Below are 56,994 nucleotides of genomic sequence, written 5' to 3' on the forward strand. Positions count from 1 at the left end.
CTCTTCCGCAAAAATCTCATGGATGCCGAAACGGTAACTGTCAGTACTATTTGCCGCATGGGTACCGCCTGGAATCGTTGTAAATGCAATGCGCCAGGGAGTGTTCTCTTGTTCTTTCCAGTGCTGATGCCAGGAGAGTGCATCTTTGCGCAGGTTTGGCATGTCTTTGGAGCCACTGGTTACTACCAGAGTCAGATCCTCTCTTGTCGCTTGTACAGGTTCCCTGTAGAAAAATTCCTGTTGTGGTAAGAAGGTGGCATTGTTGGCTATCAATCCTTTAAACAAGTCGGGCTTAGAGAATGCCGTGTAAAGCACAAAATATCCCCCTCGACTTTGACCGAAGAGAACTCGTTGCTGAGGGTCTACCGCGTAGCGGCTTTCAACTGCTGGCAAGAGCTCCTGCTCTAGAAAGTTGAGAAACTGCGGTGCACCGCCATACTTAAGTGTGTCAGTGTCAGTGTCAGTGTCAGTGTCACTGGGTAGTGAAAAGTCAAAACTGCGATGATTGATCTCAGGTTTAAATGAGCCGTAAGCAATACCAACGATAATCGCCTCGGGGGCGTAATCATCGTAATGCATAAACAGGTGATTAGTAGCCAAAATTGGGAACAGGGAATCCCCATCGAGGAGATAGATGACCGGGTAAGTTGTATCCTCGTTTGGATTATAGCCCTCAGGCAGGCGAGTATAGATATGGTAGGGGCGCCCAATAATCGCTGAATCCAGCTTAAAGTAGTCCCCTTTCAGGGCAGGCAAAAACTCAAGAGGCTGGGAATGACTTTCAGGAGAAGAGTTACTTTGGTGGTTAGCAGGGCAGCCACTTAGCAGTCCGGCTGCTAATAGCGTTGATAGAAAACGAATAAGGGGCTTTTTCATCGAGTCTCCTATACTAACGGTGGGATTCATTGGTTGACTAAGTCTCTTCTTATATTCTCAAGTGGGGTGCTAATGAGCAATATAAAGCTTGCTGCTGGTATCGATTTTCCTGCAATAGAAGTAAAGCGACTTGGTGGAGGTGAGTTGGTACTGGGGAAGCCCGAAGGTAGTTTCCTTTGGCAGATGGTAGTCGTTTACCGAGGTAAGCACTGCCCGCTTTGTACCAAGTATTTACGTGTATTGAGTGTGCTACTACCCCGCTATCACGCGGAAGGTATTGATGTGGTCGCTGTCTCTGCCGATACAGAGGAAAAAGCTTCTCTGCATATGGAAACAATCCAGCCGGGATTTACTATCGGTTACGGTTTATCAATACCCCAAATGCAGCAGCTTGGGCTCTATATTTCAAAACCCCGCTCCCCTGAAGAAACAGATAGGCCCTTTGCTGAACCGGGTGTTTTTGTTATCAATGAATCTGGAAGGCTGCAAATAGTCGACATTTCCAATGCACCTTTTGCGAGGCCTGACTTGCAAACACTATTGGTGGGTATCGAGTTTATCCGAAATCCTGATAACCATTACCCAATTAGGGGAACATATTAAGATTTTTTAAATACCCTGCTAATTCAGGGAGCTATATTTTGGATTAAAAGTTTGTAGTAAAGTTAGAGGTCTGGAATTTAAGGGGGTAGGGTAGTGACGAACGCTTTTCTCTCTGAGGTGAATAACTTCAAGCTTAATCCAATTGATAATAGTAAAGTCGTATTAATTGATGGCCCCAACCAAAGAGCTATACCCGTTTATGGTAGAGAGATTGTTGCTCAATACCAATTTCTCGATAAAGTGTTAGTTATCCTGCATGATTGGTGGTCTCTGGATCAGGGAGTTAATATCTACCTGCTCTCTAGAGGAAGAGTTTTGGATTTTGCTTTGAGTTCGGATATCGACTTATGGGGAGATTTAGATGACGTGAAAGTTATCCAACCGGATACTATTTGCTTTTCTTTTCCGAATGCTTTGCACTGGCGACTGCGCTGCTATAAGCGGGCAAGGCCGGCTTTATATCTTTCTCTTCCTTATAGTTTTTGGTGGCGTCGAAACTTATTTTATTCCTGGTTTTCATTGCAACGCCTCAAGTGAATGGTATATATAAATATCAGGCGGCGAATTTGTAATTGTACATTACCCAAGTAAGATAACAGGTGTTTACCCTGTTATCTTATCTTTTCCGAATGCTTTGCACTGGCGACTGCGCTGCTATAAGCGGGCAAGGCCGGCTTTATATCTTTCTCTTCCTTATAGTTTTTGGTGGCGTCGAAACTTATTTTATTCCTGGTTTTCATTGCAACGCCTCAAGTGAATGGTATATATAAATATCAGGCGGCGAATTTGTAATTGTACATTACCCAAGTAAGATAACAGGTGTTTACCCTGTTATCTTATTTTTATTCAATAGAGCTGAACTTTTTCTGTCGGATTTTTGAAGCGGTAGCTTCAACGTGAGTAGCCTATTAGAAGTTGTTCAGCTCTTCCCGTAGATCGGTCTCTAACTCCTCTGAGTTAGTAATCCATACACTTTTGTCCGGCGCAGGAAACACACCTATTTCAATGCCGTCACCTTTTAAGCCAGAAAGCCACTTCTTTAAAAACTGTGGTAAGGGAATGCTTTTAGGGGTGAGGCCCGTTTCATTCTCAGCATAGGCTTGGGCAAATTCAGCGCTTGGCCATACTGGCAGATATTCAAAGCCACCATCTTCATCGGTGTGTATTTTAAGAAAGCAATTTTGGCTATCGATCAGTATCCAGATCTCCCGCTCTTCTCCGGCTATGCTCAGAAAATACTCGTAGCGATCTTCACAGCTGAGATTAGTTATTTCACTTAAATCTGGGGTGCTCATATATCAATTCGTTGTAGCTAGGTAATAGGCGAGTAGGGATAACTGAAGGCCTGCTCATCTAGAGGCATAGCTGTTATACCAATTAATGCGGGGCATTATGCGCGAATACAAGCCGCTATCCAAATGCTTTGCCGAGATGGTCAGCGGCAGGGGGAGAGAAAGAGTTTCTATAGAACTTAAGTCTATGGTTAGAGTGAAGAGGAAACTGGAATGCTCAAAATAAAAAAAACGGGCATTAAGCCCGTTTTCAATACTTCTCTTCCTGTGAGCGACTACTTTCTCCTTTTTAGTAATTCGCTAACCAGGAAGCGCTTACCACTGCAGTGCGCCGCCGGTTTGGTATTCGATAACGCGGGTTTCAAAGAAGTTTTTCTCTTTGCGCAGGTCCATAATTTCAGACATCCACGGGAATGGGTTCTGAGCGCCAGGGAACTGCTCTTTCAGGCCCAGCTGGCTAAGGCGGCGGTTGGCGATAAACTGGAGGTACTCCTCCATCATATTCGCATTCATGCCGAGTACGCCGCGGGGCATAGTGTCGCGGGCATAAGCTACTTCAAGCTCCATACCCTCGAGAATCATCTGGGTGACTTCCTGCTGGAATTCTGCTGTCCACAGGTGTGGGTTTTCCAGCTTAATCTGGTTGATGACGTCGATGCCGAAGTTCAGGTGCATAGACTCGTCGCGCAGGATGTACTGGAACTGCTCGGCAACACCGGTCATTTTGTTACGGCGACCCATGGACAGGATCTGGCTGAAGCCACAGTAGAAGAAGATACCTTCAGTGACAGCGTAGAAGGCGATCAGGTTGCGCAGCAGCTCCTGGTCGGATTCAACGGTGCCGGTTTTGAAGTTGGGATCACCGATGGCCTGGGTGTGAGATAGGCTCCAGGCCGCTTTTTTGGCAACCGCAGGCACTTCGCGGTACATATTGAAGACTTCACCTTCGTCCATACCCAGGGACTCTACACAGTACTGGTAGGCGTGGGTGTGAATGGCTTCTTCAAAAGACTGACGCAGCAGGTACTGGCGGCACTCAGGGTTGGTGATATGGCGGTAGATCGCCAATACCAGGTTGTTAGCAACCAGGGAGTCTGCGGTGGAGAAATAGCCCAGGGAGTATTCCACGATGCGACGCTCGTCCTCGGTCAGACCGTTGGGGTCTTTCCACATGGACACGTCTTTGTTCATGTTGATTTCCTGGGGCATCCAGTGGTTGGCGCAGCCGTCCAGGTATTTTTGCCAGGCCCAGTCGTATTTAAAGGGAACCAACTGGTTGAGGTCAGCGCGGCAATTAATAATGCGCTTTTCATCTACCTGGATGCGGGCCGCACCCATTTCCAGTTCTTCCAGGCCGGGAGCCGGGTCCATATTAGCAACTGCGGCACGGGCGGCATCAACGGCAGTGGAGCCGCTTTGGGCCGCAGGCGACGCCGGAGCGGCTGTGTAGGAAGCGCTGGGCTCCTGCACGGATTTTGCCTGGGCCTCCGGCGTCGGTCGCGGTTCGGTTGCTTTTTCAGGTTGTTGGGGCTTGGTGTCGATGTCGTCCCAGCTCAGCATAGTTGGCCCTTTTGATCGGTCTCACTATCGAAAGTTCGATAAAAAATTCTTAAATCTTCCTGGTGTATTACTCACTAATTGTGTGCAACCAGGGATGACATACCGGTGATATTTTTTACCGGTAATAATTCATTACAGGCTCGTATTTTTAACTCGCCTGGGCACAGAAAATCCTGTGCCAGATCAATTTTTGCTGCGCTTTTGTGCATTTATTTGCACTGAATTTTCGCTGGCAATTGCACTGGGTTTTCCCGGGAAAATAAGCCGCAGCCGATCCCCGGTCCCTATGGTATTACCCACTATTAAAATAATGGGTGGACCGGGGTCGCTGCGCATGGTCATGCCCGCACTTGCGGTTACGACGCTCTCCCCCGAGAGTCAGTGCAGCCCCTATAAAAAAGGGGCTTAAATTTTACTGGCAGGCCTCGCAATCCGGGTCGTCCAGTGAGCAGGCTTGAGGCACTGCGGCCGGTGCAGGTGCAGCTTGCTCAGCAGGTGCTGCCGCAGCCACTCCGTTGCTACCGCCGTGTGCACTTACCGCGTTCAGGGTGCCACTATTTACCGTAGATTTCTCTGTGGTAGTGGCAGCCAGTGCGCGCAGGTAGTAAGTGGTTTTCAGGCCGCGGAACCAAGCCATGCGATAGGTCAGGTCCAGCTTCTTGCCGTCGGCGCCGGCAATATACAGGTTCAGGGACTGGGCTTGGTCGATCCACTTCTGGCGACGGCTGGCAGCGTCCACGATCCAGCGCGGTTCCACTTCAAACGCTGTGCGGTATTTCGCTTTCAGGTCTTCCGGTACGCGATCGATTTTCTGTACAGAACCTTCATAGTATTTCAGGTCGTTAACCATGACCTGATCCCACAGGCCGCGATCTTTCAGATCGTGTACCAGATAGGGGTTTACTACGGTGAATTCGCCGGACAGGTTCGATTTCACATACAGGTTTTGGTAGGTCGGTTCGATCGACTGGGATACTCCGGTGATATTGGCAATGGTCGCAGTAGGAGCGATCGCCATCACGTTGGAGTTGCGCATACCTTGGGCTTTGACTTTCTCGCGCAGGCCATCCCAGTCCAGAGTGGAGCTGGTGTCCTGTTCGATAAACTGCTGTCCGCGCTGCTCAGCCAGGATCTGGATGGAATCCAGCGGCAGAACACCTTTGCTCCACAGGGAGCCTTCGTAGGTCTGGTACTTGCCGCGCTCGGCAGCCAGGTCGCTGGAAGCGGAGATGGCTTCGAAGCTGATCGCTTCCATGGTGTTGTCGGCAAAGGCGACGGCTTCGTCGCTGGCGTAGGCGATGCCGGCTTTGTACAGCGCATCCTGGAAGCCCATCAGGCCCATGCCCACAGGGCGGTGACGCATGTTGGACTGACGCGCACTTTCAACTGCGTAGTAGTTGATGTCGATAACGTTATCGAGCATACGCACCGCAGTTTTTACGGTATTGGCCAGCTTGGAGCGGTCGAGTTCACCGTTCTCACCAATGTGTTGAGCCAGGTTGACGGAGCCCAGGTTACACACGGCGATTTCGTCGTCGGCCTTGGTGTTGAGAGTGATCTCGGTGCACAGGTTGGAGCTGTGAACCACACCGGCGTGCTGCTGCGGGCTGCGCAGGTTGCAGCTGTCTTTAAAGGTGATCCAGGGGTGGCCGGTTTCGAACAGCATGCCCAGCATCTTGCGCCACAGGTCTAGTGCGCGGATCTTCTTGAACAGACGCAGCTTGCCTTCGGCAGCCAGTTGCTCGTAGTGGTTGTAGCGTTCTTCGAATGCGGTGCCGAACAGATCGTGCAGGTCCGGGCAATCGGCCGGGGAGAACAGGGTCCACTCTTTGTCTTCGAACACGCGCTTCATAAACAGGTCGGGGACCCAGTTGGCGGTGTTCATATCGTGGGTGCGGCGGCGGTCGTCACCAGTGTTTTTGCGCAGCTCGAGGAATTCCTCGATATCCAGGTGCCAGGTTTCCAGATAGGCACAGACAGCGCCTTTGCGCTTACCGCCCTGGTTGACGGCTACTGCGGTGTCATTGGCCACTTTCAGGAAGGGCACAACACCTTGGGACTTGCCGTTGGTGCCTTTGATATAGGAACCCAGGGAGCGCACCGGCGTCCAGTCATTGCCGAGGCCGCCTGCCCACTTGGACAGCATGGCGTTATCGCGGATCGCGCCGTAAATGCCATGCAGGTCGTCCGGTACCGTGGTCAGGTAGCAGGAGGACAGCTGCGGGCGCAGGGTGCCGGCGTTGAACAGGGTCGGGGTGGAACTCATGTAGTCGAAAGAGCTCAACAGGTTGTAGAACTCTACCGCGCGCTCGTTTTTGTTCTCTTCATTGATGCTGAGGCCCATGGCGACGCGCATAAAGAAGATCTGCGGCAGCTCGAAACGAATATCGTCGCTGTGCAGGAAGTAGCGGTCGTACAGAGTCTGCAGGCCCAGATAAGTGAACTGGTGATCGCGCTCGCCTTTTAGAGCTTCGCCGAGTTTTTCCAGGTCGAAGGTGGCCAGTGCCGGGTCCAGCAGGTCCAGCTCGATACCCTTTTTCACGTAAGTGGGCAGGGTAGAGGCGTACAGCTTTTCCATCTCGTGCTGGGTGGCGCGCTCGGCAACACCGAGGAAGCGCAGAGCTTCGGAGCGCAGCTTGTCCAGCAGCAGGCTGGCGGTGGCGAAGGTGTAATTGGGCTCCTGCTCAACCAAGGTGCGCGCAGTGATTACCAGCGCGGTGTTGATATCGTTTTCGGAAACACCGTCGTACAGGTTTTTCAGGGCTTCGTTAAGAATTGCCGCGCTGTCGACATCTTTCAGGCCTTCACAGGCTTCTTTGACAACGGTGCGCAGGCGCTCCATATCCAGAGGTGCAAGGCTGCCATCGTCCTGCTTTACACGGATGCTGGGGTGGGCATCGACAGCTTGCTCGGCAATTTGAGCAGTTTTTTCTTTCTCTGCGCGCAGGCGGGCGTGTTCTTCGCGGTAGAGTACGTAGTCGCGGGCAACCTTTTGTTCACCGGCGCGCATCAGGGCCAGTTCTACCTGGTCCTGGATCTCTTCAATGTGGATAGTGCCGCCAGAGGGCATGCGGCGTTTGAAAGTGGCACTGATCTGGCTGACCAGTTCTTCAACTTGCTCGTGGACACGGCTGGAAGCAGCGGCGGTGCCGCCTTCAACAGCGAGGAAGGCTTTAGTGACGGCGACGGCAATTTTGCTGTCGTCGTAGGGTACAACGGTGCCATTGCGCTTGATTACGCGGATCTGGCCCGGTGCAGTAGCGGCCAGAGTCGTGCCGCCAGTCGCCTGGTCGCTGGAGGTGCCTGATTTTTCCGCAGGCACGGCTTGAGAGCGCCCTGTCTCTGTGTGCATGTAAATCTCCGAAAGGTTTGTTCTGTTGTCTGTCCGCGTGCGTTCAAAAGAACGGCGGCCACATGACTGTGTGGCATGGCGGAGCGTGTCCTTCGCTTTGCCAGTGTTTATCCACAGCTGTGGACACTGGAAACAGGCGGCTTGTCACCGGCTATCTGAAAAGGTTTGCCAGCTGCTGCCTGTGGCGGAAATTCCATTCCGCCCGCTTACCTCTGATTCTGCTTTGAAAAAAGCAGCGCCTGACGCCCACCGCCAAAAAGTGTGGTGGTGCGCCGGAATTTGCCCCACATAATGGGGGTGCTCTTAAGCCTCTACCCCAATATATAGGGGGTCGGCCTCGAGTGCGCTACAAGATAATGCGGTAGGCGGGTCAGTTCAAGGCGAATAACTATGTAGTTGTTTGTGGATAAATTGTGGGTAGAGGTGCTGAGTCAGTAGCCACTTTCGCGGCAGAGCCCGCCAGCCCTGGGCTGCAAAGGAGTGGGTGCCGGGAAAGAACGCTGGGTACAGTGTCTTACAATTTTTTTTAATAGCTAGAGCGCTGTAAATTAACAACGGCAATAACCATTTGCAAATGGCTGCTCTTTGAGCAAAGTGGTACTCAATTGCTCAATTTACTGACGCTTATTTAATTCTGACATCTTGGCTGGCTGTAAATTAGTCGTTGGCGCCGATTGCTAAATTTAGCGATCTCTTGGATTTTTTGTCGCCAATCGCATCTTTTATACGTTGTCGGGAGGAGAGGCGCAGGGGAGTGAGTACAGGTAGCAGGGTACAACCGCAGGAGTGGCTGTACCCTTTTAGGGTTTATCGACTGTGGTCTTGGAGGAATTCCATCAGGGCTTTTTGCGCGTGAAGGCGGTTTTCAGCCTCATCCCATACCACCGAGATGTTGCCATCCTCTAAAAGTTCGGCACTCACCTCCTCTCCACGGTGGGCGGGCAAGCAGTGCATAAAGATGGCATCGCTATTGGCGTGGCTCATCAGCTCATGGTCCACGAGGAAGCTCTCGAAGGCTTTCAGGCGGATCTGTTGTTCAGTTTCCTGTCCCATGGAAGCCCACACATCGGTGGCCACCCAATCGACCCCTTTAACAGCCTCCACCGGATCGTGTACTACGGTGACCCGATCACTTGCCGAAGCGAGGATATTGGCGTTGGGCTCGTAGCCGGGCGGGCAGGCTATACGCAGCTCAAAATTGCACAGGCGGGCAGCATTAATATAGGAGTGGCACATATTGTTGCCATCGCCGACCCAGGCGACCACCTTGCCCTCAGGGCTGCCGCGGTGCTCCACAAAGGTTTGGATATCTGCGAGCAGCTGGCAGGGGTGGTAGCTGTCGGAGAGGGCATTAATCACCGGTACCTTTGAATATTCTGAGAAGCGCTCCAGTACCTGGTGGCCAAAGGTGCGAATCATCACCATATCCACCATGCTGGAAATTACTCGGGCGCTGTCTTCAACGGGCTCCCCGCGGCCTAACTGAGTATCGCGGGGAGATAGGAAGAGGGCGCTGCCGCCCATCTGTGCCATACCGGCCTCAAACGAAACGCGGGTGCGAGTAGAGGATTTTTCAAAAATCATCCCCAGCACTTTGCCGCGAAAAAGGTCGGTATTTATTCCTTGAGCGCGCAGTGTTTTGAGTTCGATTGCGCGTTCAATAATTTGCTTGAGCTCTTCCGAGGACAAGTCTGTCAGGGTGAGAAAATGTCTGATCGCCATAAGCTGTTCTCCTTTTTTTGCATCAGACTGCTTGCAGTGCAAACTGGTGAATCAGTGAGCTGACATCGTTTGCCAATTGATGGCACTCGTCGTCGCTGAGTGTGAGTGGGGGGAGCAGGCGTACTACATTGCCGGCGGTAACATTAATCAGCAGTCCGCGCTCGCGGGCTATGTCCACCAGTTTGGCACAGGGCTGCTGCAATTCTATTCCGATCATCAGCCCCAAGCCCCGCACCTCTTTGACCTGGTCGCAATCGGATAACTGTTGTTTGAGTTGATGTAGCAGGCGTTGCCCCAATGCCTCGGCGCGCTCAAACAGCCATTCACTTTCCAGCGTATCGATCACTGCCAGTGCGGCACTGCAGGCTAGAGGGTTGCCGCCAAAAGTGGAGCCGTGGGTGCCCGCAGAAAATAATTGTGCGGCAACTCCCCTGGCCAGGCAGGCTCCGATAGGGACACCGTTACCCAGTCCTTTGGCAGTGGTCACCACGTCGGGCAATATGTCTGCATGCTGGTAGGCAAACATTTTGCCGCTGCGACCGTTTCCGGTTTGCACTTCATCCAACATCAGGAGCCAGTTATGTTGATCGCAGAGTTCGCGCAATTGCCCCAGGTAGTTGGAAGTGGGCACGCGTACACCGCCCTCTCCCTGAACCGGCTCAACCAGCACTGCGACAATATCGTTGCGCTCACCAGCGAGCTTTTCGATGGCTGCGGTATCGTTAAACGGCACACGCAAAAAACCCTCGGGCAGAGGACCGAAGCCCTCTTGGATTTTTTCATTGCCGGTTGCTGTCAGGGTAGCCAGGGTGCGGCCGTGGAAAGCGCTTTCCATTACCAGGATTTGAGGGGTCTCAATGTTGCGGCTATTGCCTAGCCGCCGCGCTAATTTAATCGCTGCTTCATTGGCCTCAGCTCCAGAATTGGAGAAAAACACATTGTCCATGCCGGATAGCTGTACCAGCTTGTCTGCCAGTTTCTCCTGCGCAGGGATATTGTAGAGATTGGATACATGTAACAGGGTCCGAATCTGCTCGTGCAGGGCCAGGGTCACTTTGGGGTGGCAGTGGCCAAGGCCGCAGACGGCGATTCCAGAGATTGCATCCAGGTATCGTCGGCCCTGATCATCCCATACATAATTGCCTTCACCCCGCACCAGTGTGAGGGTTCGATCGCCATAGTTTTGCATGAGTGTCGGGGTGGCCACCGGGGCATCTCCTTAAATATTGACTATTTAGACTATCTATTTTCCGCAGAAAATTCTGTTTAAGCTTTCGAATCTGCACTTTATATCGATTGGAGCAATGGTAACACAGCCTTTATAAGCTGTGTGCCATCTGGCTGGCTGAATTTTCAACATGGTATCCGGTGTTGTAGATCTGCGGTTTTTGCTTTCATCGAGGGGATGGTGTACTTATTGCCGGCCCCACTGGGGTACAATGGATGCCGGCGCGCTATATCAGATGATGGTATGGTGCCTGTACACTTACTTTTTGCTTCGACCACCTGAGGTTTTTCACGCTTATGGATACACTGGAGAACATCAAGCAGCAGATCGCTGATAACACCATTCTGCTTTATATGAAAGGTAGCCCTAATGCCCCCCAGTGCGGCTTTTCCATGCGGGCCTCCCAGGCGATGATGGCTTGCGGTAAGCGCTTTGCCTACGTTGATATTCTGGCTAACCCGGACATTCGCGCTGAGCTGCCTAAGTATGCGAACTGGCCGACCTTCCCCCAGCTGTGGGTTAAGGGCGAGCTGATCGGTGGCTGTGACATCATTATGGAAATGCATGAGAACGGTGAGCTGAAAACCTTGATTGATGAGGCATCAGCGGAGAGCGAAGGCGAGGATTAATTTCCGCTTTTGCTCCAATATGTCTGCTGCTATAGATGGTAGGCATAATGTAGAAACAAAAAAAACCGCAGCGGAAGCTGCGGTTTTTTTATGCCTGCGAGAGGACTTAAACTACTTGCCAGAGTGGCCGGCTGCAGTTTCCATTTGAGTTTGCAGGTAGTTTTGAATGCCAACTTTGTCGATCAGCTCCAGCTGGGTTTCCAGCCAATCTACATGCTCTTCCTCAGACTCGAGGATTTTCTCCAGCAATTCACGACTGCCGTAATCCCGAACGGACTCGCAATAGGCGATGGCTTCACGCAAGTCGGGAATGGCCTTGGATTCAATTTTCAGGTCGCACTTGAGCATCTCTTCGGTATTTTCACCGATCAGAAGTTTGCCCAGGTGCTGCAGGTTGGGAATACCTTCGAGGAAAAGAATGCGCTCGATCAGCCAATCGGCGTGCTTCATTTCATCAATGGATTCGTGATATTCCTGTTTGCCCAGCTCTTTTAAACCCCAGTTGTCGTACATGCGGGCGTGTAGGAAATACTGGTTAATAGCTACCAGTTCATTACCCAGTACTTTGTTTAAATGCTCAATTACCTTGGGGTCGCCTTTCATAGCCTGTGCTCCTGAAGCCCTGCCAACTCAATTAGGTTTGCAGAGAGTTCCTATTTGTTAGTCGCTAGAGATTAGTTGATATTTTTAGCTACTAAAGTTTATTAGTCACTAAAGTCTGCGGCTGCCTGATTTACCTAATTTTATTTTAGGGTTTCAGCTGCAATCGGGGCCGAGTTTGCGTTGCGATTTGCGGCAAGTCAAGAAAAAATTTTTCTTGCAGAATGCAGGAAAAACAAGGGTTTTAACGCAAATTTAGCCGAAAATAGCAACGAAAATAATTATCATTAAGGTTGTGTGGGCAATACAACAATAAGTCATTTATTTCGAATATTAACCCTTGTTATTGGTGGATTGTGCATTTCAGTTGAGGTTAATGTTTTCATGTTTGGTATTAATAATGCTTCTTATTTATATATACGGGTGAAACGCTTGCAGTTATAAGTTGAGCCAAAACCTTTTCTAGTATTCGAGTGGCGCTTGAATAATTAATTTTTTTCTAAATTAAATGATCCCACCTTTTGATAGTTTGCCATCTGACCGACTCATTGAATGGTTACCTGGAATATAAAAGCGATTGAGTTGATATTTTATTGATGGACTCATGCCCTGAATTGATGTTGACCACTGTCGAATGTCACGTGGATTACGAAGGGGTTAACAGAGCGGTGTCTGAATAAATCAGTAATACTTTCGGGCTCCTGAAGTCAGCAGATTTTAGGTGTGTCGCTGCGAGTGTCCTATCTAACAGGGCCGACCCTACAGGCTTTCATAGCGATTTACGCTCTGTGCTGTAAAAACCAAAAATATCACGGAGTTGTTTAGAGGCTTTCTAAAACAGATTTTCCCAATATCCAACTTTTCCGATCCAAGGGGTATTGCAGTGAGGCCGGAGGGGTCAGTAAATCGGAGGGCTAGAGTTTGGCGAGCATTTAAAGCCGGGAGACGCGTTTGCAGGTTGAGATTTATAGCTGCCCAAGGTTGGCCGATATGTGTTCAGGTTGAGAGCGGAGATAAAGACAGTGGAGGCACGCTAGTTCGACTTGGATGGGAGTCTTATACAGGATTTTAAGGTTTTACGAAGAGCTGGAGGGCTGGGTAGATAAAAGTGGTATAGAGGCCACCAGAGGAGGGTGGCCATATTGGACGGTCAGCTGGCGGAGTAGAAGAGGCCGTTGTTGGCAGAGGACACCATCCCACCGCTCATGGTCTCGTCGATGATCTCCTTGGTCTGCTCGGCACAGCGTCCACATTGAGAAGAAACGCCCAGCTGGCGTCTTAACGCCTTCACCGAAGTGGAGCCATCATAGATCGCCTCTTTAATCTGGCGGTCAGTTATGCCCTTACAAATACATACATACATGGCGGTGGCTCTGTTCAACTCTTACTCAATAGTAGTCAGGTAGGAATCCTATTGCAATTGAGAATGAGTGTCAATAAGATTTCGGAATGGTCGCATTTCGCCCTCTTTGTTTGCTATTTGTACATTTTTGCGGGTAGGTCATCCTATTTTGGGTGTTAGTTCACGCATAGCCGTTCTGCTATCAGCCTGATTTAAAAAATTTATGGGCCTGAAATAAGTGGGTGTGTATCATAGCGGCCCACTATTAATTCCCATTCGATTTATAGCTGTTGCTCATAAATTGAACACTCTACGTATCATCAACAACCCATCATTGGATTGAGGAGGTTTTCATGGCAGTTCTGGTAGGCAAGCCGGCTCCGGATTTCACCGCTGCAGCGGTATTGGGTAACGGCGAAATCGTCGATACTTTTAACCTGAAAGAAGCAATCAAAGGTAAGAAGGCTGTAGTTTTCTTCTACCCGCTGGACTTCACCTTCGTATGTCCTTCTGAGCTGATCGCTTTCGACCACCGTTTCGCTGAGTTTGAAAAGCGCGGTGTTGAGGTAATCGGTGTATCCATCGATTCCCAGTTCTCTCACAACGCATGGCGTAATACCTCCGTCAACGACGGTGGTATCGGCCCGGTTAAGTACACTCTGGTTGCAGACGTTAAGCACGAAATCTGCCAGGCGTACGACGTAGAAGCTGACGCTGGTGTTGCTTTCCGCGGTTCCTTCCTGATCGACGAAGAAGGCACTGTACGTCACCAAGTAGTTAACGATCTGCCGCTGGGCCGTAACGTTGACGAAATGCTGCGCATGGTTGACGCTCTGGCGTTCCACCAGGAGCACGGTGAAGTTTGCCCCGCCGGCTGGCAGGAAGGCGACAAAGGTATGAACGCTTCTCCGGAAGGTGTAGCGGCTTACCTGAGCGAGAACGCTGAGAAGCTGTAAGACGCTTTTTGCGTTGGGGTCCCCGGGCCCCAAAAGAAGAACCGCCGCAAGGCGGTTTTTTTGTTTGTACAAGCCTTGTTGCGCTGATCTGCGCTGATTGGCATGGCCGTCCCCGCGCCGGAGAAAAGTGCAGACTAGAATTCAGCGGTCAGTCCTGCGTGGCGCCTAAATAGAGTTTTTGCCCGCTGGCTGCTAGTCTTATCTGCAACTACCGGATTGCTTTGGCGGCTCGATTTGCTTATGAGACCTGCAATTCTTTCAAATATCGTCTACGGCATGCGCGCCTCTATGGCACGTTTTTTCCTCTTCCTGGTGATTCTGGGGAGTCTGTCCCTGCCTGCGCAAGCGGCTGATATAGACGACAGGGCCAAACAGTTTGGCCGATACTTCAAACAGATGATGGCGGGTAAATCTATACCCGGCGGCGCCTATGTCATCGTGGATGGCAACCGGGTGGTCGCGATGGACACCTATGGCGTCAGGGTCAGGGGTAAATCCGGCAAGGTGGATCAGGACACGGTGTTCCGTCTGGCCTCGGTATCCAAGACCTTCGCTGCCAGTATGGCCACTATGTTGGAGCATGAAGATCGCTTCAAATGGGATGACAAGGTGGTCAACTATGTGCCGGACCTGAGCTTTAAGACGCCCTCGTTGTCTCGCCAGCTTCAGGTGGAACACTTGCTCAGCCATTCCTCGGGCCTGACCCCCAACGCCTACGACAACTACCTTGAGGACAACAAGCCTCTCAGCAAGATATTGCCCAAGTTTGCCAATATCGATCCGCGCTGCACGCCGGGAAAATGCTACGGCTACCAGAATGTGTTGTTCAGCCTTATTGAAGATGTGATTTTTGAGGCGACCGGGGTCTCCTTTGCCAGCCAGCTGAAAAAGCGAATTTTTGTCCCGCTGAAAATGCAGAACGCATCGGTCGGTTGGGAGAGCTTTATGGCCTCCGACAACCGTGCGGCACCCCATATCCAGACAGGCAGTGGCTGGCGCCCGGTAAAGGTGGAGAAGGAATACTACTTTGCTGCACCGGCGGCGGGAGTGAATGCCAGTATCTCCGATATGGCCCAGTGGCTGAAAGCCCAGATGGGCTACTACCCGAAGGTGCTGTCACCGGAAGTGATCGCCGATATGACAACTGAACGAGTCGCTACCCAGCGCCATATGCGCCATCGTATCTGGAGAGATTACCTGTCTCATGCAGGCTACGGCTTGGGCTGGCGCCTCTACACCATCGGTGATGACCGCATTATTTATCACGGCGGTTGGGTTGCGGGCTTCCGTGCGGCGGTGGCCTATTCGGAAAAGTTGAAAGTGGGTATTGCCATCCTGATGAATGCGGAGTCCCGAGTGATCTCAGATCTCACTGCCAATTTCGTGATCGATATTACTGGCAAAGGTAATCTCGCTACCGCTCAAACCAGTGGAGATCGCTGATCTCCACTGGTAAGTGATTGTCCTTCCCCCCTTGAAACCTGCTGGCTGATCCCAATATTTGCTCCCTGTTCCGATTGACGTTTACGGGGAGACCGAATAGATGACCGTTGAGGCCCAAAAAGAGAGCCATGGATTCCAGACGGAAGCCAAGCAGCTACTGCACCTGATGATCCACTCGCTCTACTCCAATAAGGAGATTTTCCTGCGCGAGCTGGTATCCAACGCTTCTGATGCCGCCGACAAGCTGCGTTTTGAATCGCTGTCCAAGCCTGAGTTACTTGGCGAAGATGCAGACCTGCGCATTCGCATCGAGTTTGACAAGGAAGAGGGTACGCTCACCATTACCGATAACGGTATTGGTATGAGCCGCGATGAAGTTATCGAAAACCTCGGTACTATCGCCCGCTCCGGCACCTCTGCGTTTATGCAGCAGCTGACCGGAGACCAGAAAAAAGATGCGCACCTGATCGGCCAGTTCGGTGTGGGCTTTTACTCCGCCTTTATCGTCGCTGACAAAGTGGACGTATTCACCCGTCGCGCCGGCTTGAATTCCGACCAGGGTGTGCACTGGGAGTGTCACGGTGAAGCGGAATACTCCGTAGAGACTGTTGAATGGCCCCAGCGCGGTACTCGAGTGGTTCTACACCTGAAAGAAGAAGCGAAAGAGTTTGCCGATAGCTGGCGCCTGCGCTCCATCATTAAAAAGTACTCCGATCACATCGCCATTCCGGTGGAAATGCTGAAAGAGGAAATGCCGGCGGCGGAAGAGGGCGAAGAGCCGAAAGAAGAGAAGGCGCCTGAGTTTGAAGCAGTAAACGCTGCCCAGGCCCTGTGGACTCGCCCCCGCTCCGATGTGAAATCTGAGGAGTACAAGGAGTTCTACAAGCATATCTCCCACGATTTCGACGATCCCTTAACCTGGAGCCACAACCGCGTAGAGGGCAAACAGGATTACACCAGCCTGCTTTACATTCCGGCGCGCGCACCGTTTGATCTGTACCAGCGCGATGCCGCTCGCGGCCTCAAGCTGTATGTGCAGCGCACTTTTATCATGGACGATGCGGAGCAGTTCCTGCCGCTGTACCTGCGTTTCGTGAAAGGTGTTCTGGACTCCAATGATCTGCCGCTGAACGTATCCCGTGAAATCCTGCAAAAAGATCGCAATACTGATGCGATCAAGAGCGCGCTGACCAAGCGTGTTCTGGATATGCTGGATAAATTGGCGAAGAAAGATGGAGATGAATACCAGAAGCTCTGGGATCTGTTCGGCAATGTATTGAAAGAAGGTCCGGCTGAAGATTTCTCCAACAAAGAGAAAATTGCCAAGCTGTTGCGCTTTGCCAGCACCCATACCGATACCGAGAAGCAGGATCAATCCCTGGAAGACTATGTGGGTCGCATGAAGGATGGCCAAAAGGCGATCTACTACGTGTGTGCCGACAACTTCGCTACGGCCAAGTCCAGCCCCTACCTGGAAGTATTCCGCAAGAAGGGTATCGAAGTGCTGCTGCTCACCGATCAGGTGGACGAGTGGTTCGTGGGCCATATGAACGAGTTCGACGGCAAGCAGTTCCAGGACGTGGCCAAAGGTGCGCTGGATCTGGGTGAAGCCGAGAGCGATGAGGACAAGGCTGAGCGCGAAAAAGTTGAGCAGGAGTCCGGTGCCCTGGTTGAGCGGGTACAGGAAGTTCTGGAAGGTCGCGTTGAATCCGTACGCGCAACCACTCGCCTGGTGGACTCCCCAGCGTGTCTGGTGGTGAGCGAACAGGATATGGGCCCGCAAATGCGCCGCATCCTGGAACAGGCCGGCCAGGCCCTGCCAGATGCCAAGCCGATCTTTGAAATCAATCCGTCCCACCCACTGGTACAGCGTCTGGACCAGGAGGCGGATGAAGATCGCTTTGCGGATCTCACCAATATCCTGATGGACCAGGCTAATCTGGCTGCCGGTAACCAGTTGGCAGATCCGGCGGATTATGTGCGCCGTCTGAACACGCTGCTGCTGGAAATGCACGGCTAAGTCAGCGCTATTGATTGGTGCTAAGCGATGGCCAGCGGAGTTGTTTTAGACTTTGCTGGTCCCAGAAGCGGCCCCTGCCGGATCGAACGGTGTTTTATCGGTTGGTCAAGGCAGAGGGCCGTTTTTGCTATTTACTGTGCCGTTTCGCACAATTGGCAGAAGTTTAAAACAAATTGACCCCATTGGGCTCAGCGGGTCATGCCTCTATAATCCGCAAGTCTTATAAGAAGCTTTATTGGTGTGACAATGCAAAAAGAAACTTCCAACCCCCTCGCTATTGCCGTATTGGGCGGCGGCAGTTTCGGAACCGCGATTGCTAACATTGTGGCGGGCAACGGCCACGACACCCGCCAGTGGATGCGCAATGCGGAGACGGCGGCTGAGTGTCGCGATACTCGAGAAAACCATAAATATCTGCCCGGCGTGCCCCTGCATCCGGAATTACAACTTACCAGCGACCTGGAGCAAGCGGTCGATGGTTGCAGTATCGTTTTTGTCGCGATACCCAGTAAATCCTTTCGCGAGGTGGTAAAAAAAGTAGCCCCGTTGTTGGCGCCGGGCACCATGCTGATCTCCACCACTAAGGGAATCGAGCACGACAACTTCCACTTAATGAGCGATATCCTGCGCGAGGAAACCACCGACATGCGTGTCGGGGTCTTGAGCGGACCAAATTTTGCAAAAGAAATTGTTGCGGGGCACTACACTGCAACGGTGGTGGCCAGTGAAGACGAGGCACTTTGCAAAGCGATTCAATCGGCACTGCACTCGGAGACTTTCCGGGTTTATTCCAGTAACGATGTGTTTGGAGTCGAGCTTGCCGGTGCGCTGAAAAATATCTACGCGATTATCACTGGTATGGCTGCGGCACTGGAGCGCGGGCAAAATACCATCAGTTTATTGATCACCCGCTCCCTGGCAGAAATGATGCGTTTTGCTGAAGCGATGGGTGCCGATCCCATGACGTTTATCGGCCTCGCCGGTGTTGGCGACTTGATTCTGACCTGTTCCTCAGACCTCAGCCGAAATTATCGGGTGGGGTATATGGTCGGTAAAGGCAAGCCGCTCGATCAGGCTGTCGCAGAAATCGGTCAGGTGGCCGAAGGTGTGAATACGGTTCGTCTGATTAAACAGAAAGCCGACGAAATGGGTGTCTACATGCCCTTGGTTTCCGCGATTCACGCCATATTATTTGAACAGCGGCCGATTCCTGAGGTGATTCGTAATTTGATGTCGGGCGCGCAAACTTTTGATGTGGCCTACTCGGCCAAGCCTTAAATGGAAGCCTCATATGAAAAATGACGATCTAAAGCGCAATCTTACTTCCGGCAACCAGTGGGTGCGCCTTATCTATATGGTGCTGTTTGCAGTGTGCCTTCAGGTTGCCGCGTGGTTACTGATGGCGGTAGTGATACTGCAATTCCTGTTTTCGATTATCAGCGGGAAATCCAACGATAATCTGCGTCGCTTTGGCGATCAGCTCGCCTCCTATGTTTACCAGGCGATCCAGTTCCTGATCTACAACTCCGACGAAAAGCCTTTCCCGTTTGCCGAGTGGCCTGAATCTGAAGTAGAGGATTTGTCTGGTTACGAGGGCGCCGAAGATGTTTCTGCAGAAGTGGTTTCTACGGAAGTAAAGCGTGAAAAGGATAAGGCTGAAGTCGAAGCCGAGGATGCCATTATCCTGGGTAGCTCCGAGCCCGAGAGCAGCGAAAAGCCCGAGCTGGTTGAGGAAAGTGCCGACGACGCCGACAAACCTGTCGACAAGAACTGATCGCTTTTCCTATCGCTAATTTATCCGGTGCCTTATCCGTGGGCACCGGATAAATATCTGCTGCCCTCCCTACGAATATTCCCGCAGATATCAACAAAGTAACAACCTACCCTTGAGGAAGCCCCATGCTGCTGTTTATTTTGCGTCACGGTAAAGCCGAGCCCATGCTCGCCAATGATGCAGAGAGAGCCCTGACAGAGCGCGGGCGCAGGCAGGTTGCACAGGTTTGTAAAAAGCGCGCCGAGGAACTGGCGGAGGTAAAGGCTATTTGGGCCAGCCCATTTGTACGCACCCAGGAAACCGCTGAGATTGCTGCCGCTCAACTGGGATTGCCCGTTATTACCGAACCGCTGCTGATCGGCAATACCCACCCACAGCAACTGCTCGACCATTTGCAAACCCAGGATACCTTCCCGCTTCTCCTGGTTAGTCACCAGCCTTTGGTGGGCAGCCTGCTCAATGGCCTCTGTGGCCGCGGCAACGAACACCCGATGGGCACTTCCAGCCTCGCCTGTGTCAGTGCGGATGTATGGGCTAATAGCTGCGCTGACCTGGAGTGGTTGCAGCACGCAGAGTAATTTTTCCGGTCGTGTCTGCCAGTAAATCCCTATTGCGCTGATCACAACTGTCATTGCGGATGTTGTTGGTGGGCCGCACCATTTCACCACCTGTTTTTAGTCACTATCCGGTGGATATCACTTTGGCGACAAATCAAATCACTCCCCGTGAAATCACCCTTGAGTTTGATCACAAGTCGATTGCCGCACGCCAGTGGGGCGACCCGGAGGGAGAGCCGGTAATTGCTCTTCACGGCTGGTTGGATAACTGTGCCACCTTCAGTCGGCTGGCTCCCCTGCTGAGCGGAATTAATCTGGTAGCGATAGATATGCCGGGCCACGGACGCAGCTATCACCGCTCACTCGATGCCAACTACAACATCTGGGAAGAGGCGGAAGATATTTTGGGGGCGGTGCACGCGCTCGGCTGGCGCAAGTTCTCCATTGTGGCGCACTCCCGAGGTGCTATCGCCGGGGTGATAACCGCTGGTGCTTTTCCCGATCGGGTAAAGCGCCTAGCACTGATCGATGGCCTGGTACCTCCCTCCACCGAAGATGAAAAAGCTCCGGAGAACCTGGCCAAGGCCATTGCCCAGAGAGCCCGTTATGGCACGCGCAAGCTGCGGGTTTACGGTACCTTCGAAGAGGCTGTCGAAGCGCGCAAGAATGGCATGTTTCCGCTAACTGAGTGGGCTGCGAAGGTATTGACCGAGCGGGGCACCCGGGAAGTGGAGGGTGGCTATATGTGGAGTAATGATCCCCGGCTGATGGCGGCTTCCACGGCCAAGCTCAATGAGCCACAGATTAAAGCTTACTTATCCCGATTGAAGATGCCGGTGCAGCTGGTTCTCGCTGAAGACGGTATTGCAGATATGCTCAAGCGCCTGCGCCCTGTACTGCAAGAGTTTCCGGGTATTGAGGCGCGCGAGATTCCCGGAAGCCACCACTTACACCTGGAGGAGAGTGGTGCCCGGGCGATTGCAGAGTGGTTTGGGCCTTTCTTGCGCGGTGAAACCGCTTAGAAGGGAACCCGTTTGGAATAGCAGCTGGCATCCATCTCCCGCACCTCTACCGAGACTGCGGGAACTCCCTCGGCAAATTGGCACAGGCTGTTAAAAACCGCCGAGCTCAATGCCTCCCTTTCCCGCGTAGAGCGCCCTTCAAGCAAGCGGATCTCTGCGTGGATAAAGCTATTGCCATTGTCCCCAGCGATAAATTGGTCGTAGGACTTGGCGCGAGTCTTGATATTGTGGGAGGCGAACAGACCGGAACGGTGCATCGCCTCCTGAGCCGAGCTGACCAGTGCAGCGACAGAAATCTTCTCTTCCAGATTTTTCGCATACTCTATGATCAGGTGAGGCATAGCGGTCACTCCTCGGTCAAAGCGGCCCTGGCGGTCGCTGGGTACCTGTGGCGTTTACTGGCGCAGCAGGGAGAGGAACTCGTTGCGTGTGGCCTGGTTGCTGCGGAAAGTACCGAGCATAGCCGAAGTCTTCATCACAGAGTTCTGTTTTTCCACACCGCGCATCATCATGCACATATGCTTGGCTTCGATGATCACGCCGACACCGGCAGCACCGGTAACGTTTTGCAGGGTCTCGGCGATCTCTACGGTCAGCTGCTCCTGGATCTGCAGGCGGCGCGCAAACATATCCACAATGCGTGCTACCTTGGACAGGCCAACGACCTTGCCATTGGGAATATAGGCTACGTGGGCGCGGCCGATAAACGGCAGCAGGTGGTGCTCACACAGGGAGTAGAGTTCGATATCCTTAACTAGCACCATTTCGCTGCAGTCGGACGGGAAGAGCGCGTCGTTGACTACATCTTCCACGGTCTGTTTATAGCCGCGTGTCAGGTATTCCATGGCTTTGGCGGCGCGCTCCGGGGTGTCTTTGAGCCCAGGGCGTTGCGGATCTTCGCCGATTGCTTCAATAATTCGCGCGTAATGTTCGTTCATGCTGCTCTTTCCAACATCTCAGCCCGAAGGGCGGGTGCGCTACCCTAAGCGTTTGTAACCCGAGAGTAAAGATCCACGCGGCCCCAGGAGCCTGTTAGCTGTTATTTGACGACCACTGACGAAGGCTATTTTGTTAGCAGGGCGGAGCGAAGTTGGGCGGAAAAATGGCTTAGGGCCTTTAGGTAGCCGCTGTAAAATGGCCACTTAACCTTACTCGTCGCTTATTTGGTGTGAGCAAACTACACTCCCCGGGCATTGATTGGCCCCTCTCAGCAACAACAGAGGGCACCCGCAGGTGACAGTGGGCCCCGACGAGATACAAAGCACTTAAGGATAGATTGATGATAGAAAGGCGTGAAACAAGCCTCCACGAACTGACCACGGTTTTGGACTATATCCGCTGGGGGACCAGCCGATTCAATGAGGCCGACCTCTACTACGGCCATGGCACCGACAACGCCTGGGACGAGGCCGTTTTACTGGTAACCCACGCCCTGCATCTCCCTCCTTACAGTAAGCCGGAGATACTCCAGGCCCGTTTGACCATGGAGGAGCGCCGCGACGTACTCACTATCCTGGAGCGGCGCTTTAGCGAGCGGGTACCGGCGGCCTACCTGACCAAGGAAGCGCATTTCTGCGATATGACATTTTATGTGGACGAGCGGGTACTGGTACCCCGTTCACCGATTGGCGAGATGATTCGCCACAACTTCCAGCCCTGGCTCAATGTTGAGCCCCTGGCGATTCTTGACCTCTGTTGTGGTAGCGGTTGTATCGGTATCGCCTGTGCCGAGGCCTTCCCGGAAGCGCGTGTCGATGTGAGCGATATTTCCGAGGACGCGATCGAAGTTGCACAGATCAATATCAATCGTCATGAGTTGAACGAACGCGTGCGCGCAGTTCAGTCGGACCTATTTTCCGGCCTGCACGGTATGAGTTACGAGTTGATCGTGTGCAACCCGCCCTATGTCGATGCCCGCGATCTGGCCGAAATGCCTGAGGAATACCACGCTGAGCCGGATATAGCCCTGGGCTCTGGCGATGACGGTCTCGATTTTACCCGTCGCTTGCTGCGCGAGGCTGCCAACCACTTACAGCCCGACGGCCTGTTGATCTGCGAAGTGGGTAATAGCTGGGAAGCCCTGGAAAAAGCCTTCCCGGAGGTGCCGTTTATGTGGCCCGAGTTTGAGGATGGTGGCCACGGTGTCTTTGCCATCAGCCGGGAAGAACTGCTCGCCTATCAACCCTACTTCGAAAAGGAATAATTCCTTTTGCCTCCCCGGCAATCTCGGTTGCCGGGTTATGGGTACAAGCCCGGTTCTGCGGACACTTGTGCTTTTTGCCCCAGTCTGCGCACTGGGGCGGGCAGATCATTTATAATGCGCGCCCCTATTGTGGGCCATCCTGTTTTACCACCTACTAGCTGGAAAGTCGTCTATGTCGGGCAATACCTTTGGCAAGCTGTTTTGTGTCACCACCTTTGGCGAAAGTCACGGCCCCGCGCTCGGTTGTATCGTCGATGGATGCCCTCCGGGTCTGGAGATTAGTGAAGAAGAAATTCAGCGAGAGCTGGACCGCCGCAAGCCCGGCACTTCCCGCTATACCACCCAGCGCCGCGAACCCGACCAGGTAAAAATCCTTTCCGGTGTTTTCGAAGGAAAAACCACCGGCACGCCTATTGGTCTGTTGATTGAAAATACCGACCAGCGCTCTAAGGACTACAGCAATATCGCTGAACAGGTAAGGCCAGCCCATGCCGATTTCACCTATTGGCAAAAATACGGCATCCGCGACTACCGTGGGGGTGGCCGATCCTCCGCCCGTGAAACTGCCATGCGGGTTGCCGCCGGGGCCATCGCCAAAAAATGGCTGAAACAAAAATACGGCATTGAAGTGCGCGGTTATCTCTCACAATTGGGCCCGATCAAAGTACAAAAGTTGGATTGGGACCAGGTAGAACAAAACCCCTTCTTTTGCCCGGATGCTGATCGGGTCCCCGAAATGGAGACCTATATGCAGGAGCTGATCAAAGAGGGGAACTCTATCGGTGCGCGTATCTCAGTACACGCCAGCGGCGTTCCTGCTGGACTGGGTGAACCTATTTTTGATCGCCTGGATGCAGATCTGGCCCACGGCTTAATGAGTATTAACGCGGTAAAAGGCGTGGAAATTGGAGCTGGCTTTGACAGTGTGGAGCAAAAGGGCACTGAGCACCGAGATGAGATCACTCCAGAAGAGGGGTTCCTGTCGAATAATGCCGGTGGTGTGTTGGGTGGTATTTCCAGTGGCCAGGATATCATTGCTCATATCGCCCTGAAGCCGACTTCAAGTCTGCGTATTCCCGGCCGCAGCGTTGACCGCTCCGGCAATCCCATTGAAGTCGTTACCAAAGGCCGCCACGACCCCTGTGTTGGTATTCGAGCAACGCCTATCGCTGAGGCCATGATGGCCCTGGTTCTGATCGATCACGCACTGCGCCACCGCGCGCAAAACGGAGATGTAACACCGGGATAATTCGATCGGCTTTTTTCTATTGGATACCGGCGAAAGCCCGGTATCCAATCTCTTCGCTACTAAGATGCAGCCAATAAGCCAAGCCCCTGGGCTTCCCCCACCTTGCTCCCAACAAAATAGTTAGCTCCAGCCTCCTCAATTTTATTAATGTTGCGCAGTCGGTCTGAAGGGCTTAAAACGCCTTTATTTCCCCGATTTACGACATGGGTATAAATTTCAGTAGTACTAACATCCGAATGCCCTAGCAGTTCCTGAATTGTGCGCAGGTCATAACCCGCTTCGAGCAAGTGAGTCGCAAAGCTATGGCGAAATGCATGGCAACGAGCCGGTTTGTTGACTCCCGCTAGCTTGACAGCTATACGAACCTGGCGCGCTAAAGTTGACGCGTGCATATGGTGCCTTCTGTTTTCACCGGAGCGAGGACATTGGCCGATGGTGCTGGAAGGGAAAAGGTATTGCCAAGCCAGTTGTCGGCTTGCACTTGGATACTTTCGTTCCAAAGCGTTAGGTAAATAAACCGAACCAAAACCAGCCAAAAGATCTTGTTGGTGTAATAGGGAAACAGACTCCACCTGCCTATGTAGTTGCACAATTAACCCATTAGGTAATATCGTAGTGCGATCCTTATCCCCCTTACCACCTCGAACAAAAATATTATTGCTGTCGAAGTCTATATCCTTTATGCGTAAAGAAAGCAGTTCGGCACTGCGAAGACCACTACCGTACATTAGTTCAACCTGTAATCTGTAGGTGCCTTCAAGACAATCCAAAATTGCTGATATTTCTCTTCGGCTATAAACCACAGGCAAGTACTTCTGTTGTTTTGCCAGTTTAAAGTCCAGAGCCTGAATATCCCTACCAAAGAATCTCTTGTACAGATATATCAAAGCGTTCAGAGCTATTCGCTGTGTATTTGCTGAGCAAAGGCCCTGAACTGCAAGGTGAGAGAGAAACGTCTCAATCTCAACAGCTCCCATATCGTTAGGGTGCTTCTTTTTATTGAAATGAATGAAACGTTTAATCCAATGGGTGTAAGTTTGCTCTGTACGGTACGATAGTCCTTGTTTTCGAATATGAAATCGCAGATTGTCCATAAATCGTTCAGGCTTACCTGGGATTTTGTGGCGAATGTCGTCCATGGTATTGCCCTTAGACTGTTTTTATATACAGTATTTGCTCTTTTGTCCTGCTGTCAATATCAGAATTCAAGAGAAGCTTCTCCTATTTCTGGAGGTGACGATCTATCTCTTTGATTTTTATAGGGTTGGTAATGTTATAAAGAGCAGAAAAAGCAGGTAGATATATAGCGACTGCTATATATCTACCTGTTGAGAAATATGCCAAATTTCTTAACTTTTTGATATTATTGGATTTTTGAGGTTATCTTGAAAGAAGTGAGTAGAATTATATAGAAGGCTGATATAAAGACGCTTCTTTTGAATTAACTGTTAAGAGTCAAAACATAGATATTCAATGAGTACTAATAAAGAGTTATTTCTACATGTGGTAAAGGTCTTAGGTTATCTGAATTTTGGGCTATTTATTCTGGGTTTCTTTAACTCAAAAGGTGGGAGTGGTGCTGCTGTACTATTTCTGCCGGCCAGTTTAATCTTAGCAACAGCCGTCACTCTTGTTTATATTTTTGGCTTTAAGTATCTTCATTTGGCTGGAAAGCGCATGGACTATTGGTTTTGGTTCAGACCATATGTTTGGCTCATAGTAATTTTTGTATTCCTTGTAATTAGTATTGCTTCTATTGGGCACTTCGGAAATGCGAACTCTTAACAAAGTCAAGCACGATCGCCAGCAAAGCTGGCTGGACCTACATTCCGCAGCTTCGCTGCTCCATTTCGGCCCGTGTTGGCGGCGTTATGAATTCAAATAGATGAAAGAGTTAATCTTAAAAACGGAAGTTGAAAACGCTAGCTTTTACGTTTCGTCTTTAGCTATTGGGATTCTCGAAGGAATGAAATCTGGTGGCGTTCCTCTTGAATGCGGTACATGGAGTTTGGCTCGTCCAATCTTTTGGGAAGCTCTCGAAAGCTGTATCGAAATCGATTGCCGGTTAATTGAATGGGTTTCAACGTTGGATGAGCTAGATGCTCTACAAAGCCTTGGTGGCAGTGCGCACAAAGTTATTGATGAGCTATTGGGCCTCCTAAAAATTAGTCAGGCCAAATCACTTAAAGGTAATCCGTCACTCGCAATATCTTCAGTGGTGCAAGCAAATTCATAACAAAGCCATCAAAAATCGGCCGCAAGCGGCCTGGACCTCCGTTGCATTGCTCGTTTTGCGCTTTTTCGCTACGCTAGCGCAAAACCACCAATACAACTCCGGCCTTTTATGGCGGCGTTAGGCGATGAGGGTTAAATAAAACCATGAATCGAAGATTTTATAAATCGTATGCTGAGGGCATGGAAGGTGAGGAAGGTGCATTCCTTTGTGAAGTTGTAGACCAGCTAATCGTGAGGCAAATTTACGTTATCGATGGATGCCATTTTTGGGCGACACCTGACACCGAAAATAATGAGGTATACTTTTTTACTGATCAACCGGAGTTTCCTGAGGGAGATATACCTCGTCTTGAGAAAGAGTTTGATCTTGTAGAATTAACGGAAGAAGAGTTTCTGAAAGTGTGGGAAATTGCACAGAAAGAAAATTATTGAACTGAGTTATGGGAGCAGCCGCCTAACAAGGCGTTGCAGACGGACAGTTTGTTCCACTGCTCAAATGTGTTGTCGCTACGCTATAATACATTTGCTCCGCTCCACAAACTGCTGCTGAACTTGGCGTTAACACTACACAAGCATCGGAGCAATAATTGGCCCAAATGCTATAAGGAGTATTGCTGTGAGGAATCCCAACCCAAAGAGAAGTCCCCCTACTGTTACTTTTGTTGTGTCTGTTTTGTTGTCTCTACTCATTATTTCTATCTCCGGTATTCTTTGGTTAGAATCGTTTGAATCTAACTGGTTAGGTGCAGGCGGCGGTGTTGTCACTTTATTTGGTCTATACCTCACAACTTACAGATCTTTAAATTTTCTACCTTCTCCACAAGATCTAACATTTCTTGAGGACGAGGTAAGAAGTCCTTTTATGGAAACCGCACTAGCTGAGTTTTACTACAAGAAGAGTTTAGATCTAAAGGGTGGGTTTTCTCTCATCGTAGTAGGAACACTAATTTGGTCTTATGCGTTCTTTTTACACCAAGTGTTAACAAGTTGAGGTTGTCGGACTGCAAAAAGCGCAGCCGCAACTCAAAACGTTATGTGTAAGGTCACCCATGATCGATTCGAACCAAATTAAAGCCTTGTACGAAAGTGAAAGAAGACAGGACCTTCTTGATCTATTGCTAGAGGAATCCCAATACACGATTCCTTTGAGGGATTATGATGGTGATGAAACAAGGCTGACGTTAGAAGAAAAAGAGTTGCGTGGATGTGCTATCGATCATTTGCGATTCGTCATCAGCTATGGTTTCGTACAAAGCGTGGTAAATGATAATGGTAAAATATACGCACCACGCTACCAAGAGTTCGAGAATTGGTTAAAAGCTGGATGTCCGGGGCTAATCAGCCTAGAAGTAGAAGCGTATTTAAATGATAACTCAGTCAACACATAACAAAGTGCAGCACAGCGCGGCTGCGCCGCTCGGACAAGCTACACTGCGTTTCGCTTGCCAGTGTGCACGGCGTTATGACTAAGACTTACCCACGTTTAGTAGACACCCTGTATAGTTAGGTTTAGGCCTAACACGGAGGTGTATCATGGGTAAGAAAAGAACTCAGGCGTATACGGAGGAGTTCCGTAGAGAAGCAGTTAAGAGAGCGGAAAAGCCTGGAGTAACAACGGCTTCTGTGGCGCGAGAGCTAGGCGTCAGCGCACAGCAGATCTACAACTGGCGTCGTCAATTTAATCGACTGTCTGATAAGCAGTTCAATAGTTTAGACGGTGTCGACTATTCCAAACAGGAAAGCGCTGAAGTTCGCAAGCTCAAGAAGGAGCTGCATGAAGCTCGTCAGGAGGTTGAGTTTCTAAAAAAGGCAGCTGCGTACTTTGCGAACCACCAAGAGTAAAGTACGCGCTGATACAAGAGCATGTAGGGTCATTCCCGGTTAGCTTGATGTGTCGGTGTTTAGAAGTCTCAAGATCGGGTTATTATCGATGGCGGGGGCGATTGCCATCTGCTCGCACGATTAGAGAGATACGAACAATCGAGAAAATCCGAGAGACGTTTGTTGAGTTTAAAGGTCGTTATGGCGCGCCTAGAATTGCTTGCGAGCTTCAAGAGTTAGGTGAGCCATGCTCGCGGAACTACGTCGCTAAGCTTATGCAACAGGAACATATTAAAGCGAGAAGCGGCAAAGGCTTTCGATATAGTCAGCCCGTAGAGGGGGGCATTAATGTCTCCGCTAACTTACTTAAGCGTTGCTTTGATGTGGATCGACCCAATTGCCGCTGGACCAGTGACATTACGTATATCTGGGTTCTGGAGCGGTGGTTGTACCTCGCGGTAGTTATGGATCTGTACTCTCGACGTATTGTAGGTTGGGCATTTGACTCCCAGATGACCGATGAGTTGACACATCGAGCATTGAAAATGGCCCTAGAGCGACGACAAATAAAGCCTGGACTAATAGTTCACTCTGACAGGGGTGTGCAATATCGATCGCAGAAATACCAGGATCTCTTGTCTGAAAGTAAGTGCAAGCCGAGTATGAGTCGCCAGGCTAACTGTTGGGATAATGCGGCAATGGAATCATTCTTTAGCAGGCTAAAAGTCGAGCTGGTCTATGCCGGAACATTCGAAAGCGAAGAGCAAGCAAAATCAGCGGTATTTGAATACATTGAGATTTTCTACAATAGGGTTCGTAGGCACTCTGCATTGGGCTATGTAAGTCCAGCAGAGTATGAGCGAAAATACGCATAGTTAGAGTGTCTACTTTTTGTGGGCAGGACCAGGCTCTAGAGTATGGATACGTACACTATTTGTGATGAGTACGGAAAATTAAAGGATGTGGTAGGCCATTTCCTCGAAGACGACGGCATTATTAACATGCTTATTTCTTTAGAACTCGTATTTGAAAACGGTAAGGTTTTCCATGAAGCTATTCCGGAAACTGATCAAATATCCATAAAGCAAGCTCCGCCCAGCGGAGAGTGAGTAGCTTTACCCATTGCTGAGTTAGAGCCGTGGAGTTTCGCCATAGGCCGACAGGCTCTGTGGGTTTGGGAGCTTAATAATCACAACGGATATGATGATGGCTTACAGTATTCCTTTGCGAATACTGTATCGGATGAAGAGGTTGTCGTTCAGCTTATGGTTATTGGGTCCGAAGTCATTGTGTACAGGGTGGCCAAGAGCCATAACAAGCGGTTGTAATCGCCGCGAAATACGCGGCTGGGACCGCGTAGAAACCTATCTTTTAAATAGGATAGGAAAAAATTACTAAAATACTGAGTGAAGAGCGGGTTGTTGAATATTCAACAGAGTTAAAAGTTAGAGTGGTAGCTCTCACTAATCAATTGAATGTGGATACGACCACTATCGCCAACATTATTGGTTTGCATCCAGTAATGGTGTATAGATGGCGACAGGAAAGTAGAGAAGGCAAGCTGGTCGAGAAACCCAGTGGTAGAATAAGTATGTCAAAGACAACGAAAACTCAGTCTCAAACCGATGATAAAGAGATAAGACGTCTAATAAAGCAGGTTGAAAATTTACAAAGAGAGCATGGTACGCCGAGTAAACCAGGCTCTCAATGGGCTGGTGATGTAACCTATCTGAAGATCAATGGGCAATGGCAATATTTAGCAGTGATTATTGATCTTTACTCCCGGAAAGTGTTGGGTTGGGAGCTGTCGGATACTCGAAATGTTGAGCTAACACTGTCAGTGGTAAATAAAGCTGTCCGTCGCAGAAATATAGAATCAGGTTTAATATTTCACTGCGACCGAGGTTCTGAGTACGGTGCTTATGCATACCAAAACCGACTCAAAGAATTGGGTATTGAGCCGAGCATGAATCGTCCAGGGTTTATGAATAATAATATGTATGTAGAGTCATTTTTTCAAACACTGAAAACTTTGAGTTTCAAAGGGTTTAATTTTGAATCCGTTGAGGAGCTAAGAACTAACTTATCTTGGTATCTTTATAGGTACTATAACTTTAAAAGAAGATATAGTTCACTTGGATTCAAAAGCCCAGATGAATATGAAAGAATGGCCGCATAAGATGAATATAAGGTGGCGTCTACTTTAAGGGGGGAGGCTTCGGAGGCTTTTTCCTCGCCTTCGGCTCGTCGATGAGCAAGGCGTTATTTTTACAAGAAGGGTCGTGTCTACAGATGGAAGGCATATTTGAAGTTGCAGCAGCGATCATCGCATCATTCGGCGCTAGCTCAGTAATAATAATTTCTATTTCGTCTTGGCTTGGAAAAGTCTGGGCAAGTAGGATTCTCGAAAATGAGAAGCACCAGTTGGCTGAAGGTTTAGAAAAAACTAAAAGAGAACTTGATGTACTCAAAGAAAGAACTCTGAGGTTTCAAAACGACAAAATTATCGTGTATCGATCCGCAATCGACATCATTGCAAACCTGTTAGCGACAATTGAAGCATATCAGGATGGAAAACTATCGACTGCGGAGGCAGAAAACCTGTTTGCCTTGTTTAATGAAAAGAGAATTCAAGTATATGGATACCTTGCTATGATGGCTACTCAAGAGGTTATGGACGCGCAAGATGATCTAATCGACTATCTCTTGGTCGTTATCAATAGTGATACAAGATATGATTGGCAATTAGTAAGAGCTAAATCTCTTGCTTTATTAAACACCGTACGAAAAGACATTGGCGTTACTGAGCAGCCCATTGTATACAACGGGCAGTTGTAAAAATAACAAGACCAAGCACGATCGCAAATGCAAGCATTTGCTGGACCTCCGCCGCTTTTCGGCTCTGGCCCGTGTTGGCGGGCGTTATATTTCATGAGAGATCGTATGAATAGATGGACAAATCTTACAACTTGCTACGGAGAGAGGTATCAGAGCCCTTCTGAAGAATGCCTGAAATCGACTTTGAATGAACTGTTTGAATCGAAAGACGGTGAGCACCCAGATGCATGGGTGGAATGTGGTTCAGACGATGGTCCATTGTTGTCGTTGTCAGTATTCTCAAGTGGCTACGCAATTTTCACCAAATACAGTGATGCGGATATGAGTGAAGAAATCGAAAGTCGAAGAATTGAAAATGTAACTGAAGAGCATGCATTTAATCTCTGGAAACAACTTCTAGAAGATGGAGCGCTGGAAATATAACAAGTTGCGCAAGCGGGGCAAAGTACTACGCACTTCGCCCCTTCGCAAGGCGTTATGCGAATAGAATCATGAAAATAATAGCCAAAATAATAGTTTCAGTATTGATGTCTACAAATGTGTGGGCAGATGCCGTATGTATTAAATCTGCTGAAGCTGACCGCGATCATAGTGGTACTGTTGACGTTCGTGTTTTCAAAGTCAATAACACTGAATACAGCGCCGACATTCGAGGCCCTAAAAGTCTGAGTGATGTCAATGTTCATAGCGTCACCATTTATAGAGGTACTAAGGACAAACATACGCTAGCGATTCCTTTAGAGTTTCAAACGGATAGTGACAATTTTTCAGCTTGGTTGGTGGGCTATCCAAAAGAATTCAAAGGTTTAACAGTTAATGTTCTTTATTGGGGTAATGGAAAATGCGCAGTAGATATTGCTAAGCCATTACGTATAACCAGGCCGTCAAATGGGGTGCACTGAAAAACGCGCGCCCTTTACGGCAGCGTTAGGTGCCATATGAATTTCGTCCATCTTAAGATAATACTTTGTTTAATTTTATCTATTGCACTAGTAGGTTGTGTACCAACTCTACAATTTCAGAATGAAGCTTCTGAGCGTTATTTTAAGTCGCTTGACTTCGAGGACCCTATGCTAGAAGCAAATAGAGCAAATGGAGTACTAATTTTAGTCCGAACAGGCTATCTCCAAAAAGATAACCGAGAGCAGTTATCAATCTATCTAGGTTGCGATTTCTTAGAACCCCAACCAGCTCAGCTTATGGCAGCAGAACTTGTGGACTCGAGCGGCATAAACCTGGAAGCTGGCGAAATAGATCTGAACTGTCCAGATTCAAAGTCAAAAGTAAACTTTCTAAAAGGGTCTGGTTATATTCATTTCTACGGAGAAACTATTCCTAAATTAATGCTTGATAAAAATCTTGTACTAATTGTATCAATCAAAGCTAAAGATACAATCTATGACCTTAAGTTACCTTTAACAACCTCTAAGGTATGGGTATGGCCAACTTAGGTAACTTCGTGATGGCAGCACCTAACAAATATCAGCAAACCGTCCATAAAAGCATGGGTTGGACTCGCAATAAGTTGCTCGCCTTGTGGTGAGCGTTATGCATCATGGAAAGATAAGTGAAACATACTTGCCCTTGTTGCGACTACAAGTCTTTGGATGAGCCTGCTAGAGGCACATACGATATTTGTAAGGTCTGTGGCTGGGAAGATGATGCATTGCACTATGCTCGTACCGGAAGATGTTTCCAATACGCTAAATGCATATTACGTTTTTCGAGCAATCTTAAACTCTGTGCAGCTATTTAATCGATCAAACTCCCCGGAGAGAATTAACTCGATTCTATGTCCTGGCCTGGGAACAGGTATAGGTAACTTATCGGCTAGGCGTTGTACAGGCCATATGTGAGCAGCCTACAACTCCTTATCCAAGCCTTCAAGAATATCCAATTATACAGAAATTCATGCAATACATAGAGGGCTGCAATTAGCTTACTAGTGCATAGCAAGTATCTTTATAGAAAGTGAGTGAAAAATAGTCAGGAAAGCCTTAAGCTGCGTTGAGTTGAGAAGTACATCTTCTTTTAGCAGATTAAGGCTTTAGGCATAAGTACCAGTACTAAGGGGATACTCTATGGCGTTTGATTACGGCTCGATTGATTTGGGCCTGAAGAACCCTTTTAAGAAAGAAGGCCGGGTTACCGCAATTAGGGGGGGAGTTCAGTTTCTTGTTGCCCTAACTTTGCTGTTTACCGCTGCTGGCCAAGTAAAGTCGGACCCCGTAAGTGGTTGGGTGCTTGTCGTAATGGGGGCAATCCTGCTGGTCGGCGGTATCAGGGCTCTATCAGGCGGCATTTTGGCCTTATTGCGCTTCTTTGTTGGTCGAAATCATCCGGTATCATTAGCTTTTAACCATTCTAAATCTGAAACGAGTACGGCATCAGAAGAGAAAAATGAAGTGGCTTATACCGCTTCCGGCTTAGAAGAGATGTTAGTTGGCCGTAAGAATCCAACCTTTCTAGAGCCTAAGGGCTTTTTGGCTCGGGTATTACACAGTATCTTCCCTAAATTGCTTTATATGCCATACCCCATTCGAAATATGGCTCAGGCACAGTTTGGCGCATGGGTAAGTACGTTAACTGTCTTGCTCTCTTATGTCATTGTCGCTTTTATTTGTCTCAGTGGTTTTGCTGGTGATATGGGGGAAAAGCTATTCCCGATGTACTCTGCCATCGCTTTACTTTATACATTGATTGTATGGCACTCTGCGAGTAAAGGTATTTCGCGGGAAGCCCAGAAAAGTGTAGCGAGTCTTACGGGGGGAAGTATTGCAAAAACGATATTATTTTCGATTGTGGTGCCCCTGTTACTGGGATTGGGGTTAAGCTTAGGCGTTGAGGCTTTTAAGGGAGAAGGTACTACTTCCCTAGATGAAATAATCAGTGTGTCCAGTGTATTGACTGAGGCTTTACCGAGCTTTAGCCCGTTCTTGTATATTCTTGGGGTTATATTTGTAGGCGCTGCTTGTAGTTTCGCTGTTGTCTATATGCTGCGCTTTAGAAGCGAAATTGCAAACCCGGTCACTGAGGTTTCTGAATTAAGGGATAACTGGCAGGAATCGGTTCACCCGAAGGAAATCTTTATAAACTTGGATAACCTTGTGATGGCAAATCGTCGTTATAAGGAAGTGCCCAATCGTATTTACAGAGAGCTTGACCCTAAACTTGAAGAGCAAGTGGATGGTAAAGGTTCATTCAATGGGGAAATGATACAGGAAGTACAACCTACCGTTCGTCCTGTTAATTTGGGTGATAAATTCAAGCTGATTCGCGATATTAGTCTTTTCGCAGGTAATGGGCTCTATATCGTTGTTACTGCGCTAGCTATTTGGCTGGCATACTCTTTGATTGATGTTATTCACTTCTTTCAGCCGGAATCTCTTACAGCCATTAAACAGGAGTTTGGCGCCTTAGATGAGGAAGCTGGCCGCTTAGCTCTGCTAGAACAGTATATTTCAGCAGGCGGCGCTCTCTGTATGACGCTAATTCACCTGCTATTGATAGGATTTATTCTTAATACATTTGCTCGCTTGTTGGTCAATGCGGCACATATCTTCTTTGCTGAGATGCAGTTTGAATCACTATTGGTGTATTTTAAATGCGAAGGGACATTCACTGAATCTAAGATCTCAACGGGCACTGGAATACACGACAGTACTCGTTCTGAAAATGTACTAGTCAGAAGCTCGATTACGCCTTGGGTGATAGTAACCAGGGTTGTCTCAAGTACATTTGCCGCATCTGGCATGAGAAACTTGGAGTATCCAAGGCATATACTTGAAATGCACAAGTCTGAACGCGACTTATCTGAAATCAGGGATGACGTAATTAGTTTCTTGAAAGATAGAGAGTCTATTGCCTCCATTACAAGCAGCAGAGACTTGGAAAACACTTCGAATATTCATGCTGTTAATCAGCAAAGTCGCGCTCTGCCAATGACAGAACAGGGACAATTAGCTCAGGATGAAAATGCGGCTGGTTATTTGAGGCAAGAAGATAAGGACACGGTTGAGTAGGATTTACAGCCTTTTCTTTGGCTCTACTGTCACTTACTTTGAGTGAAAGTGATAAAAAAGCTGGCAAGGTTCGGAGTCTCTGGACCAGAAAGAGAATTCCTGGTACCCCTTGCCAGCTGAGGGTACTAGGCTAGCAAATTACGTATTTTTAGTAATACTGAGCCCCTAAGATTGACCGTATTTGCTGGTAGAATTACAGAAAAGTACTGTTTTATCTTTATTGTTAGGTACACAGGACCACTTTTGTTGGTATTTAACAAGCTAGGTTATTATTCTGGAAGCAACTCTAGCACTGTGTGAGACTCTTCTTTTGTGACTTTCAGGTTATAAAATTTGCTCAGACAGAGGACGGTATCTTCTATATGATTCAGGTCATAAACTCCACTAACAAGTAGTCTACTAGTGTTCTGGTCTCTCGTCACAAGTGGGGTATTTGTAAAGCGATTTAGCGATATTAGGAGTTCTGTTAATCTGATGTTATCAGCCTTTGTAAATCCACTTCCCCAATCCTTATAGCTGGAAACCTCAAAATCTTTGATTGCACCGGTGTTGTGCTCAGTTACTTTGAGCATCTCCCCTTTCTTTATTTCGGCGCGATTTTTATTTTGTTTTATCGGGCTGACAGTGATATTCCCTTCGAGAACAGTGACTTCTGTTACTCCATATCGCTGGTCAATATTGAAAGTGGCTTTATGTGTACGGATCAATGCTTGTCGTGATTCTACTATAAATGGCCAGGTTACCTCTTTACAAATACTTATTTGGGCCTCCCCATTTAATAGACGTATGCGTCTGCGTGTCTCTGAATAATTGACGAGTACTTTAGTTGTGGCGCTCAACTTTATATGGCTGCCATCGGGGAGGGTTTGTTTAGATATTTCCTTGGGAGCTGTTTGGTAACGGCATTTAAATGGCTCCCGTGTCTTTAAATCTTCCATACTTTTCCCCTCGGCTTGGCTCGAAAGCAGAATTGGTCCTTATAACTGGGACCTTAGTTCGCTTTATATATTTTATTGTTAGCGCCTGACTTTTTATTATTCCACCTAATTGGAGAATTAATAGGGCATGCTTATCTCCGATACTGGCTCTTATCTTGCGACGCTTTCTTTTCTTTTTTAAGGGGGATTTGTTGTGATTTTATTAAATGGTAAAGATATTTCACTGTGGTTTTTCCGTACTACGATAAATTTTATCTGTTTGGAGGTAGGTTATCTTGGCCTGAACCGGGGATTGTTGCTGTTTTGTGAAAAAACAGGGGGCTTATTAGGGGGCCTGGGTTACTTTGTGATAGGCGATTCAGAGAGTTTCCACGGGGACACTTACTATTTCGATGTAAAAGAGCTTTAAACGCCATCAGGGACTAAAGTTGGAGACGTATGAGTTTGGTACATGTGTGATATTTGGCATAAAGATTGCTCCTTTTATCTTGTGGGTAGAAGTTCATATTGTGGGAATCGTAAAGGAATTGTTCATCAAGGGAGCTGAAAATGTCGTCACTCTATTTTTCATCGCATGCCATGCCACTTAGAGTCCCAAGTTACTGCTGCTTTGAACTTGGGTCCTGTTCGGACATAGAGTATGAAAGTTACAAAATAGCCCTGTTTAAAAAGGGGATTGCGCTTATCCATCTCAAATTTTCTGATGATTCTGCTGAAGTGATGGAGGATATTGTCAATACCATTGGGTTGGTACATGAGCATGATTCTATGGGGCGAACGGTTTGGGATGTGAGGATTGGTGGTGAGACAGGCGATGAGGCATTGGCTATATCTCATAGTGATAGAGAATTCTTCTTGCACAATGACGGTGCTTTTGAATCGGAGATGCCTGGCTACTTTGGTCTCTTCGTTGTGCACGCTGATATGCATGGAGGCGGAGAAAATATTCTTGTCTGTGCCGACAGGATAATCGAGAGCCTCTCCGATAAAACTTTCCAGGTGCTTTCAAGTAGTAAGTTTAAACTGCGTGTTCCTGAAGAGTTTCGCAAGTCGTCTGAGTTTATAGAGGCATCCTTAATTGATGAGAGCCATGGTTTCAGATACAGGTATGATATTATCGAGCGTGAGTATTGCTCTTCAGATGAGCTTGATGCTTTACGTGAGCTGGAGCTAAAAATATCGTTGCCACATAATATGTTTAAGGTTAGGTTGAATAATAATCAGATATTGTTATTGGATAATCGACGATACCTTCACGCAAGAACAGGAATTAAGGATAGGAAAAGGCACCTTAAACGAATACGTTTTAATATGCCTGCTATATCGAGGGTTGCTTAACGGGTGGTCATAGAGATAGTTATAGTTGGGTTGTTGCTTATTTTGGTAGCAGGTATGGCTCACGGAGCATTGGGATTTGGTTTCCCAATGCTTGCGACGCCTATTCTGGCACTTACTTATGATTTGAAAACGGCAGTGGTGTTAACCATCTTGCCGTCGCTTTTGGTAATTATATCCAGCCTTTATAAGTGCCGAGATTATAGGATTAATTTTTCTAAATATAGTTTAGTAATATTATTGGTGTCTCTTGGAAGCCTTACCGGAACATGGCTGTTAACCTGGGCAAACCCGGATATTCTCAAGTTGTTACTAGCGGTATCAATCTTGATTTACCTGTTTTCCAATCGTTTAAGGGGTTATCTGTCCAAATTCTCCAGTCGGCCAGTACTTTTCCCTGTCATTATGGGCGGCTTGGCTGGGGTGATTGGTGGCGCGACTAATGCGATTGCGCCTCTACTGATGATTTACTTATTGGAAGTTGCCAGATCATCAAAGGAAGTAATCTTTATTTCCAATATTTGTTTCTTGATTGGCAAGCTGATACAGCTTTCTGTACTTTCAGTTTACTTGAGTTTTGATGATTTGGAGTTGATGTCGCTATCTGCAATTACCGTATTTGCATATTTTGGACTAATTATCGGATTTAAGCTTCAATCGAGGATTGATGAAGAGCGATATCGATCGATTATTCGATATGCCTTATCAATTTTTATGTGCGTGCTGACCTATCAGGGGGTTTCTAATTTGATATTTCCTGATGGAGTAATTGTTTAGGCTCTCTGCTTGATGTCTCACTGACTGTGACAACCAAATGCCCTAAGTTGGCTCTACTGAATAGCTCTGCTGTTGCAGGCTAATCATCTTTTCAAATGGTTGCAGAAGCTTGGAATACTCATTTTTATCTTCAAGTTGAGCCATAGCCAAGGCAATACTTTCAATGGTAGACAGACCATCCGCAACGGTGGTTTTCCGAATAGCGTAGTTGGATTTCAAGTCCCCACTGAGATTGACTCTTGGAAGCTGTTGTAGCTTGGGATTCAGGTGGAGAATCTTTTTAGATTTTTTCCAAGTCGCATCAATAACAATTAGCTGTTCAATCGTTTCCAGCTGATTCTGGTGGCTAGGGATATTATTCCCTTCAGCTAATCGAGGTGTTTGGGGTAGCCATGACAGTGACGGATAGAGTAGAGCGCTGGGTGTATCGAGTAGCCTTTCCAACTGTTGATTAGGAAGAGTTTCAGAAATAAGCATTTCACTGTTATTTAAACACAGGTTCGCCATACGCCCGGTATTGAACGGGTGCTTCTCTTCTTGTGGGTGCTGTATGATCACCACTTTTATGGTATTAGCCAGGCTCACCAACGCACTGCAGTAGCAGACATTGGGCGGACGCAGGCAGGTGCTACAGGTCTTTCTGGGCATTTTTCTACTTCAGGGGTACAGGGGCAGGTTTATGGCGAAAACGCAGCCTTCTAATAGTGTTCAGTGGCTGGCAGATATAGAGATTCCGCTAGCGAACAAATTTTATCGCATGTATGGATTTCGTGGCAAAGCCAAACGCCATGAGGACTGCGGGATAGTGCGCGGCGAACGGGGGGAGGTGATTGCCTGCGGTTATTTGCGGCGCTATGAGAGCTTTAAGCTCCTGGCCGGAGTTGCTGTTGCACCAGATCATCAAGGGCAGGGTGTTGCAAGGCAGCTGTTGACGCTCCTTGCTGAACGTTTTGATAGTGACACCTATACATTTCCCTACGACCACCTGGAGCCTTTTTACTCCTCTTTGGGGTTTGAGAGGGTTGAAGTGAATGAGTTAAGTGGCCCTGTTGGGGATTTATTCCGTAGTTACGTAAAGCAGGGGCGCTCGATTCTGGCGATGGTCTACCGTTAGCCTTGGGAAGGTTATTATTTTCAGGTTGGCTTTGAATTAGAAAGAATTACTGTGAAAAGGTGTGTAGTACCTCTAGTTTTGGAATTTTAGTTCTTTCGGGGACAAATTATAGGTAGGGCAGCACTGTAAAAGTGCTGCCCGAGTTGCTACTACCTAGCTGCTATTAGTAAGTGCTAATTTCCCAAATGGAGTAGCCGTACACGGTATTGCGTTCGGTGCAGTCAATCTTCAGGTAACGGTAGTTTCCCTCTACGGTGATTGCGTCGGTGCGTTCACCGGTTCCCATTCCAGAAAATGACTCAACAGTTGTCCAGTTGCTACCATCGGTACTGCCGAGCAGAGTGTAGGCAGCCGCATTGGCAGTTTCCCAGTCGATATTGAGGGTGCCAATGGACTGTACAGAGCCCAAGTCATAAGTCAGGCTGACATTGTCTACACCGTGGGCGCTCTCCCAGCGGGTATTGCTATCTCCGTCGATTGCCAGTTCAGCACCTTGCAGTTCAGAGGTTGCAGAGATACTTGAAGCCTGACCGTCGCCACCGGTTAAGCCCAGCTCCCAGATGGAGTGGCCATAGCTTGTGCTGCGCTCAGTGAAGTACAGGCGCACATATCGATAGCTTCCACTTAGGGAGTGCTCATCGGTTCTCTCTCCGGCGCTACCACCACTAAAGCTGGCCAGTGTGGTCCAGGAAATAGTGTCGTTACTGCCTTGGACCGCATAGGTTGCAGCGTTGGCTGTTTCCCAGTCGATTGTCAGGGTGTTCAGAGCTTCTGCCTCACCCAGGTCCAGTAGTACCCATACTGAGTCACCGCCATGGGCGCTTTCCCAGCGGGTGCTGTTGTTATCATCAACTGCATTTGCGATGGGCTGGATTTCGTTGCTGGCGGTGACGGTAGCTTGTGCAATTAGGTCCTGGCTGCCAGCTTCACCGCTATCGCCAGAGCCTTCGCCGTCGTCCTCGTCGCCTCCACTATCGGAATCGTCACCGGAGTCATCGTTGCCGCCAGTACCGCCAGAGAAGTAGATATTGTCGATCTCGATATCGCTAATTTCTCCATCCACGCCTAGAAGCTCGAATAGTTGAACCACGTTAGACATGTCTACTTCGTCACTGAAGTCGCTTACGGGGATAGAGATCTGGTGCCACTGGCCATCCCGTGCGAAACCGTAGGGATCGGCGCCATTGGCAAAGTCAATCCACTTCTGTTCTACATCGTCAATGCTGCCGCTCTTCATGCCGATCTTAAAGGTCGTGGTGGAGCTGCTTTTCAAAGCAAAATTGAGCGTGGCGGTATCGTTGTCGAAGGCTGACATGTCGTAGTAATAGTCAGCAGTGAAAGCCATGCCAAACCAGCCAGCACCTGCGGAGGTGTAGGACAGGGATTCAGAGCCTTCGTAGGGGGAAGGAGAAGTCTCGATCAGGGTTTCGCCCCAGATATACAGATTGCCATCAGTGCCCAGTTCGAAACTGGAGTCGGCCTCGGTGTTTTCACTGTAAAGGGAGAAGGTGCCGCTTGGCGTGGTTTTTTCGACGCTCTCACTAAAGTAAATATCGTCAATGGACAGGGTGAAGGCTTCTGACGGTCCATCGCCGCGTACCATAAATGCCTGGCTAATGGTGTTGTAGTCCACCCCAAATTTGCTCAGGGGGATACTCACCTCGTGCCATTGCCCATCCCGTTCCAGGCCAAAAGTATCGCCTTCTACGCTCAGGTCCACCCAGGACTCACCACCGCTGGTACTGTTAATACCGATGCCGATAGTCTCTTCGCTAGTGGTTTTCATGCGGAAGTTCAGGTGACCATTTTGATAGTTCATCAAATTCAGGTCGTAGTGCATCCATACACCCATGCCATACCATTCGCCGGTATCGATTTGGAACTCCAGGGCATCACTCTCATCGACGCTGGATTGGCTTTCCATATTGTTCCAGACGTAGAGCTCGATATCAGTTCCAAACGTCAGGGATTCGGAAATATCGCTGCTGTCCCCGAACACGCCCAGGTTGCCGCTTTTTGCGGTATCGGCAGCCAGGGAGAGTTCGGTGCTGTAGCTACTGTCATCGTTGTCGTAGATACGTACGTAGTCAACATACATCTTGGCGGGCATTGGGGCAGTGATCTCGCTGTTGTCATAGATCTGCGGGAAGATGCCACCTACTGCCAGGTTGAGAATTAAAAAGTTATGCTGTCGAAATTCATCGAATGCGGAATCACTGGTATCCGTCAAAGCTGCGATTTGGTTGGATTCGTCATCCACCCACATAACGATGCTATCGGGTGTCCAGGTCATGCCGAAGATATGGTAATCCTCAGTGAGGTCGGAGCTGGAACCAAAGTCCTCAGCCAGGTTTTGCGATACACCATAATCTGCTTGCCCGGTGTAGTCGTCGGACTCGTGCCACCAGTGGAAGGCTCCGGAAATTTCAGAATTTACGATGCCGGCTTCTAGCGCTTCGGCCATACCCGCTTCGAGAATATCCAGTTCGCCACAGGCAGGCCAGCCGGCTTGACCGTAGTCGCTGCCCAGTTGCCAGAATGCTGGCCATAGTCCCGCATCCAAATCCGGCAATTTAATTCGAGCTTCAATGGTTCCGTATTTGTAGGACAGACGCCCGAGAGACTTTAGGCGAGCGGAAGTAAAACTGCCGTCGCTTCCCTGTACGGCCTGAATAATCAGGTTGCCGTCTTCGACATAAGCGTTGTCGCTATCATCGGTATAATTTTGTAACTCGTTGTTACCCCAGCCGGAGTTGCCAACATCGTAGGTCCAGACGGAGGTGTCGATAGTGTCTCCGTCAAAATTATCTTCCCAGACCAAAGTTTTTGCATTGGCTATTGAGGACACAAAGGTGCCGACAATAGCTGCGGCTATCGCTGATTTTTTAATAATCATAATTTTCTTTCGTTGTTAATTATTTATGAGAATAAAACGCCTGATAGGAATGGTGTGACTCAGTCAAATGTTGCTTGTGGATTTAATGAATACAGATTACTTAAATTGTAATTGCCTAAAATTCACGCGAAAAGCAGATGCTGATCACGGGCAAAGCCTAGCAAAACGATTGTTCCACAGGAAAGCGAATCTGGCCCCCTTATCGTAGTTGTAGTCCTGCTTGTCGCATACACTTGAAAAATTATTTTCTTGTAATTTTTTTACAAGAAAATAAATTCCTTTTTGTGTTTTTGTTTGCAAGTGTTTTGTGCGGGAATTCTGTTTTTGATCTTTCTGTGTTGGGCAAAAGTGCAAGCAAATTTAATCTGGATTTATTGTTGTTGTGCTTCCCCTCACACAGGATCATATCTTTAAAAGATAATATCTGCCGGCAGACAGGGCGGGTTTTGATGCTGGTGAAAAAATTGGGTGGCGTAAAAAAGAAAAGGGCGCTGCTATTTAGCGGCGCCCTTGTATTTTTAATGTCTACGGGGTCCCTGTACGCATCGTGCAGGCGGGATGCAGTTCCCATGGCGATGCTTGTGCCTTTTATGATGAGGGCGGCACTTGTGGGGGTGTGGACGACAGTTGTCATTACTATCGCTGTCTGAGCTTCCGCCGGAGAAATAGATATCGTCAATTTCAATATCGCTGATATCTCCATCAACGCCCAGTAGCTCAAATAGTTGGATAACATTTGACATATCTACTTCATTACTGAAATCAGAAACGGGGATTGATACCTGATGCCACTCGCCATCCCGTGCGAATTCATAAGGATCGGAACCGCTGGTAAACTCAATCCACTGTTGGCCAATATCGTTGACGCTACCACTCTTCATGCCAATCTTAAAGGTGGTATCTGAGCTGGTTCTCAGGGCGAAATTCAGTGTTGCAGTATCATTATCGAAAGCGGATAGATCGTAGTAGCTGTCGGCAGTAAATGCCATTCCGAACCAGCCGGCCCCGGAGGAATAATAGGAGAGGGATTCTTCACCTTCGAATGGGGTTTGTGTGGCCTCCAACAGGGTATCGCCCCAAATATACAGGTTGCCATCAGTTCCCAGTGTAAAAGTTGAATTGGCCTCTGTAGTTTCGGTGTAGAGAGAAAAGACATCGGTCGGGGCTGTTTTTTCCACACTTTCGCTAAAGTAGATATCGTCAATGGATAGGACAAAATCTTCAGAGGCGGCATCACCTCGAATCATAAATGCCTGACTGATAGTGTTGAAGTCCACTCCCAATTTACTCAGGGGAATACTTACCTGATGCCATTCGCCATCGCGCTCCAGGCCGTAGGTACTATCACCATCCATCAGGTCTACCCAGGCATCTCCGCCACCAGTACTGGAAATACCAATGCCGATAGTTTGGCTGCTGGTGGTTTTCATTTTGAAATTGAGATGACCGTTTTCGTAGTTCATTAGGTTTAGGTCATAGTGCATCCAGAAACCCATACCGAACCATTCACCAGCGGTAATATCAAACTCCAGGGCTTCATCACCCTCGGCAGCTTCGGCGCTGACAGTAGCTGACATGCTGTTCTGGTTCCAGACATACAGCTCGGTATCGGTGCCGAGCTCCAGGGATTCGGAGAGGTTACTGCCCTCGGAAAATACGCCGATATCACCTGTTTTGGCAGTGTCTTTTGCCAGGGAGATTTCTGTGCTGTAGCTGCTGTCGTCGTTATCGTAGATGCGAACATAGTCCACATACATTTTGGCGGGCATGGGGGCAGTGACGTCGCTATTGGCATAAATCCCCGGGAATTTGCCACCTACCGCCAGGTTTAGAATCAGGAAGTTGTGCTGGCGGAATTCATCTAGCGTCTCGGGTCTATCCTCGGGTTCAGTGTTGAAGCTGATGATTTCATTGGCTTCGTCGTCGACCCACATAATGATGCTGTCCGGGGTCCAGGTCATGCCGAAAATATGGTAGTCCTCAGTAAGGTCTGTGCTGAGGCCGAAATCGTCAACTAGATTTTTTGATAGGCCGTAGTCCGCTGTGTAGTTTATACCTTCATCGGATTCATACTGCCAATGAAAAGCGCCAGAAACCTCTGAGTTGACCGTGCCGGCGTTGAGCGCATCTGCCATGCCTGCCTCAAGAATATCCAGTTCGCCGCAAGCGGGCCAGCCCACTTGGCCGTAGTCGCCACCCAGCTGCCAGAAGGCGGGCCACAATCCGGCATCCAGGTCGGGTAATTTAATGCGGGCTTCAATGGTGCCGTATTTATAAGTCATACGACCCAGGGATTTCAGGCGGGCAGAAGTAAAACTGCCGTCGTCGTTTTGCAGTGCTTGAATAATAAGGTTGCCATCTTCGACATAGGCATTGGCGCTATCATCGGTGTAGGTTTGCAGCTCATTGTTACCCCAGCCTGAGTTGCCCACATCGTAAGTCCAAACGGACTTATCAATACTGTCGCCGTCGAAATTATCTTCCCAGACCAAAGTTTTTGAATTGGCAAGTGAGGACACACAGGCGCCTACAATAGCAGCCGCGATCGCTGATTTCTTTAAATTCATGATTTTGTCTTTCTTTGATTATCTATGGGGGTGCCAACTTCATTGTGTTTTTATAATGGCGGTGATCTGCCACGATGATTAATGCTTGTTGGGCTTGGGGATTTATCTGCTTTTTTATTGTGATATTTATATATTCAGTACAGCAGTAACAGACTAACAAAAAGCCGATTGTTGCATAGGGAAAGCCCGGGCCCTTTATCGTGAGACTGGTCCAACTTATCGCATATACAAAACTTTTCTGCTTTAAAATTAGAATCAGCCAGTGCGTATTAATGTGTTTTTACATTGTTTACGTTTTTATTTTTAAATTTGTTGTTGCTTATTGGGTTGCCCGCTTGAAATTATTTGCTGATTTAAGACCCCTTTTAAAATTTAAATTCTAATTTGAAGGTGGGCCGGCGGCGGAAATTAGAGTTGGCAACCTGGCTCCCATAGGTAGTTTTATTTTCTAGAGTGCTGGCGCCGCTTGCGAGCGCTTCGACAGCGTGAGATTTATCTTTTGGTGTCGGCGCCGGTGTGCAGTCGGCGTGGATTGAGTTTTTAAAGGGGTTGCGGCTTCACCACTGAGGGGCAGTTGTATATTCGGTATGGGGCAGCTTACTTAAAATGGAATTTGCAAGATTGCCGCAGGTCGGCACCCAGAATAAGAGCCCGCTTCTGTGCTGTAATATTTGGTTGTGGCCCAGGAGCGGTTGAATAGGAAGAGACGGTGGAATACAGAGAGATAACTGAGCTTGCCAGAGAGTTGGGCGGGGAGCTGGAAAAGAGAGATTGGCGTGTGACGTCGGCAGAATCTTGCACCGGTGGTGCGATTGCGGCGGCTATTACCTCTAATGCGGGTGCTTCGAATTGGTTTGATGGATCGATCGTGAGCTATGCGAATCGTATCAAGAACGGTGTTCTGGGTGTCGACAGCAATGATCTCAAGCAGTTTGGGGCAGTGAGTGAGCCGGTCGCCCGGCAGATGGCTTGTGGGGTTCTGGCGATGATGGATGCCAATCTCGCCGTTGCGGTCAGTGGTATCGCCGGGCCTGATGGTGGCACTGCCGAGAAGCCGGTAGGTACGGTTTGGATTGCCTGGGCCCATGCGGAGGGGCAAGAGCCAGTGCAGATTGATGCGAAGTGTTTTCTGTTTAGTGGTAACCGGGCAGAGGTGCAATCGCAGACGGTTGTTGAGGCGCTGAAGGGAATGTTAAGGATTGTCCGTGAGCACCCGGTTTGAACTTGTCCGCCGGGTCAATCTTTGTTCGTTTGCCCCAGCTTTAGGCTTCTTTTTGAGGCGTGACTCGCTCAGCCTGAAGCTGGTACTCAGTATGTGGAATTACTGGTTGCCTATACAGTAATCCTTCGTTAAGCTTGCCACCACTCAATTCAGCTCAGAAATACGGGAATGGTCATGGATTCCAATAAAGACAAGGCATTAAAAGCGGCGCTATCTCAGATTGAACGTCAGTTCGGTAAAGGCACTGTGATGCGTATGGGAGACAAGGAGCGCGAGCGTATTCCTGCGATCTCCACCGGCTCCCTCGGCTTGGATGTGGCCCTGGGTATAGGCGGCTTGCCGCGTGGCCGTATCGTTGAAATCTATGGACCAGAATCCTCCGGTAAAACCACCCTCACCTTGCAGGTGATTGCCGAGGCCCAGCGCAATGGTGGTACTTGTGCTTTCGTGGATGCTGAGCACGCCCTCGACCCTATCTATGCTGAAAAACTGGGTGTCAACGTCGATGAGTTGATCGTATCCCAGCCGGATACCGGTGAGCAGGCTCTGGAAGTTGCCGATATGCTAGTGCGCTCCGGTGCCGTTGATGTGCTGGTAGTTGACTCCGTTGCGGCCCTGACCCCGCGCGCTGAGATCGAAGGTGAGATGGGTGATTCCCACGTGGGCTTGCAGGCTCGTTTGATGTCCCAGGCTCTGCGTAAGCTCACTGGTAATATCAAGAACACCAACACCCTGGCAATCTTCATTAACCAGATTCGCATGAAGATCGGTGTTATGTTCGGCAGCCCTGAAACCACCACTGGTGGTAATGCCCTCAAGTTCTACTCTTCTGTGCGCTTGGATATCCGTCGTATCGGTTCCGTTAAGGATGGCGATGAGGTGGTGGGTAACGAAACCCGAGTGAAAGTGGTTAAGAACAAGGTAGCTCCTCCGTTTAAGCAGACCGAGTTCCAGATCATGTATGGCGAAGGCATTAACATGATTGGTGAAATCGTCGATTACGGCGTGAAGATGGGGCTGGTGGATAAAGCGGGGGCTTGGTACAGCTACAAGGGCGACAAGATTGGCCAGGGCAAGGCGAACGCTACCAAGTTCCTGCGCGATAACCCCGACATTCGCAACGAGATTGAAGGTCAGCTGCGTGCGCAGCTGCTCGGTGATTTAGTGCCTGCGACCCCTGAAGAGGCTGCGGAATTACCGGAAGAGTAAATGCCGTACTCAAAAGCGGATTTTTCCGTTGATCCAGCTCAAGCGCTTTTCAGCGCGGCGCTTGAGCTGTTGACCCGCCGCGAGCACTCCCGCCATGAATTGAGGCAAAAGCTCGCGGCAAAATTCCCCAGCGCCGATTTCGACACGCTTTTTGAGCGCCTACACGAACTCAACTATCAATCCGATCAACGCTTTGCCGAAGTTTTTGCCCGCTCCCGTGTCCAGCGCGGTCAGGGGCCGATGCGTATTCGCCAGGAGCTACAGCAGCGCGGTGTGCGCGGTGAACTAATTGCCCAGGCGCTGGATCAGTTGGAAGTGGATTGGTTTGAGTTAGCTGCGGAAATGCTTCAGAGAAAATACCGGGCCCCTATGAGCGCAGAGCTTCCACGGGATCAGTGGATGAAGGAGCGAGCGCGGCGCCAGCGATACCTGGCTTACAGGGGCTTCCCCACAGATGCGATTAGCTGGGCGCTGGACGGCAATTAATCGGGCTTATACTCTGACTACTACCTGAATGACTGGTCGATAGGTTTCGGCCATTTTTCAGGTACAGAAAGAGACTAAAAGAATAAGCGCGAGAACCCTATGATCCTGTCTATTGACCAGGGCACCACTGGTACCACAGCTTTTATCTTCGATAGTAAGGGCCACCTGATTGGTCGCAGTTACTCGGAAATTCCCAATCGTTATCCCCAGCCTGGCTGGGTTGAGCAGGATGCGGAAGAGATTTGGTCGGTAACTCTCCGGGTCTGTGCCGCAGCACTCCAGCGCGCTGGTGTTCGCGCGTCGGATATCACCGCAGTGGGAATTACCAACCAGCGCGAGACCACGATCGTCTGGGATAGGTATACCGGCGAGCCGGTTTTTCCTGCGATTGTGTGGCAGTGCCGGCGCTCGGCGGAGGTATGCCGGGAGTTGGGGGGGGGCGGCAGGTCTGATTGGTTGCGAGAGCGCAGTGGCCTATTGCTGGATGCTTACTTTTCCGCAAGTAAGTTGACCTGGCTGTTCCGCCGCAACCCGGATTTACTAACCCGAGCTCAAAATGGCGACCTGTGTTTCGGCACCGTAGATAGCTGGTTGATCTGGAAAATGAGCGGTGGCAAAGCCCATCTCACCGATCACACCAATGCCAGTCGTACCCTCCTGTACAACATAAAAGATAAAGCCTGGGATAGTGAGCTGCTGGATTTTTTCCAGTGCCCTGAATCCATTCTTCCCAGAATTCTACCGTCGGCTGGCCACTTTACCGATACAGACCCCCACGCTTTTCTCGGCACATCGGCTCCGATTTGTGGTGTTGCCGGGGATCAGCAGGCAGCACTGTTTGGCCAGGGTTGTACCGAGCCCGGTAGTATAAAAAACACCTACGGAACTGGCTGCTTTATGCTGGCTTTTGCCGGCGAGGATCGCCCTGAGCTACCCCAGGGGTTGCTGGCTACAGTGGCCTGTGATGCCCAGGGTAATCCGGCCTATGCCGTAGAGGGTTCAGTTTTCACAGCGGGCTCCGCTATACAGTGGCTGCGGGACGAGATGGGAATGATCCAGCAGGCGGTGGATACCGAAATTATCGCCCAGAGTATTCCTCATACCCGTGGCGTTTATCTTGTGCCTGCATTTAGTGGACTGGGTGCGCCGCACTGGGACCCATCGGCACGGGGGACTATTTGTGGCTTGAGTCGGGGGGCTGGTCGAGCTGAGGTGGTGCGTGCCACTTTGGAATCTATAGCTTACCAGAGTGATGAGCTGGCCCGCTTGATGGAGCAGGCCCTGGGCTTGCCGATTACCCATATGCGTGTGGATGGGGGTGCTTGCGCGAATAATTTCCTGATGCAATTCCAGGCGGACATTTCCTCTTTGCGTGTTGAGCGGCCCCAGCAGATTGAATCGACGGCTATTGGTGCTGCGTTGCTGGCTGGTATTGGAGGTGGAACCTGGCGACCAAAGGAATTACCGGAGTGTTTGCAGGAAATTGAACGGGACTTTATGCCGGCAATGACTCAGGCGGAGAGGGAGCAGTTGTTGGCTGGTTGGCGGAGGGCGGTAAAAGCCTGTAAAGCTTTTTAGGCTGGACCGCCTATCCTCTTAGCGTAATAACCTAAGGGAGGGGTAGAGATGTCACATATCGATATGCTGGAGGAAACTGTAGCAACTTTGGTCGATGGTCAAAGGGGCATCCTGGCTGCCGATGAGAGTGGCGGCACCATTGCCAAGCGCTTTGCCACGATTGGAGTGGATTCCACTGAGAAAAACCGGCGCGACTACCGTGCTGCGCTGCTGTCCTGTAAGGGGTTGGGTGAGTGTATCAGTGGCGTTATTTTGTTCGAGGAAACTCTGGGGCAAAAAGATGCTGAGGGTCAGCCCTTGCCGGAAGTGGCAGCGTCACAGGGGATAGTGCCGGGCATTAAGGTGGATAAGGGCAAGGGCCCTCTGCCTGGAGCGCCTGGGGATATGATCACCTACGGGCTGGACGGGTTGTCTGAGCGCTTGCAGCAATATAAAAAGCAAGGAGCTCGCTTCGCCAAGTGGCGTGAAGTCTATCCTATAGGCCATCACAACCCCACGCGCCTGGGGCTTACCGCAAATGCTGAGATGTTGGCCCGCTATGCAGCGGTATGCCAGGCCGAAGGGGTGGTTCCTATTGTCGAGCCAGAGGTTCTGATGGACGGTGAGCACGATATAGAGCGCAGTGCGGCGGTAAATGAGCGGGTTTGGCACTCTGTGTTCCACGCCCTCCACCAGCACGGGGTAATACTGGAGCTGATGTTGCTCAAACCCAGTATGGTAACCCCAGGTGCGGAGGCGGAAACGGCTGATCCTGAGCAGGTGGCCGAATACACCCTGCGCAGCTTGCGGCGAACGGTCCCCGCAGCAGTGCCGGGAATTAACTTCCTTTCCGGGGGGCAGGGGCCAGAAGAGGCCACAGCTAATCTCAATGCAATGAATCAGCAGGGTGGTGGCCCCTGGCAGTTGAGTTTTTCCTATGGGCGCGCACTACAAGAGCCAGCACTCGCTGCTTGGCAAGGGCGCCCGGAGAATGTTGAAGCAGCCCAGGAAGCGCTACTTAAACGGTCCCGCATGAATCATTTGGCCATGCTGGGCAGGTACCGCGAAACCCTGGAATAGCAAATAGCTAGCAAAATAATAATCAATAAGGAGATTGCAATGGAGTTTGTCACCAGGGGAGTGACGCTGTATTACCGGCGCTGGTGGGTAGAAGAAGCTGTGGGTGTAGTAGTTATATCTCACGGGTTGGGAGAGCACAGTGGGCGTTACAGTGAGCTGGCGGAGGACCTCAATCGAGCAGGGTACAGTGTCTATGCCCTAGATCATTATGGCCATGGATTGTCGGATGGGAAGCGCGGGGATATTGAGGATTTTGCACTTTATAGTGAGGATCTAAATGAATTTATCTCCTTGGTAAAAAGTGGAAACCCCGGACTTGGGATGCATCTTCTTGGCCACAGTATGGGAGCTGTTATCGCCTGTGGCTGTGCTATTCGATATAAGTCTGTCGACAGTTTAAATCTTTCTGCACCGGGCTTTCGCGGCAAAAGTGAGCCAAAAGGCCTTCTGCTATGGTTCGCGCTATTTTTGGCTCGCTGGCTTCCGGGGTTGGCTCTTTCCAGCCAGATAAATAGTCAGTGGATATCTCGTAGTCCGGATGTGGTCAAGCGGTATGTCAGTGATGAACTTGTGCATCACAGCATCTCTCTGCGCTGGTTTAAGACTTTTTTGCAGGAGCGGGAGTTTTTATCTGGCCGGTTGGATGGGATATCCATGCCTTGCCTTCTGTTATTGCCGGAATCAGACCATATTGTCGATGTGGAACTCAGCCGCAAGTGGTTTGGACAGGTGGGGTCAAAAAACAAGCAGTTGCACTGTTTCTCAAGGTCTTACCACGAGGTATTTAATGAAATAGAGGAGGGGCGTTTAGCCCGGGAGCTGCTACTTAGCCATCTCAATTCTGTTTCAGTAGAGACTGCTTCTGTCATATAAGGGTAAAAAAGCGCAAGGCCAGCAGGTGGCGCAGCAGAAGCTATGGCGAATACCGTGTAAAAGCGTATGAAGCATTGTATGATACGCGGTCATTTTTGCCCATCGGAAGTATTACCGAGGGAAAATAGTGGGGTGGAACATGGATAAAAAGTTGCTGAGCCTGTTGGTATGTCCGGTGAGTAAAGCGCCGCTTGAATACCGGGAGGACACACAGGAGCTGGTCTGCAAGGCCAGTGGTCTAGCCTATCCGGTGCGGGACGGTATACCGGTAATGCTGGAATCTGAAGCGCGGCAGCTGACAGCCGAGGAAAAGCTGGAAAAGTAAACCAATGGGTGAACCCAGCGTTTTCAGTCAAATTATCTCGGGAGATATCCCTGCTGAGATGATCTACGAGGACGACCAATGTGTCGTTATTGAGGATCGCGCGCCACAAGCGCCGACCCATCTCCTCATTATCCCACGCAAACCCCTAGTGAATTTATCCGCAGCTCAGGCTGAGGATAAATCCCTGCTCGGCCACCTTATGTGGGTGGCGGCAGAATTGGGGCGCAAGCTGGGGCTCGAGGGCTATCGACTGGTAGTTAATAACGGTCGAAGCGCAGGTCAAACCGTATTTCACCTGCATGTTCACCTGCTTGCCCAAAAAAGAATGCCCGAACAGGGGCTGGCACAGTAGTGGAACAGAAGTGACACCGTGTCACTGACTCCAATCAAATAAAACTCAACTAACGAAGTGGAATTACGCCGGATGAAAAGCGCACAGATTCGCGACGCCTTTCTGAATTATTTTGCTGAGCAGGGTCATGCCATTGTGCCCTCCAGTTCCCTGGTTCCGGGCAATGACCCGACGCTGTTATTCACCAATGCCGGCATGGTGCAGTTTAAGGACACCTTCCTGGGGCAGGAAAAGCGTTCCTACAGTCGCGCCACCAGTTCACAGCGCTGTGTACGTGCAGGAGGCAAGCATAACGACCTTGAAAATGTCGGTTACACCGCACGGCACCACACGTTTTTTGAAATGCTCGGTAACTTTAGCTTCGGCGACTACTTCAAGCGCGAAGCGATTCGCTTTGCCTGGGAGTTCCTGACCAAAGTATTGAATTTGCCAGAGGAGCGTCTTTGGGTAACCGTACATATCAGCGATGATGAAGCCGCTGATATTTGGCTGAAGGAAATGGGAGTGAGTGCCGAGCGCTTCTCCCGTCTCGACGAGGATAACTTCTGGCAGATGGGTGACACTGGTCCCTGCGGTCCAAGTTCTGAGATTTTCTACGATCACGGTGCCGATGTGCCCGGCGGCCCTCCCGGTTCCGATAATGATGACCTCGATCGCTATATCGAGATCTGGAACCTGGTATTTATGCAGTATGAGCGCACCGCTGATGGTGAACTGCACCCACTGCCCAAACCCTCAGTGGATACCGGCATGGGGCTGGAGCGTATTGCCGCCGTAATGCAGGGAGTACACTCCAATTATGAAATTGACTTGTTCCAAGCGCTGCTGAAAGCGGCGGGAGAAGTGGTTGGCTGCAGCGACCTGGAAGAGAAATCCCTGCGAGTGATCGCCGACCATATCCGCTCTTGTTCATTCTTGATTGCCGATGGCGTAATGCCTTCCAACGAAGGCCGTGGATTTGTACTTCGCCGCATTATTCGCCGCGCAGTGCGCCATGGCCACAAGCTTGGGCACAAAGACATCTTCTTCTACAAGCTGGTAGAAGCGCTCGCCGAGCAGATGGGTGACGCATACCCGGAGCTGCGTGAAAAGCAGCAGGTGATTGAGAATGCGCTGCGCAAAGAGGAAGAACAGTTTGCGAAGACTCTGGATAAGGGAATGGCGCTGCTAGAGGATGCCCTGGCGTCCCTCGAAGGCAGTGAGATCCCCGGTGAGTTGGTATTTACTCTGCATGATACTTACGGCTTCCCAACAGACCTAACCCAGGATATTGCTCGTGAGCGCGGTCTATCCCTGGATATGGATGGATATGAAGCTGCTATGGAAGCCCAGCGCCAGAGAGCTCGCGCTGCCGGTAAATTTAAACAGGACTATACCGACGTCCTCGAACTGGAAGGGGCTACAGAGTTTCTCGGTTACAACGCGACCGAGGCAGCAGGCAAAGTATTGGCCATCGTAAAAGGTGGTGAGCAGGTTGAGCGCCTGGAAGACGGTGAAGAGGGTGCAATTGTTCTAGATCGGACCCCCTTCTACGCAGAGTCCGGTGGTCAAGTAGGTGATAGTGGCTATTTGAGTTCCACTGATGCCCGCTTTGAAGTGCGCGATTGCACCAAGCAGAGCGCGCACCATTTGCATACTGGTAAGGTGTTGAAGGGGGGCATCGCTGTGGGCGAAACCCTTGAGGCAGTCGTATCTGCAGATGTTCGTCAATCCACCGCCCTGAATCATTCCGCAACCCATCTATTACACGCCGCCTTGCGCAAAGTGCTGGGCGAGCATGTTACCCAGAAGGGTTCCCTGGTGGACTCCGAGCGCTTGCGCTTTGATTTCTCCCACCCCGAAGCCGTAACGGCAAAGCAGCTGCACGCAATTGAATCCCTGGTTAATAGTCAAATTCGCGCAAATACCTCAGTTGAAACTCACGAAACCGATATTGAGTCTGCAAAAGCGATGGGCGCTATGGCTCTGTTTGGCGAAAAGTACGGCGATACTGTGCGTGTACTTTCCATGGGCAAATCCGATGACAAGGCTTTTTCCGTTGAGCTGTGTGGCGGTACTCACGTGAAGCGCACCGGTGATATCGGTTTGATTCGCATTGTTGGGGAAAGCGGTATTGCTTCCGGCCAGCGCCGAATCGAAGCGGTTACTGGTGCTCACGCAATGTCTCTGTTCGATCAGGCACAGCAGCGTCTGGAGCATGTAGCGACTCTGCTTAAGGCGCGTCCGGACTCCTTGGCTGACAAAGTTGAACAGTTGCTGCTTAACAATCGAAAACTGGAAAAAGAGATTGCCCAGTTAAAAACCAAGTTGGCCAGTGGTGCTGGCGGAGATCTTTCCGCTCAGGCCATTGAGTTGGCGGGCTTTAAGTTGCTGGCAACCTCTATTGATGGAGCTGACCCCAAATCACTGAGAGATCTGGCGGATCAGATGAAGAATAAGCTGGGCAGTGGCGTGGTGCTGCTGGCGGCTCCGGGAGACGAAAAGGTGGCTTTGGTTGCCGCAGTGACCCAAGACCTGACAGATCGTCTTTCTGCGGGTGACCTTATGCGCTTTGCTGCCGGGAAACTGGGCGGCAAGGGTGGCGGCCGAAAAGACATGGCCCAGGGTGGTGGAACCGATGTGTCCGCGCTCCCTAATATGCTGAAAGAAGTGCCAAATTGGATAGAGCAATCCTTAAACTAGTTAAGTTTTGTCAAATTAGTGGTCTGAATTCGTAGTTGAGTTGATTTCGCAGAGGTTTGGTGATTAAGTGCGCGCCTGCACGAGTTGGGCAGGAAGCGTACTTATTGTGGAGCTAAGGAAACACAGTAAGTTATGAGTTTGTTCGTGCAGAAGTATGGCGGGACTTCAGTTGGCTCAATTGAGCGAATTGAAGCTGTGGCCGATAAAGTCGCCGCGTTTCGCGCTCAGGGACATGACATGGTTGTCGTTTTGTCTGCCATGAGTGGTGAAACTAATCGCCTGATTGATCTCGCTTATCAAATCCAGGAAAAACCAGATCCCAGAGAATTGGATGTTCTGGTTTCCACAGGAGAGCAGGTCACAATTGCCCTTTTGAGCATGGCTCTGAAGAAGCGTGGTTATGACGCCTGTTCCTACACGGGTGGGCAGGTAAAAATTCTTACGGATAATGCTCATACCAAAGCTCGCATCCAAAGTATCGATGTGGAGCGAATGCGCACCGATCTCAATGAAGGCAAAGTCATAGTTGTGGCTGGTTTTCAGGGGGTGGATGACGACGGCAATATCACCACACTTGGACGCGGCGGGTCTGACACGACCGGTGTGGCGTTAGCTGCGGCGTTAGATGCTACCGAGTGCCAGATTTATACTGACGTGGACGGGGTCTATACCACTGACCCTCGAGTGGTCGACAGTGCACGCAGACTCGATCGAATCACATTTGAAGAAATGTTGGAAATGGCCAGTCTTGGCTCCAAGGTTCTGCAGATCCGCGCCGTAGAGTTCGCCGGTAAATACAAGGTTCCCCTGCGCGTACTTTCAACTTTTGAAGAGGGTAACGGAACCCTGATTAGCCTGGATGAGGAAGATAACGATATGGAACAGCCAGTTGTATCCGGTATCGCGTTTAATCGCGATGAAGCAAAACTGACAATTCGTGGAGTGCCGGATACCCCTGGGGTTGCATGCCGAATCCTGGCACCGGTCGGCGCTGAAAATATCGAAGTCGACGTTATTGTTCAAAATATCAGTGCTGTCGATGGCACGACTGATTTCACCTTCACCGTTCACCGCAATGATTTAGGTAAGGCTCGTGATGTTTTAGAGCGAGTTTCTGCGGAACTTGGTGCGCGAGAGGTGATCACAGACGACAAGATCGCCAAGGTTTCTATTGTTGGCGTAGGTATGCGTTCACATGCAAATGTGGCTAGTCGTATGTTTAGTGCCCTGGGTGAAGACAATATTAATATCCAAATGATCACTACTTCTGAAATTAAGATCTCAGTGATTATTGACGAGCGTTATTTAGAGTTGGCTGTTCGGGCGCTGCATAGCGAGTTTGAGCTTTCAGACAAAGAAAGGTAACGAGATTTTATAGCCGGCCTGCAGGCGGTAAAAACAACCAATTACAATTCAGTGGCTCGACGTAGCATGCAACCTGTTGAGATTTTGTTCGACTGGTCAATACTGAAGAGTGTGAAGGTTAGTTTTTAGCCTTTTGTGCACCGCCATCCGGTTATGATGACCAAGTAAGAGCAGTTCCAGGGGAACGCCGGCTGCTCTTTATCACAGGATGATCAAGGAGAAGTAGGTAATGTTGATTTTAACCCGCCGAATTGGCGAAACGCTGATGGTTGGCGACAATGTCACGGTTACCGTGCTGGGGGTGAAAGGCAATCAGGTGCGTATTGGTGTCAATGCCCCTAAAGAAGTTGCCGTGCACCGTGAAGAAATTTATCAGCGCATCCAGCGCGAAAAGCAATCCTCCGAGGAGGGTGGCAACGAGTAGTGAAACAGTTCCCTAAAAAAGGCCGGCTTTCCGGCCTTTTTTATTTTGTGCTGTAGATATTTTCACCGGTGACTTTGGCGGAAAAGTCTTTTTTTTGAACGTCTTGTCCATTTCCTGTTCGAGAAGACAAAAAAGTGCAAAAAGTTATTGATTCCCCATTGCTTTTTGCCGAGCCGTTGGTATTATGCCGCCCACTTTCAGCGAGCAACCAAACAGGTTCAGCGACGCGAAAGACCTCCTCGGAGGTGGCCTGAAAGCGGAGCTTCCGCTGCGGCTTAAAAGGAGAGATGGCCGAGTGGCTGAAGGCGCGCCCCTGCTAAGGGCGTATGGGTTAACACTCATCGAGGGTTCGAATCCCTCTCTCTCCGCCATTATTTAAGTCTTCCTGGTGAGGGCTTGAGTCTTGAAAAAAGAAATTTTTTAAGGCTTGTAAAAGAAGGTGTCGCGG

At 49.6% G+C, this 56,994-nt stretch carries 58 protein-coding genes and 1 tRNA gene (1 of these 59 running past the window's edge); 43 read left to right on the forward strand and 16 right to left on the reverse strand.

Features of this window, described 5'->3' with window-relative positions:
* On the reverse strand, positions 1-876 hold the 5' portion of the coding sequence (locus ACJJI6_RS22465) for an alpha/beta hydrolase (protein WP_475712094.1). The gene continues 57 nt to the left of window position 1, outside the view; 876 of the gene's 933 nt are visible here — the first part of the coding sequence; it begins with the start codon at positions 874-876; its stop codon lies beyond the left edge, outside the window.
* A gap of 72 nt (positions 877-948) precedes the next feature.
* On the opposite strand from ACJJI6_RS22465, the gene ACJJI6_RS22470 reads away from it, so the two are divergent.
* Positions 949-1,479, forward strand: a complete 531-nt coding sequence (locus tag ACJJI6_RS22470; RefSeq protein WP_475712095.1) for a redoxin domain-containing protein — start codon at positions 949-951, stop codon at positions 1,477-1,479.
* Positions 1,480-1,572: 93 nt separating this feature from the next.
* A complete protein-coding gene (locus tag ACJJI6_RS22475) occupies positions 1,573-2,016 on the forward strand; it encodes a hypothetical protein (RefSeq protein WP_475712096.1) in 444 nt (147 codons plus the stop codon).
* A gap of 371 nt (positions 2,017-2,387) precedes the next feature.
* Here the strand turns inward: ACJJI6_RS22475 and ACJJI6_RS22480 are convergent, their stop codons facing one another.
* The 6 genes from ACJJI6_RS22480 to ACJJI6_RS22505 all read right to left on the reverse strand — a co-directional run bounded on the left by ACJJI6_RS22480 (position 2,388) and on the right by ACJJI6_RS22505 (position 10,612).
* A complete protein-coding gene (locus tag ACJJI6_RS22480; protein ID WP_475712097.1) occupies positions 2,388-2,774 on the reverse strand; it encodes a DUF2750 domain-containing protein in 387 nt (128 codons plus the stop codon).
* Between the two features lie 312 nt (positions 2,775-3,086).
* A complete protein-coding gene (locus tag ACJJI6_RS22485; RefSeq protein WP_108734126.1) occupies positions 3,087-4,331 on the reverse strand; it encodes a ribonucleotide-diphosphate reductase subunit beta in 1,245 nt (414 codons plus the stop codon).
* A gap of 74 nt (positions 4,332-4,405) precedes the next feature.
* Complete coding sequence (locus ACJJI6_RS22490; RefSeq protein ID WP_444907548.1) at positions 4,406-4,540, reverse strand: hypothetical protein; 135 nt, start codon at positions 4,538-4,540, stop codon at positions 4,406-4,408.
* A 203-nt stretch (positions 4,541-4,743) separates the two neighbouring features.
* Positions 4,744-7,683, reverse strand: coding sequence for a ribonucleoside-diphosphate reductase subunit alpha (locus tag ACJJI6_RS22495; RefSeq protein WP_475709596.1), 2,940 nt, complete (start codon positions 7,681-7,683; stop codon positions 4,744-4,746).
* 807 nt (positions 7,684-8,490) lie between these two features.
* Positions 8,491-9,405, reverse strand: coding sequence for an ornithine carbamoyltransferase (argF, locus tag ACJJI6_RS22500; RefSeq protein WP_475712098.1), 915 nt, complete (start codon positions 9,403-9,405; stop codon positions 8,491-8,493).
* 22 nt (positions 9,406-9,427) lie between these two features.
* The gene (locus ACJJI6_RS22505; protein ID WP_475712099.1) at positions 9,428-10,612 is read right to left on the reverse strand and encodes an aspartate aminotransferase family protein; all 1,185 of its coding nucleotides are present in this window, start codon (positions 10,610-10,612) and stop codon (positions 9,428-9,430) included.
* A gap of 317 nt (positions 10,613-10,929) precedes the next feature.
* Here ACJJI6_RS22505 and grxD point away from each other — a divergent pair, with 317 nt between their 5' ends.
* The gene (gene grxD, locus ACJJI6_RS22510) at positions 10,930-11,262 is read left to right on the forward strand and encodes a Grx4 family monothiol glutaredoxin (RefSeq protein ID WP_282933784.1); all 333 of its coding nucleotides are present in this window, start codon (positions 10,930-10,932) and stop codon (positions 11,260-11,262) included.
* 111 nt (positions 11,263-11,373) lie between these two features.
* Here grxD and bfr read toward each other — a convergent pair whose 3' ends face one another.
* Positions 11,374-11,865, reverse strand: a complete 492-nt coding sequence (gene bfr / locus ACJJI6_RS22515; protein WP_020412720.1) for a bacterioferritin — start codon at positions 11,863-11,865, stop codon at positions 11,374-11,376.
* A 1,147-nt stretch (positions 11,866-13,012) separates the two neighbouring features.
* A complete protein-coding gene (locus ACJJI6_RS22520) occupies positions 13,013-13,243 on the reverse strand; it encodes a bacterioferritin-associated ferredoxin (RefSeq protein WP_413662956.1) in 231 nt (76 codons plus the stop codon).
* 314 nt (positions 13,244-13,557) lie between these two features.
* Between ACJJI6_RS22520 and ACJJI6_RS22525 the strand changes: the two genes are divergently transcribed.
* From ACJJI6_RS22525 to ACJJI6_RS22555, 7 genes are all read left to right on the forward strand, one after another.
* Complete coding sequence (locus ACJJI6_RS22525) at positions 13,558-14,160, forward strand: peroxiredoxin (protein WP_444896448.1); 603 nt, start codon at positions 13,558-13,560, stop codon at positions 14,158-14,160.
* Between the two features lie 240 nt (positions 14,161-14,400).
* Positions 14,401-15,603 carry a serine hydrolase domain-containing protein gene (locus ACJJI6_RS22530; RefSeq protein WP_444925620.1) on the forward strand — a complete coding sequence of 401 codons (1,203 nt, stop codon included), beginning with the start codon at positions 14,401-14,403 and terminating at the stop codon, positions 15,601-15,603.
* A gap of 100 nt (positions 15,604-15,703) precedes the next feature.
* Positions 15,704-17,623, forward strand: coding sequence for a molecular chaperone HtpG (gene htpG, locus ACJJI6_RS22535; RefSeq protein WP_475712100.1), 1,920 nt, complete (start codon positions 15,704-15,706; stop codon positions 17,621-17,623).
* 246 nt (positions 17,624-17,869) lie between these two features.
* Entirely contained in the window at positions 17,870-18,901 is a 1,032-nt protein-coding gene (locus tag ACJJI6_RS22540) for an NAD(P)H-dependent glycerol-3-phosphate dehydrogenase (RefSeq protein WP_475712101.1), read from the forward strand.
* 13 nt (positions 18,902-18,914) lie between these two features.
* Entirely contained in the window at positions 18,915-19,397 is a 483-nt protein-coding gene (locus ACJJI6_RS22545; RefSeq protein ID WP_475712102.1) for a DUF4389 domain-containing protein, read from the forward strand.
* Between the two features lie 125 nt (positions 19,398-19,522).
* Positions 19,523-19,975, forward strand: a complete 453-nt coding sequence (sixA, locus tag ACJJI6_RS22550; RefSeq protein ID WP_475712103.1) for a phosphohistidine phosphatase SixA — start codon at positions 19,523-19,525, stop codon at positions 19,973-19,975.
* A gap of 68 nt (positions 19,976-20,043) precedes the next feature.
* Entirely contained in the window at positions 20,044-20,976 is a 933-nt protein-coding gene (locus ACJJI6_RS22555; protein ID WP_475712104.1) for an alpha/beta fold hydrolase, read from the forward strand.
* Here ACJJI6_RS22555 and ACJJI6_RS22560 read toward each other — a convergent pair.
* Positions 20,973-21,317: a 5-carboxymethyl-2-hydroxymuconate Delta-isomerase gene (locus ACJJI6_RS22560; protein WP_282933776.1), complete on the reverse strand. Its 345-nt coding sequence runs from the start codon at positions 21,315-21,317 to the stop codon at positions 20,973-20,975. The genes ACJJI6_RS22555 and ACJJI6_RS22560 overlap by 4 nt on opposite strands.
* 54 nt (positions 21,318-21,371) lie before the next feature.
* Complete coding sequence (gene folE / locus ACJJI6_RS22565; protein ID WP_282933775.1) at positions 21,372-21,914, reverse strand: GTP cyclohydrolase I FolE; 543 nt, start codon at positions 21,912-21,914, stop codon at positions 21,372-21,374.
* A gap of 341 nt (positions 21,915-22,255) precedes the next feature.
* Here folE and prmB point away from each other — a divergent pair, with 341 nt between their 5' ends.
* Positions 22,256-23,179, forward strand: a complete 924-nt coding sequence (gene prmB, locus ACJJI6_RS22570) for a 50S ribosomal protein L3 N(5)-glutamine methyltransferase (protein WP_444936431.1) — start codon at positions 22,256-22,258, stop codon at positions 23,177-23,179.
* 172 nt (positions 23,180-23,351) lie between these two features.
* Positions 23,352-24,428 (forward strand): chorismate synthase, encoded by a 1,077-nt coding sequence (aroC, locus tag ACJJI6_RS22575; RefSeq protein WP_108734111.1) that lies wholly within the window; start codon positions 23,352-23,354, stop codon positions 24,426-24,428.
* A gap of 59 nt (positions 24,429-24,487) precedes the next feature.
* Here the strand turns inward: aroC and ACJJI6_RS22580 are convergent, their stop codons facing one another.
* The gene (locus ACJJI6_RS22580) at positions 24,488-25,567 is read right to left on the reverse strand and encodes an integron integrase (RefSeq protein ID WP_475712105.1); all 1,080 of its coding nucleotides are present in this window, start codon (positions 25,565-25,567) and stop codon (positions 24,488-24,490) included.
* A gap of 334 nt (positions 25,568-25,901) precedes the next feature.
* Between ACJJI6_RS22580 and ACJJI6_RS22585 the strand changes: the two genes are divergently transcribed.
* From ACJJI6_RS22585 to ACJJI6_RS22655, 15 genes are all read left to right on the forward strand, one after another.
* Positions 25,902-26,213: a hypothetical protein gene (locus tag ACJJI6_RS22585; protein ID WP_475712106.1), complete on the forward strand. Its 312-nt coding sequence runs from the start codon at positions 25,902-25,904 to the stop codon at positions 26,211-26,213.
* Positions 26,214-26,313: 100 nt separating this feature from the next.
* Positions 26,314-26,664 (forward strand): hypothetical protein, encoded by a 351-nt coding sequence (locus tag ACJJI6_RS22590; protein ID WP_475712107.1) that lies wholly within the window; start codon positions 26,314-26,316, stop codon positions 26,662-26,664.
* A 143-nt stretch (positions 26,665-26,807) separates the two neighbouring features.
* Positions 26,808-27,095 carry a hypothetical protein gene (locus ACJJI6_RS22595; protein ID WP_444911324.1) on the forward strand — a complete coding sequence of 96 codons (288 nt, stop codon included), beginning with the start codon at positions 26,808-26,810 and terminating at the stop codon, positions 27,093-27,095.
* 617 nt (positions 27,096-27,712) lie between these two features.
* Positions 27,713-28,051, forward strand: coding sequence for a hypothetical protein (locus tag ACJJI6_RS22600; RefSeq protein ID WP_444911325.1), 339 nt, complete (start codon positions 27,713-27,715; stop codon positions 28,049-28,051).
* A 145-nt stretch (positions 28,052-28,196) separates the two neighbouring features.
* Positions 28,197-28,505 carry a transposase gene (locus tag ACJJI6_RS22605; RefSeq protein ID WP_444926030.1) on the forward strand — a complete coding sequence of 103 codons (309 nt, stop codon included), beginning with the start codon at positions 28,197-28,199 and terminating at the stop codon, positions 28,503-28,505.
* An 11-nt stretch (positions 28,506-28,516) separates the two neighbouring features.
* Entirely contained in the window at positions 28,517-29,359 is an 843-nt protein-coding gene (locus ACJJI6_RS22610; RefSeq protein WP_475713476.1) for an IS3 family transposase, read from the forward strand.
* Between the two features lie 42 nt (positions 29,360-29,401).
* Positions 29,402-29,593, forward strand: a complete 192-nt coding sequence (locus tag ACJJI6_RS22615; RefSeq protein ID WP_475712108.1) for a hypothetical protein — start codon at positions 29,402-29,404, stop codon at positions 29,591-29,593.
* A 12-nt stretch (positions 29,594-29,605) separates the two neighbouring features.
* Complete coding sequence (locus ACJJI6_RS22620; protein WP_507021915.1) at positions 29,606-29,812, forward strand: DUF6334 family protein; 207 nt, start codon at positions 29,606-29,608, stop codon at positions 29,810-29,812.
* A 263-nt stretch (positions 29,813-30,075) separates the two neighbouring features.
* On the forward strand, positions 30,076-30,663 hold the full coding sequence (locus tag ACJJI6_RS22625) for an IS3 family transposase (RefSeq protein WP_475712109.1): 588 nt from the start codon (positions 30,076-30,078) through the stop codon (positions 30,661-30,663).
* A gap of 113 nt (positions 30,664-30,776) precedes the next feature.
* Positions 30,777-31,322 (forward strand): hypothetical protein, encoded by a 546-nt coding sequence (locus ACJJI6_RS22630; protein ID WP_475712110.1) that lies wholly within the window; start codon positions 30,777-30,779, stop codon positions 31,320-31,322.
* Between the two features lie 105 nt (positions 31,323-31,427).
* Complete coding sequence (locus ACJJI6_RS22635) at positions 31,428-31,745, forward strand: hypothetical protein (RefSeq protein WP_475712111.1); 318 nt, start codon at positions 31,428-31,430, stop codon at positions 31,743-31,745.
* A gap of 68 nt (positions 31,746-31,813) precedes the next feature.
* Entirely contained in the window at positions 31,814-32,224 is a 411-nt protein-coding gene (locus ACJJI6_RS22640; RefSeq protein ID WP_475712112.1) for a hypothetical protein, read from the forward strand.
* A gap of 168 nt (positions 32,225-32,392) precedes the next feature.
* A complete protein-coding gene (locus ACJJI6_RS22645; RefSeq protein WP_475712113.1) occupies positions 32,393-32,773 on the forward strand; it encodes a hypothetical protein in 381 nt (126 codons plus the stop codon).
* Between the two features lie 116 nt (positions 32,774-32,889).
* Entirely contained in the window at positions 32,890-33,078 is a 189-nt protein-coding gene (locus ACJJI6_RS22650) for a CPCC family cysteine-rich protein (protein WP_475712114.1), read from the forward strand.
* A 325-nt stretch (positions 33,079-33,403) separates the two neighbouring features.
* Positions 33,404-35,344 carry a hypothetical protein gene (locus ACJJI6_RS22655; protein ID WP_475712115.1) on the forward strand — a complete coding sequence of 647 codons (1,941 nt, stop codon included), beginning with the start codon at positions 33,404-33,406 and terminating at the stop codon, positions 35,342-35,344.
* A 269-nt stretch (positions 35,345-35,613) separates the two neighbouring features.
* On the opposite strand, the gene ACJJI6_RS22660 is transcribed toward ACJJI6_RS22655, so the two are convergent.
* Positions 35,614-36,282: a FecR family protein gene (locus tag ACJJI6_RS22660; RefSeq protein ID WP_444958382.1), complete on the reverse strand. Its 669-nt coding sequence runs from the start codon at positions 36,280-36,282 to the stop codon at positions 35,614-35,616.
* Between the two features lie 193 nt (positions 36,283-36,475).
* On the opposite strand from ACJJI6_RS22660, the gene ACJJI6_RS22665 reads away from it, so the two are divergent.
* The 3 genes from ACJJI6_RS22665 (at position 36,476) to ACJJI6_RS22675 (ending at position 38,394) form a co-directional block, all read left to right on the forward strand.
* Positions 36,476-36,691, forward strand: a complete 216-nt coding sequence (locus ACJJI6_RS22665; protein ID WP_445355896.1) for a hypothetical protein — start codon at positions 36,476-36,478, stop codon at positions 36,689-36,691.
* Between the two features lie 140 nt (positions 36,692-36,831).
* On the forward strand, positions 36,832-37,620 hold the full coding sequence (locus ACJJI6_RS22670) for a TauD/TfdA family dioxygenase (protein ID WP_282933761.1): 789 nt from the start codon (positions 36,832-36,834) through the stop codon (positions 37,618-37,620).
* A 3-nt stretch (positions 37,621-37,623) separates the two neighbouring features.
* Positions 37,624-38,394: a sulfite exporter TauE/SafE family protein gene (locus ACJJI6_RS22675; RefSeq protein WP_475712116.1), complete on the forward strand. Its 771-nt coding sequence runs from the start codon at positions 37,624-37,626 to the stop codon at positions 38,392-38,394.
* A 42-nt stretch (positions 38,395-38,436) separates the two neighbouring features.
* Here the strand turns inward: ACJJI6_RS22675 and ACJJI6_RS22680 are convergent, their stop codons facing one another.
* Positions 38,437-39,042: a tRNA-uridine aminocarboxypropyltransferase gene (locus ACJJI6_RS22680; RefSeq protein WP_475712117.1), complete on the reverse strand. Its 606-nt coding sequence runs from the start codon at positions 39,040-39,042 to the stop codon at positions 38,437-38,439.
* 31 nt (positions 39,043-39,073) lie between these two features.
* On the opposite strand from ACJJI6_RS22680, the gene ACJJI6_RS22685 reads away from it, so the two are divergent.
* Positions 39,074-39,508: a GNAT family N-acetyltransferase gene (locus ACJJI6_RS22685; RefSeq protein ID WP_475712118.1), complete on the forward strand. Its 435-nt coding sequence runs from the start codon at positions 39,074-39,076 to the stop codon at positions 39,506-39,508.
* A 163-nt stretch (positions 39,509-39,671) separates the two neighbouring features.
* Here the strand turns inward: ACJJI6_RS22685 and ACJJI6_RS22690 are convergent, their stop codons facing one another.
* Entirely contained in the window at positions 39,672-42,404 is a 2,733-nt protein-coding gene (locus ACJJI6_RS22690) for a discoidin domain-containing protein (RefSeq protein ID WP_475712119.1), read from the reverse strand.
* 518 nt (positions 42,405-42,922) lie between these two features.
* Entirely contained in the window at positions 42,923-44,971 is a 2,049-nt protein-coding gene (locus ACJJI6_RS22695; protein WP_475712120.1) for a glycoside hydrolase family 16 protein, read from the reverse strand.
* Positions 44,972-45,680: 709 nt separating this feature from the next.
* On the opposite strand from ACJJI6_RS22695, the gene ACJJI6_RS22700 reads away from it, so the two are divergent.
* The 12 genes from ACJJI6_RS22700 (at position 45,681) to ACJJI6_RS22755 (ending at position 56,917) form a co-directional block, all read left to right on the forward strand.
* Positions 45,681-46,193 carry a CinA family protein gene (locus tag ACJJI6_RS22700; protein WP_475712121.1) on the forward strand — a complete coding sequence of 171 codons (513 nt, stop codon included), beginning with the start codon at positions 45,681-45,683 and terminating at the stop codon, positions 46,191-46,193.
* A gap of 174 nt (positions 46,194-46,367) precedes the next feature.
* Complete coding sequence (gene recA, locus ACJJI6_RS22705; RefSeq protein WP_108735301.1) at positions 46,368-47,402, forward strand: recombinase RecA; 1,035 nt, start codon at positions 46,368-46,370, stop codon at positions 47,400-47,402.
* Entirely contained in the window at positions 47,403-47,888 is a 486-nt protein-coding gene (locus tag ACJJI6_RS22710) for a regulatory protein RecX (RefSeq protein ID WP_413662886.1), read from the forward strand.
* A 99-nt stretch (positions 47,889-47,987) separates the two neighbouring features.
* On the forward strand, positions 47,988-49,466 hold the full coding sequence (gene glpK / locus ACJJI6_RS22715; protein WP_475712122.1) for a glycerol kinase GlpK: 1,479 nt from the start codon (positions 47,988-47,990) through the stop codon (positions 49,464-49,466).
* A gap of 48 nt (positions 49,467-49,514) precedes the next feature.
* Entirely contained in the window at positions 49,515-50,525 is a 1,011-nt protein-coding gene (locus ACJJI6_RS22720) for a class I fructose-bisphosphate aldolase (protein ID WP_444914426.1), read from the forward strand.
* Between the two features lie 39 nt (positions 50,526-50,564).
* A complete protein-coding gene (locus tag ACJJI6_RS22725; protein WP_475712123.1) occupies positions 50,565-51,398 on the forward strand; it encodes an alpha/beta hydrolase in 834 nt (277 codons plus the stop codon).
* Positions 51,399-51,537: 139 nt separating this feature from the next.
* The gene (locus tag ACJJI6_RS22730; RefSeq protein ID WP_108734085.1) at positions 51,538-51,723 is read left to right on the forward strand and encodes a Trm112 family protein; all 186 of its coding nucleotides are present in this window, start codon (positions 51,538-51,540) and stop codon (positions 51,721-51,723) included.
* Between the two features lie 4 nt (positions 51,724-51,727).
* Entirely contained in the window at positions 51,728-52,075 is a 348-nt protein-coding gene (locus tag ACJJI6_RS22735) for a histidine triad nucleotide-binding protein (RefSeq protein ID WP_444936405.1), read from the forward strand.
* A 72-nt stretch (positions 52,076-52,147) separates the two neighbouring features.
* Complete coding sequence (gene alaS, locus ACJJI6_RS22740; RefSeq protein ID WP_475712124.1) at positions 52,148-54,757, forward strand: alanine--tRNA ligase; 2,610 nt, start codon at positions 52,148-52,150, stop codon at positions 54,755-54,757.
* A gap of 132 nt (positions 54,758-54,889) precedes the next feature.
* Entirely contained in the window at positions 54,890-56,122 is a 1,233-nt protein-coding gene (locus ACJJI6_RS22745) for an aspartate kinase (RefSeq protein WP_445361320.1), read from the forward strand.
* Between the two features lie 229 nt (positions 56,123-56,351).
* Positions 56,352-56,546, forward strand: coding sequence for a carbon storage regulator CsrA (gene csrA, locus ACJJI6_RS22750; RefSeq protein ID WP_091391203.1), 195 nt, complete (start codon positions 56,352-56,354; stop codon positions 56,544-56,546).
* Positions 56,547-56,827: 281 nt separating this feature from the next.
* Positions 56,828-56,917, forward strand: a tRNA-Ser gene (locus ACJJI6_RS22755).
* Positions 56,918-56,994: the final 77 nt, after the last annotated feature.

The sequence above is a fragment of the Microbulbifer maximicatervae (SeqCode) genome, assembly GCF_056232625.1.

Coding starts and splice junctions, on each gene's coding strand:
- ACJJI6_RS22470 (WP_475712095.1), top strand. CDS start 949: ATGAGCAATATAAAGCTTGCTGCTGGTATCGATTTTCCTGCAATAGAA.
- ACJJI6_RS22480 (WP_475712097.1), bottom strand. CDS start 2,774: ATGAGCACCCCAGATTTAAGTGAAATAACTAATCTCAGCTGTGAAGAT.
- ACJJI6_RS22485 (WP_108734126.1), bottom strand. CDS start 4,331: ATGCTGAGCTGGGACGACATCGACACCAAGCCCCAACAACCTGAAAAA.
- ACJJI6_RS22490 (WP_444907548.1), bottom strand. CDS start 4,540: ATGCACAAAAGCGCAGCAAAAATTGATCTGGCACAGGATTTTCTGTGC.
- ACJJI6_RS22495 (WP_475709596.1), bottom strand. CDS start 7,683: ATGCACACAGAGACAGGGCGCTCTCAAGCCGTGCCTGCGGAAAAATCA.
- argF (WP_475712098.1), bottom strand. CDS start 9,405: ATGGCGATCAGACATTTTCTCACCCTGACAGACTTGTCCTCGGAAGAG.
- grxD (WP_282933784.1), top strand. CDS start 10,930: ATGGATACACTGGAGAACATCAAGCAGCAGATCGCTGATAACACCATT.
- bfr (WP_020412720.1), bottom strand. CDS start 11,865: ATGAAAGGCGACCCCAAGGTAATTGAGCATTTAAACAAAGTACTGGGT.
- ACJJI6_RS22525 (WP_444896448.1), top strand. CDS start 13,558: ATGGCAGTTCTGGTAGGCAAGCCGGCTCCGGATTTCACCGCTGCAGCG.
- ACJJI6_RS22530 (WP_444925620.1), top strand. CDS start 14,401: ATGAGACCTGCAATTCTTTCAAATATCGTCTACGGCATGCGCGCCTCT.
- htpG (WP_475712100.1), top strand. CDS start 15,704: ATGACCGTTGAGGCCCAAAAAGAGAGCCATGGATTCCAGACGGAAGCC.
- ACJJI6_RS22540 (WP_475712101.1), top strand. CDS start 17,870: ATGCAAAAAGAAACTTCCAACCCCCTCGCTATTGCCGTATTGGGCGGC.
- ACJJI6_RS22545 (WP_475712102.1), top strand. CDS start 18,915: ATGAAAAATGACGATCTAAAGCGCAATCTTACTTCCGGCAACCAGTGG.
- sixA (WP_475712103.1), top strand. CDS start 19,523: ATGCTGCTGTTTATTTTGCGTCACGGTAAAGCCGAGCCCATGCTCGCC.
- ACJJI6_RS22560 (WP_282933776.1), bottom strand. CDS start 21,317: ATGCCTCACCTGATCATAGAGTATGCGAAAAATCTGGAAGAGAAGATT.
- folE (WP_282933775.1), bottom strand. CDS start 21,914: ATGAACGAACATTACGCGCGAATTATTGAAGCAATCGGCGAAGATCCG.
- prmB (WP_444936431.1), top strand. CDS start 22,256: ATGATAGAAAGGCGTGAAACAAGCCTCCACGAACTGACCACGGTTTTG.
- aroC (WP_108734111.1), top strand. CDS start 23,352: ATGTCGGGCAATACCTTTGGCAAGCTGTTTTGTGTCACCACCTTTGGC.
- ACJJI6_RS22580 (WP_475712105.1), bottom strand. CDS start 25,567: ATGGACGACATTCGCCACAAAATCCCAGGTAAGCCTGAACGATTTATG.
- ACJJI6_RS22585 (WP_475712106.1), top strand. CDS start 25,902: ATGAGTACTAATAAAGAGTTATTTCTACATGTGGTAAAGGTCTTAGGT.
- ACJJI6_RS22590 (WP_475712107.1), top strand. CDS start 26,314: ATGAAAGAGTTAATCTTAAAAACGGAAGTTGAAAACGCTAGCTTTTAC.
- ACJJI6_RS22595 (WP_444911324.1), top strand. CDS start 26,808: ATGAATCGAAGATTTTATAAATCGTATGCTGAGGGCATGGAAGGTGAG.
- ACJJI6_RS22600 (WP_444911325.1), top strand. CDS start 27,713: ATGATCGATTCGAACCAAATTAAAGCCTTGTACGAAAGTGAAAGAAGA.
- ACJJI6_RS22605 (WP_444926030.1), top strand. CDS start 28,197: ATGGGTAAGAAAAGAACTCAGGCGTATACGGAGGAGTTCCGTAGAGAA.
- ACJJI6_RS22615 (WP_475712108.1), top strand. CDS start 29,402: ATGGATACGTACACTATTTGTGATGAGTACGGAAAATTAAAGGATGTG.
- ACJJI6_RS22625 (WP_475712109.1), top strand. CDS start 30,076: ATGTCAAAGACAACGAAAACTCAGTCTCAAACCGATGATAAAGAGATA.
- ACJJI6_RS22630 (WP_475712110.1), top strand. CDS start 30,777: ATGGAAGGCATATTTGAAGTTGCAGCAGCGATCATCGCATCATTCGGC.
- ACJJI6_RS22635 (WP_475712111.1), top strand. CDS start 31,428: ATGAATAGATGGACAAATCTTACAACTTGCTACGGAGAGAGGTATCAG.
- ACJJI6_RS22640 (WP_475712112.1), top strand. CDS start 31,814: ATGAAAATAATAGCCAAAATAATAGTTTCAGTATTGATGTCTACAAAT.
- ACJJI6_RS22645 (WP_475712113.1), top strand. CDS start 32,393: ATGCTAGAAGCAAATAGAGCAAATGGAGTACTAATTTTAGTCCGAACA.
- ACJJI6_RS22655 (WP_475712115.1), top strand. CDS start 33,404: ATGGCGTTTGATTACGGCTCGATTGATTTGGGCCTGAAGAACCCTTTT.
- ACJJI6_RS22660 (WP_444958382.1), bottom strand. CDS start 36,282: ATGGAAGATTTAAAGACACGGGAGCCATTTAAATGCCGTTACCAAACA.
- ACJJI6_RS22670 (WP_282933761.1), top strand. CDS start 36,832: ATGTCGTCACTCTATTTTTCATCGCATGCCATGCCACTTAGAGTCCCA.
- ACJJI6_RS22680 (WP_475712117.1), bottom strand. CDS start 39,042: ATGCCCAGAAAGACCTGTAGCACCTGCCTGCGTCCGCCCAATGTCTGC.
- ACJJI6_RS22685 (WP_475712118.1), top strand. CDS start 39,074: ATGGCGAAAACGCAGCCTTCTAATAGTGTTCAGTGGCTGGCAGATATA.
- ACJJI6_RS22690 (WP_475712119.1), bottom strand. CDS start 42,404: ATGATTATTAAAAAATCAGCGATAGCCGCAGCTATTGTCGGCACCTTT.
- ACJJI6_RS22695 (WP_475712120.1), bottom strand. CDS start 44,971: ATGAATTTAAAGAAATCAGCGATCGCGGCTGCTATTGTAGGCGCCTGT.
- recA (WP_108735301.1), top strand. CDS start 46,368: ATGGATTCCAATAAAGACAAGGCATTAAAAGCGGCGCTATCTCAGATT.
- ACJJI6_RS22710 (WP_413662886.1), top strand. CDS start 47,403: ATGCCGTACTCAAAAGCGGATTTTTCCGTTGATCCAGCTCAAGCGCTT.
- glpK (WP_475712122.1), top strand. CDS start 47,988: ATGATCCTGTCTATTGACCAGGGCACCACTGGTACCACAGCTTTTATC.
- ACJJI6_RS22720 (WP_444914426.1), top strand. CDS start 49,515: ATGTCACATATCGATATGCTGGAGGAAACTGTAGCAACTTTGGTCGAT.
- ACJJI6_RS22725 (WP_475712123.1), top strand. CDS start 50,565: ATGGAGTTTGTCACCAGGGGAGTGACGCTGTATTACCGGCGCTGGTGG.
- ACJJI6_RS22730 (WP_108734085.1), top strand. CDS start 51,538: ATGGATAAAAAGTTGCTGAGCCTGTTGGTATGTCCGGTGAGTAAAGCG.
- ACJJI6_RS22735 (WP_444936405.1), top strand. CDS start 51,728: ATGGGTGAACCCAGCGTTTTCAGTCAAATTATCTCGGGAGATATCCCT.
- alaS (WP_475712124.1), top strand. CDS start 52,148: ATGAAAAGCGCACAGATTCGCGACGCCTTTCTGAATTATTTTGCTGAG.
- ACJJI6_RS22745 (WP_445361320.1), top strand. CDS start 54,890: ATGAGTTTGTTCGTGCAGAAGTATGGCGGGACTTCAGTTGGCTCAATT.
- csrA (WP_091391203.1), top strand. CDS start 56,352: ATGTTGATTTTAACCCGCCGAATTGGCGAAACGCTGATGGTTGGCGAC.